At 44.7% G+C, this 52,725-nt stretch carries 47 protein-coding genes, 1 tRNA gene and 1 pseudogene (1 of these 49 cut by a window edge); 24 read left to right on the top strand and 25 right to left on the bottom strand.

Annotated elements, in window-relative coordinates; genetic code table 11:
* Both C6H00_RS05650 and C6H00_RS05645 read right to left on the bottom strand, forming a co-directional pair.
* A pseudogene (locus C6H00_RS05650) lies at nt 1-1,709 on the bottom strand (M3 family oligoendopeptidase); the annotation flags it as partial.
* A gap of 55 nt (nt 1,710-1,764) precedes the next feature.
* Nucleotides 1,765-3,018 (bottom strand): cation:proton antiporter domain-containing protein, encoded by a 1,254-nt coding sequence (locus tag C6H00_RS05645; RefSeq protein ID WP_104750034.1) that lies wholly within the window; start codon nt 3,016-3,018, stop codon nt 1,765-1,767.
* Nucleotides 3,019-3,053: 35 nt separating this feature from the next.
* On the opposite strand from C6H00_RS05645, the gene C6H00_RS05640 reads away from it, so the two are divergent.
* The 12 genes from C6H00_RS05640 (at nt 3,054) to C6H00_RS05590 (ending at nt 12,588) form a co-directional block, all read left to right on the top strand.
* Nucleotides 3,054-3,356 (top strand): hypothetical protein, encoded by a 303-nt coding sequence (locus C6H00_RS05640; RefSeq protein WP_233704444.1) that lies wholly within the window; start codon nt 3,054-3,056, stop codon nt 3,354-3,356.
* On the top strand, nt 3,347-3,622 hold the full coding sequence (locus tag C6H00_RS05635; protein WP_104750032.1) for a CiaD-like domain-containing protein: 276 nt from the start codon (nt 3,347-3,349) through the stop codon (nt 3,620-3,622). Before C6H00_RS05640 ends, C6H00_RS05635 begins: the two co-directional genes overlap by 10 nt.
* Before the next feature lie 53 nt (nt 3,623-3,675).
* Nucleotides 3,676-4,359, top strand: coding sequence for an acid response regulator transcription factor ArsR (gene arsR, locus C6H00_RS05630; protein WP_104750031.1), 684 nt, complete (start codon nt 3,676-3,678; stop codon nt 4,357-4,359).
* A gap of 11 nt (nt 4,360-4,370) precedes the next feature.
* Nucleotides 4,371-5,636 (top strand): ArsS family sensor histidine kinase, encoded by a 1,266-nt coding sequence (locus C6H00_RS05625; RefSeq protein WP_104750030.1) that lies wholly within the window; start codon nt 4,371-4,373, stop codon nt 5,634-5,636.
* A 28-nt stretch (nt 5,637-5,664) separates the two neighbouring features.
* Complete coding sequence (gene hemB, locus C6H00_RS05620; protein ID WP_104750029.1) at nt 5,665-6,636, top strand: porphobilinogen synthase; 972 nt, start codon at nt 5,665-5,667, stop codon at nt 6,634-6,636.
* On the top strand, nt 6,636-7,361 hold the full coding sequence (locus tag C6H00_RS05615; protein WP_104750028.1) for a YebC/PmpR family DNA-binding transcriptional regulator: 726 nt from the start codon (nt 6,636-6,638) through the stop codon (nt 7,359-7,361). The genes hemB and C6H00_RS05615 overlap by 1 nt, the downstream gene beginning before the upstream one ends.
* 38 nt (nt 7,362-7,399) lie before the next feature.
* Entirely contained in the window at nt 7,400-8,497 is a 1,098-nt protein-coding gene (locus tag C6H00_RS05610) for a citrate/2-methylcitrate synthase (protein WP_104750027.1), read from the top strand.
* A gap of 38 nt (nt 8,498-8,535) precedes the next feature.
* Nucleotides 8,536-8,630, top strand: a tRNA-Sec gene (locus C6H00_RS08550).
* Between the two features lie 16 nt (nt 8,631-8,646).
* Entirely contained in the window at nt 8,647-9,486 is an 840-nt protein-coding gene (locus C6H00_RS05605) for a biotin synthase (protein ID WP_104750026.1), read from the top strand.
* On the top strand, nt 9,486-10,325 hold the full coding sequence (locus C6H00_RS05600) for a YihY family inner membrane protein (RefSeq protein WP_104750025.1): 840 nt from the start codon (nt 9,486-9,488) through the stop codon (nt 10,323-10,325). The genes C6H00_RS05605 and C6H00_RS05600 overlap by 1 nt, the downstream gene beginning before the upstream one ends.
* A 41-nt stretch (nt 10,326-10,366) precedes the next feature.
* Nucleotides 10,367-11,467 carry an NAD(P)-dependent alcohol dehydrogenase gene (locus C6H00_RS05595; protein ID WP_324728584.1) on the top strand — a complete coding sequence of 367 codons (1,101 nt, stop codon included), beginning with the start codon at nt 10,367-10,369 and terminating at the stop codon, nt 11,465-11,467.
* Nucleotides 11,461-12,588 (top strand): NAD(P)/FAD-dependent oxidoreductase, encoded by a 1,128-nt coding sequence (locus tag C6H00_RS05590; protein WP_104750024.1) that lies wholly within the window; start codon nt 11,461-11,463, stop codon nt 12,586-12,588. Before C6H00_RS05595 ends, C6H00_RS05590 begins: the two co-directional genes overlap by 7 nt.
* Nucleotides 12,589-12,671: 83 nt before the next feature.
* On the opposite strand, the gene C6H00_RS08545 is transcribed toward C6H00_RS05590, so the two are convergent.
* Together C6H00_RS08545 and ung are read right to left on the bottom strand one after the other, a co-directional pair.
* Nucleotides 12,672-12,812 carry a hypothetical protein gene (locus C6H00_RS08545; protein ID WP_233704442.1) on the bottom strand — a complete coding sequence of 47 codons (141 nt, stop codon included), beginning with the start codon at nt 12,810-12,812 and terminating at the stop codon, nt 12,672-12,674.
* An 84-nt stretch (nt 12,813-12,896) separates the two neighbouring features.
* Nucleotides 12,897-13,628, bottom strand: a complete 732-nt coding sequence (gene ung / locus C6H00_RS05585) for a uracil-DNA glycosylase (RefSeq protein ID WP_104750157.1) — start codon at nt 13,626-13,628, stop codon at nt 12,897-12,899.
* Between the two features lie 129 nt (nt 13,629-13,757).
* On the opposite strand from ung, the gene C6H00_RS05580 reads away from it, so the two are divergent.
* From C6H00_RS05580 to ffh, 4 genes are all read left to right on the top strand, one after another.
* The gene (locus C6H00_RS05580; RefSeq protein WP_104750023.1) at nt 13,758-15,818 is read left to right on the top strand and encodes a carbon starvation CstA family protein; all 2,061 of its coding nucleotides are present in this window, start codon (nt 13,758-13,760) and stop codon (nt 15,816-15,818) included.
* A gap of 14 nt (nt 15,819-15,832) precedes the next feature.
* The gene (locus C6H00_RS05575) at nt 15,833-16,843 is read left to right on the top strand and encodes an oxidoreductase (RefSeq protein WP_104750022.1); all 1,011 of its coding nucleotides are present in this window, start codon (nt 15,833-15,835) and stop codon (nt 16,841-16,843) included.
* Nucleotides 16,844-16,921: 78 nt separating this feature from the next.
* Complete coding sequence (locus tag C6H00_RS05570) at nt 16,922-19,516, top strand: valine--tRNA ligase (protein WP_104750021.1); 2,595 nt, start codon at nt 16,922-16,924, stop codon at nt 19,514-19,516.
* 3 nt (nt 19,517-19,519) lie between these two features.
* Nucleotides 19,520-20,851 (top strand): signal recognition particle protein, encoded by a 1,332-nt coding sequence (gene ffh / locus C6H00_RS05565; RefSeq protein ID WP_104750020.1) that lies wholly within the window; start codon nt 19,520-19,522, stop codon nt 20,849-20,851.
* Here ffh and C6H00_RS05560 read toward each other — a convergent pair whose 3' ends face one another.
* Entirely contained in the window at nt 20,852-21,304 is a 453-nt protein-coding gene (locus tag C6H00_RS05560) for a hypothetical protein (protein WP_158655734.1), read from the bottom strand.
* A 57-nt stretch (nt 21,305-21,361) separates the two neighbouring features.
* Here C6H00_RS05560 and C6H00_RS05555 point away from each other — a divergent pair, with 57 nt between their 5' ends.
* The 4 genes from C6H00_RS05555 to C6H00_RS05540 all read left to right on the top strand — a co-directional run bounded on the left by C6H00_RS05555 (nt 21,362) and on the right by C6H00_RS05540 (nt 24,739).
* Nucleotides 21,362-22,504: a pyridoxal-phosphate-dependent aminotransferase family protein gene (locus tag C6H00_RS05555; RefSeq protein ID WP_407645537.1), complete on the top strand. Its 1,143-nt coding sequence runs from the start codon at nt 21,362-21,364 to the stop codon at nt 22,502-22,504.
* Nucleotides 22,504-22,968, top strand: coding sequence for a phosphoribosyltransferase (locus tag C6H00_RS05550; protein WP_104750017.1), 465 nt, complete (start codon nt 22,504-22,506; stop codon nt 22,966-22,968). The genes C6H00_RS05555 and C6H00_RS05550 overlap by 1 nt, the downstream gene beginning before the upstream one ends.
* A 52-nt stretch (nt 22,969-23,020) precedes the next feature.
* Entirely contained in the window at nt 23,021-24,256 is a 1,236-nt protein-coding gene (locus C6H00_RS05545; RefSeq protein ID WP_233704455.1) for a MiaB/RimO family radical SAM methylthiotransferase, read from the top strand.
* 69 nt (nt 24,257-24,325) lie between these two features.
* Nucleotides 24,326-24,739 carry a hypothetical protein gene (locus C6H00_RS05540; protein ID WP_104750015.1) on the top strand — a complete coding sequence of 138 codons (414 nt, stop codon included), beginning with the start codon at nt 24,326-24,328 and terminating at the stop codon, nt 24,737-24,739.
* On the opposite strand, the gene C6H00_RS05535 is transcribed toward C6H00_RS05540, so the two are convergent.
* The 4 genes from C6H00_RS05535 to topA all read right to left on the bottom strand — a co-directional run bounded on the left by C6H00_RS05535 (nt 24,740) and on the right by topA (nt 29,016).
* Nucleotides 24,740-25,168, bottom strand: a complete 429-nt coding sequence (locus C6H00_RS05535; protein ID WP_104750014.1) for a U1 small nuclear ribonucleoprotein — start codon at nt 25,166-25,168, stop codon at nt 24,740-24,742. It abuts the gene before it with no gap.
* Nucleotides 25,169-25,170: 2 nt separating this feature from the next.
* Entirely contained in the window at nt 25,171-25,758 is a 588-nt protein-coding gene (locus C6H00_RS05530) for a nitrate reductase cytochrome c-type subunit (RefSeq protein ID WP_233704441.1), read from the bottom strand.
* A gap of 61 nt (nt 25,759-25,819) precedes the next feature.
* Entirely contained in the window at nt 25,820-26,734 is a 915-nt protein-coding gene (locus C6H00_RS05525) for a radical SAM protein (protein ID WP_104750012.1), read from the bottom strand.
* Nucleotides 26,734-29,016, bottom strand: coding sequence for a type I DNA topoisomerase (topA, locus tag C6H00_RS05520; RefSeq protein WP_104750011.1), 2,283 nt, complete (start codon nt 29,014-29,016; stop codon nt 26,734-26,736). Before topA ends, C6H00_RS05525 begins: the two co-directional genes overlap by 1 nt.
* Nucleotides 29,017-29,122: 106 nt before the next feature.
* Between topA and C6H00_RS05515 the strand changes: the two genes are divergently transcribed.
* Both C6H00_RS05515 and C6H00_RS05510 read left to right on the top strand, forming a co-directional pair.
* Nucleotides 29,123-30,667 carry a flagellin B gene (locus tag C6H00_RS05515; protein WP_104750010.1) on the top strand — a complete coding sequence of 515 codons (1,545 nt, stop codon included), beginning with the start codon at nt 29,123-29,125 and terminating at the stop codon, nt 30,665-30,667.
* Between the two features lie 16 nt (nt 30,668-30,683).
* Complete coding sequence (locus C6H00_RS05510) at nt 30,684-32,597, top strand: motility associated factor glycosyltransferase family protein (protein WP_104750009.1); 1,914 nt, start codon at nt 30,684-30,686, stop codon at nt 32,595-32,597.
* Between the two features lie 73 nt (nt 32,598-32,670).
* Here C6H00_RS05510 and C6H00_RS05505 read toward each other — a convergent pair whose 3' ends face one another.
* A complete protein-coding gene (locus C6H00_RS05505; RefSeq protein ID WP_104750008.1) occupies nt 32,671-33,141 on the bottom strand; it encodes a glycine-rich domain-containing protein in 471 nt (156 codons plus the stop codon).
* A gap of 145 nt (nt 33,142-33,286) precedes the next feature.
* Between C6H00_RS05505 and C6H00_RS05500 the strand changes: the two genes are divergently transcribed.
* On the top strand, nt 33,287-33,505 hold the full coding sequence (locus C6H00_RS05500; RefSeq protein WP_104750007.1) for a hypothetical protein: 219 nt from the start codon (nt 33,287-33,289) through the stop codon (nt 33,503-33,505).
* A gap of 50 nt (nt 33,506-33,555) precedes the next feature.
* A complete protein-coding gene (locus C6H00_RS05495) occupies nt 33,556-34,662 on the top strand; it encodes a Cj0069 family protein (protein ID WP_104750006.1) in 1,107 nt (368 codons plus the stop codon).
* Nucleotides 34,663-34,943: 281 nt separating this feature from the next.
* Here the strand turns inward: C6H00_RS05495 and C6H00_RS05490 are convergent, their stop codons facing one another.
* The 15 genes in view from C6H00_RS05490 to edd are tightly spaced (at most 47 nt apart) and all read right to left on the bottom strand, a layout consistent with a single transcriptional unit that may run on beyond the window.
* Complete coding sequence (locus C6H00_RS05490; protein ID WP_199769197.1) at nt 34,944-37,913, bottom strand: DEAD/DEAH box helicase; 2,970 nt, start codon at nt 37,911-37,913, stop codon at nt 34,944-34,946.
* Nucleotides 37,910-38,311 (bottom strand): bactofilin family protein, encoded by a 402-nt coding sequence (locus C6H00_RS05485; RefSeq protein WP_104750005.1) that lies wholly within the window; start codon nt 38,309-38,311, stop codon nt 37,910-37,912. Before C6H00_RS05485 ends, C6H00_RS05490 begins: the two co-directional genes overlap by 4 nt.
* Nucleotides 38,224-39,162: a M23 family metallopeptidase gene (locus C6H00_RS05480; RefSeq protein ID WP_104750004.1), complete on the bottom strand. Its 939-nt coding sequence runs from the start codon at nt 39,160-39,162 to the stop codon at nt 38,224-38,226. The genes C6H00_RS05485 and C6H00_RS05480 overlap by 88 nt, the downstream gene beginning before the upstream one ends.
* Nucleotides 39,149-40,036 (bottom strand): M23 family metallopeptidase, encoded by an 888-nt coding sequence (locus C6H00_RS05475; RefSeq protein WP_104750003.1) that lies wholly within the window; start codon nt 40,034-40,036, stop codon nt 39,149-39,151. The genes C6H00_RS05480 and C6H00_RS05475 overlap by 14 nt, the downstream gene beginning before the upstream one ends.
* Complete coding sequence (locus C6H00_RS05470; RefSeq protein WP_104750002.1) at nt 40,026-41,198, bottom strand: folylpolyglutamate synthase/dihydrofolate synthase family protein; 1,173 nt, start codon at nt 41,196-41,198, stop codon at nt 40,026-40,028. The genes C6H00_RS05475 and C6H00_RS05470 overlap by 11 nt, the downstream gene beginning before the upstream one ends.
* The gene (lptE, locus tag C6H00_RS05465) at nt 41,195-41,698 is read right to left on the bottom strand and encodes an LPS assembly lipoprotein LptE (protein ID WP_104750001.1); all 504 of its coding nucleotides are present in this window, start codon (nt 41,696-41,698) and stop codon (nt 41,195-41,197) included. The genes C6H00_RS05470 and lptE overlap by 4 nt, the downstream gene beginning before the upstream one ends.
* Complete coding sequence (gene leuS, locus C6H00_RS05460) at nt 41,695-44,106, bottom strand: leucine--tRNA ligase (RefSeq protein ID WP_104750000.1); 2,412 nt, start codon at nt 44,104-44,106, stop codon at nt 41,695-41,697. The genes lptE and leuS overlap by 4 nt, the downstream gene beginning before the upstream one ends.
* Complete coding sequence (locus C6H00_RS05455; RefSeq protein ID WP_104749999.1) at nt 44,106-44,447, bottom strand: DUF6394 family protein; 342 nt, start codon at nt 44,445-44,447, stop codon at nt 44,106-44,108. Before C6H00_RS05455 ends, leuS begins: the two co-directional genes overlap by 1 nt.
* A gap of 9 nt (nt 44,448-44,456) precedes the next feature.
* Nucleotides 44,457-45,428: a protein translocase subunit SecF gene (gene secF / locus C6H00_RS05450; RefSeq protein WP_104749998.1), complete on the bottom strand. Its 972-nt coding sequence runs from the start codon at nt 45,426-45,428 to the stop codon at nt 44,457-44,459.
* Nucleotides 45,415-47,031 carry a protein translocase subunit SecD gene (gene secD / locus C6H00_RS05445; protein WP_199769196.1) on the bottom strand — a complete coding sequence of 539 codons (1,617 nt, stop codon included), beginning with the start codon at nt 47,029-47,031 and terminating at the stop codon, nt 45,415-45,417. Before secD ends, secF begins: the two co-directional genes overlap by 14 nt.
* 6 nt (nt 47,032-47,037) lie before the next feature.
* Nucleotides 47,038-47,349 carry a preprotein translocase subunit YajC gene (gene yajC / locus C6H00_RS05440; RefSeq protein WP_104749997.1) on the bottom strand — a complete coding sequence of 104 codons (312 nt, stop codon included), beginning with the start codon at nt 47,347-47,349 and terminating at the stop codon, nt 47,038-47,040.
* Nucleotides 47,350-47,396: 47 nt separating this feature from the next.
* Nucleotides 47,397-48,710, bottom strand: a complete 1,314-nt coding sequence (nhaA, locus tag C6H00_RS05435) for a sodium/proton antiporter NhaA (protein ID WP_104749996.1) — start codon at nt 48,708-48,710, stop codon at nt 47,397-47,399.
* 11 nt (nt 48,711-48,721) lie between these two features.
* A complete protein-coding gene (locus C6H00_RS05430; protein WP_104749995.1) occupies nt 48,722-51,517 on the bottom strand; it encodes a RecB-like helicase in 2,796 nt (931 codons plus the stop codon).
* An 8-nt stretch (nt 51,518-51,525) separates the two neighbouring features.
* Nucleotides 51,526-52,155, bottom strand: coding sequence for a bifunctional 4-hydroxy-2-oxoglutarate aldolase/2-dehydro-3-deoxy-phosphogluconate aldolase (locus tag C6H00_RS05425; RefSeq protein WP_104749994.1), 630 nt, complete (start codon nt 52,153-52,155; stop codon nt 51,526-51,528).
* Nucleotides 52,156-52,164: 9 nt separating this feature from the next.
* Nucleotides 52,165-52,725 carry the 3' end of a phosphogluconate dehydratase gene (gene edd, locus C6H00_RS05420; RefSeq protein WP_104749993.1) on the bottom strand. The gene runs 1,230 nt beyond the window's last position, so 561 of the gene's 1,791 nt are visible here — the last part of the coding sequence; the start codon falls outside the window, past its right edge; it ends in the stop codon at nt 52,165-52,167.

The following is a 52,725-nucleotide window of genomic DNA, read 5'->3' as shown; positions in this document are numbered from 1 at the left end:
CTTTATCAGCGATGTCTAGCCCAAACATGCCTWCCAGGGCTTTGGCTACCCCCCTTGCTTAAAAATTCCGTATAGGTTTCCACAAAAGCCTTTTTCTCGCTAGGGGTTTGTTTTTGGCGGTACAACCCAAAGAGGGCGAGCACTAAAAGTTGCCCATAGCTATAGGCATAGCAGTAAAAGGGTGAATGGATAAAGTGGGGGATATAGCTCCACCAACGGGCATAGTTTTTAGTGAGCTTAACACTTTTACCAAACATCTTGGCGTTTTCTTCCTGCCAAATAGTGTCAAAATCCTCTGCTTTGAGCTCGTTCTCCGTGCTGTGGATACGGCGTTCAAAATTGGTCATCACCACCTGTCTAAACATGGTTGAAAACATGTCTTCTAGTTTGCCTGCATAGATATTGCGTAATTCTTTTTTATTTAAACTTGGTTTAAGACTTTCAAACAAAAGCATTTCACCAAAAACAGAAGCGGTTTCTGAAGTGGTTAGGGGTGTGTTGGCGTTTAGATAGCCCACTTGTTTGCTCAAAGTTTGGTGAATCATATGCCCAAATTCATGGGCGATAGTAAAAGCTGAACGGCGGTTATTGGTAAAATTTAACAGCACAAAGGGGTGCGCGCTAGGCACGGTGCTATCGCTAAACGCACCTCCGCGTTTTAAAGGGCGCGGATGCGAATCCACCCACCCGTGCGCCAATGCTTGCTCGGCGATGCTGTGGAATTTAGGAGAAAAGTCTTTATAGGCTTTAAGAACAAGATCAAGGGCTTCTTGATAAGTGATGGGATTTTCTTTGGTATCAATGGGTGCATAACGATCGTAGTCTTTGAGTTTGTAGCCTAGAAGTTTGGATTTGATTTTGTAATAGCGTTGCACAAGAGCGTAATTGTCATTGACAATTTCTAACATGCTATCCACACTAGCTTGAGAAATTTGATTGGAAAGGTGGCGGAAACTCTCGGGTTTTTCATAGTGGCGTAACTTGGTATCAATATGCAAGTCTTTACGCACCATATTGAGCACATAAGTAAGCACCATTTCGTTCTTTTTAAGGGCTTTGGTGAGGGCTTTTTGGGCTTTTTTGCGCAATTTGCGATCGGGATTGTGCAATTCTGAGAGGATTTCTTCCTCACTTACGAGGCGATCTTGAAAGGGAATTTTGAGAGCAGTCAGGGTTTTATCAAAGAGTTGAGAAAAAGCATCCACACCCACGCTAGAAGTCGCTAAGAGCACTTTCTCTTCAGCCAAACTTAAAATATGCGCCTTTTGTTGTAAGAGTACGCGCAGAGTGTAGGCATACTTGGGAGTAGCCTGAATCAAAGCTTCTTGTTTGGCACTATCTAGGGCGCAAAATTCATTTTCAACAAAGAGGAGATGTTGCCCTAGTTCGCTACATAAAAGCTGGTATTTGGAAGCCAAATCGCTCTTTTCCATATCTGTTGACAAGATGAGGAAAACATAACTCATCGCCCTAGATATACCCTCGCTGAGCTCTTCATAGTCTTCCATAGCCTTTTTAAAGCCCCCGGCCTCGAGCTGGGCAAAGCTATTGGCGTATTTTTTTTCATAGGCTTTGATTTTTTTATCCAAACTAGCCATGTGTGCATCTAGGTCTTCTACACTCTTAAAAAGCGCGCTTAAATCCCAACGATGTTCTAAAGCTTGAGTCTCTGCGGAGGTTTCTTTTTTGCTAATTTTAGTAGGGCTCATCACTGATCCTTTATCATAAATTTAGGGCGTATTTTAGCATGATTTGCGGACTATATCAGTTCTTAGCCTTTTTAGTGCTTTGTATGCTTTCTTTGTGCAAGATAAAACCGGCCAAAGAGTCTAGGTATTTGAGCATAAACGGAGTAACTAACATAGAAAAAATAATCATAAGCACCAAAAATTGTTGAATGTCTTGAGGAAGCACATGGATGATGCCTTTCTCGTTTAAAAGAGCTAGTAAACCCTGATGTTTCTGTAAAGTCAAAATATGTTGCTTGCTCGCTGTTAGAAAAACAACAAGGGCGAATTCTCCAATTTGTGCTAAGGAAAGGGCTGTTTTGATGGCACTTTTAGCATCTCTAAAAAAACGCAAGATTGAGTACAAAATTGCGATTTTCAAAAACATCGCCAAACTCAATAAAAGCACGACAGCAAAGAAGTTGGCAAATAAGAATTTAATATTAATTTGCATACCCACCGTTACAAAAAAAAGCCCTAAAAAGATATTTTTAAGAGGTGCAAATTCGTCTTGAACCTTGACATGGTAACGGGATTTGGAAATAGCCATACCCGCTATGAAAGCACCCAAAGACATAGAAAAGCCAAAAAAATGGCTCAAACTTGCCGCTCCAAAAACAATGAGCAAGATAGTCGCCATGAACAATTCGGGCAAGCGCGTCTCTGCTGCCAAGCTTAGGACTTTTGTAGCTACTTGTTTTCCGGGCAATAGCAAGATGAGAAGAATAATGGTTGCTGAGACCGCTGTTTTGACCAAGAGGTTTACCAAATTGGCCTGCGCATCTCCCATTAGCACTAAAATCAATAACATAGGGATAGCAGCAATGTCTTGAAAGATTAAAACACCGACTACGATTTTGCCTACAGGTGTGCTAAGTTGCCTGCTCTCTTCAAAAAATTTTAGCACAATCGCTGTTGAAGAGAGAGAAAAACCCATGCTAACCACTAAGGAAAAACCCCAAGAAGCCCCCATCACATAGTAGCCAAAGATGACAAAAATCAAGGAGGTAACCACGACTTGTAAGCCACCAAAGACCAAAACTTCTTGTTTCATCGTCTTGAGTTTGTCAAAATTAAATTCTAGGCCAATCATGAACATCAGAAAGACAATTCCAAAATCCGCAATATCTGAAAGGGACTCAAATTCATCAATATGAAAGACGGCAACCAGAATGAGGCCTGTTAAAATATAGCCAATGATAATGGGCATATCCATACGCTTGAGCAAGAGCCCGCTCACCACGCTTAACCCAAGTCCTGCGACAATAACATATAATATGTGTACTTCCATGCGCCATCCATTAAAGCAATGCTTAAAAGCCTATATTGTATAATAAACAGACAAATATGGAGAGTTTCTTGGAACAAACAATCGCCTTGGCCAGTGTTTATGAGTTACAAGGCCTCAAATCACAAGCTCTAGGGGTTTATCATAGCGTGTTAGAGAAAGATCCTACCAACTCGGAGGCTTTAGGTGGCGTGAAACGTTTGAGCCAGCCTGGTGCCCAGTTGCATGAGTACGCTCCCTTGCAACGCTTCGAGCTCCAAAAAATGCAAAAGCTATTCATCCAAGCTACAAGCTCTGATGAGTTGCGCGCAATTGAAAAATGGTTATTGGAATGGAATTAAAAAATATTATCGCGCAGACTTTAGATGAGATCGATCAAAAAGGCCCTAAGCCTAAGGTAGTAGCTGAAGCTAAGCCCTCTGTGCGCATGTCTCAAGAGGAACAGGCTTTTTTAAAAGACCTTGAGCAAAAGACTTTAGTATTGTTTGAAGGTCTTAGAGCACATCAGATTAAGGATTTGCCCACTAAGCTTGATCTTGTGCTCAACTACTTGCAGTACCAACTTTTTGTGGTGCAAGAACGGCTTAAAGTCTACCAACAAGACTAGATTTATTGAAGGTATAATAAGATGTTTGGGCGAATTTTTTACAAGGTATATTTGTGATCAAAATCTTGATGATAGAAGATGATGTTGAGCTTGCTGAGATTTTGAGCGAGTTTTTTCACCAACATGGCATCGCGGTTGTGAATTATGATGAACCCTATACAGGCATCAGCGCAGCCACGACCCAACACTACGATCTTTTGTTATTGGATTTGACCTTGCCTAATTTGGACGGCCTTGAAGTGTGCCGTAAGATTTCCAAACAAAAAGACATCCCCATTATCATTTCTTCAGCTCGTAATGATATTGATGACAAAATTAAGGCACTTGAGTATGGAGCAGATGATTATATCCCTAAACCCTACGATCCTAAGGAGCTTTTAGCACGAATCCAGTCCCTTTTGAGGCGTTATAATAAAAAGCCTATATCCGAAGGCGAAGATGCTTCCAAAAGCCATCTTTTTAAGATTGATAAAGATGCTAGAGAAGTCTATATGCACAATAAAAAACTGGATTTGACTCGCGCAGAGTATGAGATTTTAACCTTGTTGATCAGTAAAAAGGGCTCTGTTTTTTCCAGAGAGTCGATTGCCATTGAGTCTGAATCCATCAATCCAGAGAGCTCTAATAAGAGTATTGATGTCATTATTGGGCGTTTGCGCTCCAAGATTGAGGACGATCCTAAAAAACCCAAGTATATTATCTCTGTGCGAGGAGTGGGCTATAAACTAGAATACTAGCCCAAACAGCTTTGTCTATTTTTAGCAAGATTGTTTTTTTATTTGTGATTTCTCTAGCGAGCTTTGGGGCGTTCTCTTACTATTTTATCCGCTCTCAAATCGATCATGAAAACTTCCAAACCCAAATCCGCCACCAACAATTTGTAACCACCATTAACCAAGTTTTAGCCGACCAGCACAATCGCTACTCTGCTGAGGTTTATTTGCACGAATTAGGATTTCAAGAAATCACTCAAGAAGAGTTGCGTGAAGTGTTAGCAGCCCAAAATGGCAAGATTGAACGCGATGACAATCCTCTAGCGAGTATTCTCAAAGTAGGTAATACGATTTTTATCTCCCTTAAGGGCAATGGGGGTTCTGTGCTCTACCATGAGATTCAAAAAACCTCTTATCATAACTATTATTTCGCCATTTTTGTAGGGGGGTTTTTGATTACGATGATCTTCGTGTTTGTCTTGCAAGGATTTATGCCCATCAACGAATTGCGCAAAAAAGTACATCGCTTTTCTAATGGAGAGATGGATATTGAGTGTAAAATTGCCCAACAAGATGAAATCGGGGATTTAGCCTCTGCTTTTGATAGTGCCATTAAAAAAATTAAGGGGCTCAATGAATCGCGTATTTTATTTTTGCGCGCTATTATGCATGAATTGCGCACTCCTATTACAAAAGGAATCATTGTCGCCGAGATGGTAGACAATCAAACTCAAAAAGAGAGATTGGTGCGGACTTTTCAAAGATTGAACGCTCTTATTGAGCAATTTGCTCGCATCGAACAACTTTCATCTAAAAACTATAAAATCACAACAGAAATCTTTACAATGGAAGAGCTCTTAGAACGGGTAAAAAATATGTTGTTGTTAGAGCATAATAGCACCTCTATATGTGCTGCTGTGTCTAATTGCACTTTTCAAACAGATTTTGAACTCTTTGCGCTTGTTTTTAAGAATCTGTTGGATAATGCTCTCAAGTACAGCCCTAATAAGCAGGCTAAAGTTACCATTTTGGGGAAAAATTTAGTTGTTTCTAATCAAGGGCAACCCATGAAAGAAGAACTAGCCCATTACTTTAAGCCCTATTTTCAGCACAAGCACCAAAGCGAGGCGCATGGTTTTGGCTTAGGGATGTATATTATCAAAACAGCCCTAGACACTTTGGGACTTACCTTGACCTATAGCTATGAAAGGGGGATAAATGTGTTTAGCATTCAAAACTGCATTATGCGTGAGTTTTCTCCCCTTTTTACCCCCCCCCCCCCCAACAAGAAAAGCACCTAAAATAAAATAAAAACTAAAAAGGATACCTATGTTCAAACGCCTAAGACGCTTGCGATCGAATCAAGTTTTACGCGATCTAGTCTGTGAAACACACCTGCACCCCCATGATTTTATTACTCCCCTTTTTGTACGCGAAGGCGAGGGCAAAACACCCATCGCCTCTATGCCCGGCGTGTTTCAAATGGGATTAGATAGCCTTTTAGAGGAATGTACCCAATTACAGAATATGGGTCTGCGCACTATTTTACTCTTTGGTTTGCCTAAACATAAGGACGCTAGGGGTTCAGTTGCCTTAAGCCCGAATCACCCCGTTGCCAAAGCCACGCAGGTCATTAAAACACGCTTTCCCTCTTTGTGCGTGATCGCCGATTTGTGTTTTTGTGAATACACCGACCATGGACATTGCGGGATTTTAGATTCACATCAATGCCTAGATAACGATGCTAGCTTAGAGATTTTAGCCCAACAAGCTTTGATTTTAGCCACAAGTGGGGTGGATATGCTAGCCCCTAGTGCTATGTTAGATGGCATGGTGAGCACTTTGCGCCATGCCTTAGATTCTCATGGCTTTACCACCTTGCCCATTATGAGTTATTCGAGCAAATTTGCCAGTAGCTATTATGGTCCTTTTAGAGATGCCGCCCAATCTGCGCCCGAGTTTGGCGATCGCAAGGGCTATCAGATGAATCCAGCCAATAGACGCGAAGCCATTTTAGAAAGTCTGAATGATTCAAGCGAGGGGGCGGATATTTTAATGGTCAAACCCGCATTAGCTTATTTAGACATTGTGCGCGCGATTAAAGAGCGCACCCTTTTACCCCTTGCCCTCTATAATGTGAGTGGAGAATACGCCATGTTTAAACTAGCTCAATCTCATAATCTTATGGATTACGATCGCTTGCTTTTAGAGACCATGACAAGTTTTAAGCGTGCAGGAGCGGATATTATCATTAGCTACCACGCTAAAGAGGTGGTGCAACTCTTACAAAAAGGATTTTAATGGGACGCGCTTTTGAATACAGACGCGCAGCAAAGGAAAAGCGTTGGGACAAGATGAGTAAGATTTTCCCCAAATTGGCTAAGGCGATCACTATGGCAGCCAAAGAGGGTGGGGGCGATCCAGGGAGCAATGCCAAATTACGCACGGCCATACTCAATGCCAAAGCCCAAAATATGCCCAAAGATAATATTGAAGCAGCCATCAAGCGGGCAAACAGCAAAGAGGGGCAGTTAGTAGAAGTGAGTTATGAGGGCAAGGCTAATCATGGGGTTTTGCTCTTTGTTGAATGCATGACAGACAATCCCACGCGCACGGTGGCTAATCTCAAAAGCTACTTTAATAAGACCCCCGGGGCTAGCATGGTGCCTAATGGATCGTTAGAATTTATGTTTTCGCGCAAAAGTGTTTTAGAGGGGCATTTAGAGGATTTAAAAGTCCTCTCTCTTTCTTTAGAAGATTTAGAATTAAGTTTAATTGATTATGGATTAGAGAGCCTAGAAGTGGAAGAAGAGAGTTTTTTTGCAATCGGGGATTATCAAGACTTCAAACAACTTAATGAGGGTTTTGAGGCACTCAAACTTCCCATACACAAAGCCACACTACAACGCCTCCCTACCAGTCCCATTAGTTTAAATCCTGAGGCTTTAGCAGAAACTGAGAAACTTTTAGATCGTATCGAAGAAGATGAGGATGTGATCGCTCTTTATAGTAATATCGGAGATTAAGACTTGCTATAATCCCTTATTCCAATTAAGGAGCAAATATGGATGGTTTGGCAGGTGTTGTCGCGGGTTCTTCGGCGATTTCCGCTGTGGGTACAGGTGAGGGGCTCAATTACAGAGGGTATAGCATTGAGGATTTGGTGCAAGGGGCAGAATTTGAAGAAGTCGCCCATCTTTTGCTTATAGGACATCTACCCAGCGAATCTGAACTTTGCGCATTTAAGACTAAATTGCAAGAATTTAGACAGCTCCCCTTAGTGGTGCGCCAAGTTTTAGAGGCTCTGCCCATCAGCACGCATCCTATGGATGTGCTCAAAGCTGGGGTTGTGGCTTTGGGTTGTGTGGCTAGTGAGGCGTTGGATTTTTCTGATCAACATGTGAAAGCGGTGCAAATCTTAGGAAGTTTACCCTCCATGCTCATCTATTGGCATCACTACCACAAGCATGGTCAAAAAATATCTCTGTGCTCTGATAAGAGCATGGCTACTTATCTCTTAGAGTTTTTACGCCAACAGCCTCCCTTGCCTGTAGAAGTCAAGGCGATGGATTCCATGCTCACCCTTTATGCCGAACATGAGTTTAACGCCTCCACTTACGCCAATCGCATCACAGCGAGCACTCTTTCAGACATCCACTCTTGTGTAGCTACTGGCATTGGCACTTTAAAAGGGCGTTTACACGGGGGAGCTAATGAAGTGGCCATTGCTTTTATTTTGCGTTTTAAAAGTGTGCAAGAAGCCCTGCAAGAAGTCGATGCTCTCTTTGCCAAGAAAGAAAAGATCATGGGCTTTGGGCATCGAATCTACAAAGAAGCCGATCCCAGAAGTGCAGTGGGGGTTGAGCTAGCCAAACAGCTAAAAAATTTAGGCGACCCACTTCTCTTTGACATCGCCCTAGCCATTAGAGATAAGGTTAAAAAAGAAAAGGGCCTGCCTGATAATATTGATTTCTTCGGGGGACTGGTCTATCACTACATGCGTTTAGAACGGCTCTATTACACCCCACTTTTTGTGATGTCTCGTGCAGCTGGGTGGATGGCACATGCCTTAGAACAGAGAGCTAATAACCGCATCATCCGCCCTAAGTCTACTTATACGGGGGTGTCTAAACGCCCCTTTGTGCATCGCAAGGATCGCTAAAATACGAGGAATTAACTTAATTTGTTATAATGCCAGCGGAGAGCGAGCATGGCTGGTGCGTGCCTTGGGCTTCAAACCCAAAGAGCGTTTAGGTGTCCTAAGCGTTGCAAAGTTCGATTCTTTGGCTCTCTTGCCCTTAAAGGATTTCCATGCAAGAAATTTTTCTATGTTCTATCTCTAATGTCAGTAGTGGAGATTGTAGCGAGGATTGCGCTTATTGCACCCAAAGCTCGCATCATCAAGGCAAAATTCGGCGTTATAAGTTTAAAAAGACTGAAGAGGTGGTTTATGAGGCTAAAACCCTGCGCGCTTTTGGAGCGTTGGGCTTTTGTTTGGTAACTTCTGGGCGAGGCTTAGATTCTAAAAAATGCGATTATATCGCTGGTTTAGGACGGGCAATCAAAGAGGAAGTGCCCGATTTACACTTGATTGCTTGTTGTGGGCGTGCCGATGTGGAGTCTTTAAAGTTTTTAAAAGAAAATGGTATTGACAGCTACAACCACAACTTAGAAACCTCGCAAAATTTCTTCCCTCAAATTTGCTCTACCCACCCTTGGGAAGAACGCTACCAAACTTGTGAAAATGTTCTAAAAGTGGGCTTGAGTCTATGCAGTGGGGGGATTTTTGGCATGGGTGAGAGCTATCAAGATCGCATTGACATGTTGCGCGTTTTACAATCTCTAGCCCCAGCCACCACGCCCATTAATTTTTTTATCCCCAGCCCCTCTCTGCCTATCAAACAACCCATTATGAGCCCTGAAGAGGCGTTGGAGTGCTTGGTATTAGCTAGGGAGTTTTTGCCTAAAGCGCGCTTGATGATAGCAGGCGGGCGCGAAGTGGTTTTTAAAGACTCGCAAAAAGAAATCTTTGATTGTGGTGTGCAAGCGATCGTATTAGGGGATTATTTGACCACTAAAGGGGATGCGCCTGCTAAAGATATTGCCATGCTTGAGGAGTGCGGTCTACAAATCGCCACCACCTGCCATTAATGTCCAAACTTCGCCTTTTTTGGGCGCGTGTTTTCAAGCGTGTGTGCGCCCTATTTTGTTATTGTCTTTGTTTCTATCAATCCAAATTTGAACCCCGTTTTGATGAAATTACTAGGATTTTCTATTACGCCTCTTCTTTGAGCTTTTATACTATTCTCTCCCTTTCTCCGGTATTGCTCTTCATTGCCCTCATCTTTGTTAACCCCTTTTCTAAAGCTTTTGAGGTAGAAACCTTTTTCTTGCCCAATAGCCCTGACTTTATGAAGATCGGGGATTTTTTCTTGCAGTCTTTTATGCGCAACAACCGCACGCTTGGAGTTATTGAAATCAGCTTTATTGCTTTGGCCTTTTTCTTATTTTGTGAAAACTACCGCTATATTGCCTCGCAGATTCTCAACGCTCCATCTCGAAAGTATATTCATATAGGCCGTGTTAAAATCTTTCTTTGCTGGGGGTTTGGAACAGGTCTTGTGCTTGTAAGCGCGCTTTCACTGCTCATTTTGTTCAATATTTATATCCACCGCAATATTCACAACCCCTATTTGTTAGCTTTGTTACGATGGGTAGCCATCTATGCTTATTTTTTACTGCTTTTTTCTATTCCTACAAAAAAAGCGTTCAAGCGCAAATGGCATCTTTTGGCATGGAGTGGAGGTACAAGTCTTTGTTGGTCGCTGATGAAGTGGGGCTTTGTGTATTACATTCTCTATAATAGAACCTACCATGAGCTTTATGGATCGATTTCTATTTTGTGGTTCTTGATGTCTTATATCTATATATCTTGGTTATTGCTCTTACTAGGACTCTATGGGATGCAACTATGTAGTCATTCAGACTAGCGTGCTATACTTCGAATCTATACTTCATTGAAAGGGGTCTCATGATTAAGGGTTTTGCAATGTTGGGCATTGGCAAAGTGGGCATTATTGAAAAAGAGCATTTAGAGTGTGTGGTACCTGTGCGTAAAAAGCTTGAATGTGGTCCGCGTGATGCTATTGTGCGCCCAATTGCAGTCGCACCCTGCACCTCAGATTTGCACACTTGCTATGAGGGAGGGATTGGGGAGCGCACAGATATGTTTTTAGGGCATGAGGGGGTAGGGGAGGTTTTAGAGGTGGGACACTTGGTAGAGGACTTTAAACCCGGGGATAAGGTGATCATTCCGGCTATCACCCCTAATTGGAGCTCTTCGGGGGCACAAAGGGGTTATCCCCAGCATGAAGAGGCTCCCCTAGCAGGTTGGAAATTTTCTAATTTTAAAGATGGGGTTTTTGCTGAGAAAATCCATGTCAATGATGCGGATGGAAATCTAGGACGCTTGCCCGAAGGTGTCGATCCTAGCGAAGCGGTGATGCTTAGCGACATGGTTACCACCGGCTTTCACTGCGCCGAGTCTGCAGACATTAAACCCGGCGATCGCGTGGCTGTGGTAGGTCTAGGTCCAGTAGGGTTGATGGCTTTAGCAGGGGCAAACTTGATGGGGGCTAGCGAGATTTACGCGGTAGATTGTGTGCCTTTTCGCTATGAAGTGGCGCATAAACACTATGGCGCAACACATTTTATTAATTTTAGCAAAGCTCCCATGCAAGAGCAAATCATGGAATTGACTAAGGGAATGGGGGCTGATAAAATTTTGATCGCTGGGGGAGGTACGGACATTTTAAGCGATGCCTGCGCATGTGCCATTAACGGCGGTGTAATTTCTAATGTCAATTACTTTGGTTCAGGGGATTACCTACGCGTTTCACGCCTAGATTGGAATGTAGGCATGGGGCATAAGACTATCAAGGGGGGCTTGACTCCGGGGGGGCGTTATCGCATGGAAAAACTCGCGCGCCTCTTGCAAACTAAAAAACTCGATGTAAAGCCCATCATCACCCACAGACTTGAAGGAAAATTTGAAGAGGTGGCTCAAGCCCTCGCATGGATGAAGGACAAGCCAGCTAATTTCATTAAACCAGTTGTCAAAATTAAATGGTAGAGGTGTTGGTTTTAGGAGGGGGTTATGCCTCTCTCTCTTTTATTAAAAGTTTGCCCGCTAAGGCGCGCGCTCAATATCGTATCCGTCTGATTTCTCAAACTCCTCTGCATTATTTCAGTGTGCTTTTACATGAAGTGTTAGCCGGTCTCAAGGGACAATACACACTCCCCTTAAGCGAAATTTTGCCCAAAGAAGTGGAATTTATACAAGATCGCATCTTAGAGATTCAAGAGGGGCTTGTCATCGCTCAAGAGGGAAGCTATCGCTATGACAAACTCGTTGTTGGGTTGGGTTTTAGAAGTGAGAGTTTTGGTGTGCCCGGGGTAGAAGTGTGCACGCAAAGCATCACCAATTTTGAGAATGCCCAAGAGACGCACCAAAAACTTTTAAACGCCTTGCAAAACTTTCGTGAGCAACGCCCCTTTAGTGTGGTGGTGTGTGGTGCGGGGTTTAGCGGGGTGGAATTGGTGGGAGCTTTGAGCGATACCCTGCCTATAATCTCGCAGGGTAAGGCGTTTCAAATCACCTGTATAGAAGCGATGCCCACTATTTTGCCCATGTTTAAACCCACGCTAGCTCAAAAAGGGTTTGATTATCTGCAAAAATTAGGCGTAACAATGGAAGTGGGGACAAAAATTTTAGCATGCAAATCTCATGGCATTTTGGTAGAAAAGGAGGGCGCACAAAGGGAGATTTTGGCAGATTTTCTAGTGTGGACATGCGGGGTGCGTGGGAGTGAAGTTATTGACCATTCGGCGTTTTTAAAAGGTGTGAGGGGGCGTGTGGAAGTCAATAGCTTTTTAGAACCCGTTCATTTGCCGGGCAAAGGCATTTTTATTCTAGGAGATTGTGCAGGAGTTAAAACTACACAGGGGCGTTTTTACCCCCCTACTGCGCAACTTGCTCGCCAAATGGGGATTTATTTGGCTAGAGAATTTACCCATGCGGACACTGGCCAATCTAAAAATCCTTTTATATTCTCACCTCAGGGTACCCTTTGCTCTTTTGGTACATGTTACGCAATAGGACAAATAGGTCCTTTTTGTGTGCGTGGTAAAGTAGCAATTTGGATCAAGAAATACATCGAGTGGAACTGGAAGAGATTTTTATTAGGCCATTAGCCCCAAACATGGATATTCCGTTTACGAAAGTAAACGGAATATACGCTATAGTAGCCCTATGAAGTTTCAAGGTAACTTGATCTTCAAATATACGAAAGGAGACAAAAGCTATGAGCAGCAACAGCAACAACAGCAGCAGCAATCGCAATAACAGCAATAACAGCAACAATAGCAATCGCAATAACAGCAATAACAGCAATAACAGCAATAACAGCAATAACCAAGACTAGTTGCAGGTCTCCCTCCCTTTTTGGGAGGGCATGCAAAATCAAAATTCTACCTCAAACTTTTACTATTTGTCAAGGCTTTTAGTCTAAATCCCATCGCATTGCGATATTTTTTTGGTTTAAAAAGCTCTGAGCGTGTGAAAAAATGCCACTACCTAGAAAAAATGGGGGTCTGCGCTGAGCCAAAGGGCTTGGATGAGGTGCGCTTAGAATCAAGTGTTGAGGATTGGAGTTTAAAAGCTTGATTTTTTCTTGAGCTACACGCCCTAAGAAAATAAAAACTAAGGGTCTTTGCAAGTGAGAAAGTTGTATCAAAATTGAATCTGTAAAACTCTCCCACCCTAAGTGCCCATGCGATTTGGCTTTATTTTTTTCCACACTCAAAATAGCATTGAGCAATAGCACCCCCTGTTTAGCCCAAGATTGCAAATTGCCATGTGTGGGCAGAGAGATATGCAAACTCTGCTGTAACTCTTGATAAATATTTTGTAAGCTCTTAGGAATAGGCGCATGGATGGGTACGCTAAAGCTCAAACCCATTGCAAGAGGGTGTTCTTGATTTTTATAGGTAAAGATTCCATGGTAGGGGTCTTGTCCTAACAGAATTGTATGCAGAGATTCTAGAGGCGTAGCCTCAAAAGCTTTAAAAAGCGCGTTAGGAGGAGGGAATACACGCGTTTGGCGAGCTTGCGCATCGCTTAAGGCCTGCATGTAATTTTGATTTAAAGTAGCAAATGGCGCGCTTTGGGTAATAGGCTTTAAAAACTCCATCCACGGATTGTTCTTGAGTTTCTCTAGAGCGTGAAAAAGCATAGCTAGCCTCTCTTGCACAGGACTTTTCTGCAAAGCCTTTATTCTAACATGATAACTTTGTTTCTTAAGAAAAATTCATGCGTATTATCTTTATAATTTTACTTTGAAAACTAGGAACATGGAGCTAAGATGAGCAAATTGGGCCATTTGTTTTGGGGCTTGGTGGCTATTGTAGGGGCGGTGTGTTTGGGGGTATTGGCCTTGCATAAGGGGGAGACTATCAATACGCTTTGGCTAGTTGTAGCAGCTATTTGTATTTATTCCCTAGGGTATCGTTTTTATAGCCATTTTGTCGCCTACAAAGTCTTAAGGCTAGATGACACACACGCCACGCCCGCCTGTGTGCACAACGATGGGCGCGACTATGTCCCTACAAACAAGGCGATCACTTTTGGACATCATTTTGCTGCCATCGCTGGGGCTGGCCCTTTAGTAGGACCAATTCTGGCCGCCCAAATGGGGTATTTACCCTCTATTTTGTGGATTCTCATTGGGAGTGTGCTAGGAGGCTGTGTACATGACTTTGTGACTCTGTTTATGTCCATGCGGCGTAATGGCAAGTCTTTAGGCGAGATGGTCAAGGATGAAATGGGTTCAGTGGTTGGCTGGTTTGCGTTGTTTGGAATCTTGGGGATCATGATTATCATCATTGCGATTTTGGCAATGGTGGTGGTCAAAGCTCTAGCCCATTCCCCTTGGGGACTCTTTACTATTAGCATGACAATCCCTATTGCAATTTTTATGGGACTTTATATGCGCTTTTTACGCCCGGGCAAAGTGCTAGAAGCCTCTTTAATTGGTTTTGGATTGCTGTTGTGCGCGATCTACTATGGCAAAGTTGTAGCCAATGATCCTACCATGAGCGCACTTTTTACCCTCAAAGCGACCACACTTGCATGGGTTGTGATTGGCTATGGGTTTGTTTCCTCTAATTTGCCCGTGTGGTTTTTGATGGCACCCCGCGATTATTTGAGCACCTTTATGAAAATCGGGGTGATTTTGGTTCTGGTAGTGGCTGTGATTGTTGTCGCCCCTCCTTTGCAAATCCCCAAAGTTACCGCTTTTATCAATGGTAGCGGACCAGTCTTTGCCGGAAGTCTTTTCCCTTTTCTCTTCATCACTATTGCCTGTGGGACTATTAGCGGTTTCCATGCCTTGATCGCCTCAGGCACGACACCTAAGATTATTGAAAAAGAGAGCCACGCGCGCGCAGTGGGTTATGGAGCTATGGTGATGGAATCGGTGGTGGCGATTATGGCTTTGATCATGGCAGCTATCTTGCACCCCGGGCTTTACTTTGCAATCAATGCACCTGAGAGTGCGATTAGTGCAGACATTACCCAAGCTGCCAAAGTGATCAGCTCTTGGGGCTTTACCATCACTCCCCAAGAAATTCAAGAACTGACCCGCAATATTGGCGAACACAGCATTTTAAGCCGCACAGGGGGCGCGCCCACCTTTGCGATCGGGTTGTCCATGCTGGTTTATCACATTGTGGGTAACCCCGCTGTGATGGCATTTTGGTATCACTTTGCGATCCTCTTTGAGGCCCTTTTTATTCTCACCGCCGTAGATGCAGGTACACGCACTGCGCGCTTTATGATTCAAAATATCTTGGGACATATTTATAAACCCTTAGGGAATACCAGCTCTCAAATGGCTGTTTTGGTAGCGACTTTCCTTTGTGTCAGCCTTTGGGGGCATTTCCTCTATCAAGGAGCAATCGATCCCAAGGGGGGTATTTACACCCTTTGGCCCTTATTTGGCGTGAGCAATCAAATGTTAGCTGGTATAGCTCTTTTGCTAAGTACCACCATTCTCTTTAAAATGCAACGCTTTAAATATTCGCTTGTTACAGCAATCCCAGCGGTTTTGATCTTAGGGATCACCTTTTACAGCGGTATCTTAAAAGTTATGCCCAAAAGCGATAATGAGGTAGCCAACCATGTTTCCCATGTCGCCACTGCACAGATTCTCTATGAAAAAATCGGCCACACGCAAGATCCTGAAATCCTTTCTCTCTTAAAACAAAGTCTAACCAACCACATTATTGATGCGATTTTGTGTGTTTTCTTTATGGTGGTAGCGTTCATGGTATTTATTGCGAGTGTGCGTATCTGTTATAACGCCTATCGCTACAATAAAATCAGTCCTCCGCTGTGTGAAACCCCTCAAATACAAAGCGTTTAAAATTAGGAGAAAAGATGCATAAAACCTTGTTATTTAGCCCTTGGAAAATCAGAGATTTGGAGTTGAAAAACCGCGTAATAATGGCACCTATGGATCAATACAGCGCGATCAATGGCTACACCAATGACTGGCACGCCCACCACTACACAGCCCGCGCGATCGGACAAGTGGGCTTGATCATCTTTGAAGTGGCCGCAGTGAGTGCCAAGGGGCGAATCGATCCGGGCGATCTAGGCATTTATGAAGAGGGGCATGTGGAGGGTTTAGCCAAGATTGTTAGCGAGTGCCACAAATACGACTCTAAAGTGGCGTTACAAATTGGGCATGCGGGCAGGAAAGGACAGCTGAAAGACACCCAACTTTTAGCCCCTTCTGCTTTGCGTTTTAACGATCAATACGCCATGCCCAAAGAGATGGATGCACAAGACATCAAACAAGTCGTTTTAGAGTTTAAGCAAGCCGGGCTTAGGGCAAAGCAAGCGGGTTTTGACGCGCTAGAAATCCATGCTGCGCATGGGTATTTGCTCAGTAGCTTTTTATCCCCTTTGAGTAATCAGAGAAGCGATGCCTATGGAAAGAATCGCGCATTGCTTTTACAAGAAATCTTGCAAGCCCTAAGAGAAGCTATAGACTTACCTCTAATCGTAAGGGTGTCGGCTACAGACTACCACCCACAAGGCAATACCCCACAGACCATAGCACAACTCTTAGAGCCTCTAAGTCCCCTTTATGACGCTTTGGATGTGAGTAGCGGGGGTGTAGTGGAAGCTCCTATTAAGGCTTATCCGGGCTATCAAATCCCTTATGCAGACTATCTCAAAGAAGCGTTGGACAAACCCACTATTGGGGGTGGGTTGCTTGAAGAGCCCAAGATGGCGCAAAGATTGGTAGGTAGTCAAGTGGTGGATGCGATCTATCTAGCGCGCGCTCTGCTCAAAAACCCCTTTTGGTGCTTTAACGCCGCCTTGAGCTTGGGGCAAGAGATCGACATCCCCAAACCTTACGCTCGTATGGTGCACCTGTAGCACCACTTCAAAATGCCCTAATCTGCCCTTTTTAAGCCACTTCAGGCTAGAATAGGGGGAAAATTCCCAAGGATTTTTATGCATTTCCCCCCTTTTGATTCAGCCTTAGAAAAGCATTTTTACCAGATTTGCCAAGATCGGGGCTACTTTGAGGTGGACAGCGATTCTGCCAAACCCCCCTTTGCTATCATTATGCCCCCACCCAATGTTACGGGGCGTTTGCACATGGGGCATGCCCTTACTCTTAGTTTGCAAGATATTTTAGTGCGCTTTAAGCGCATGGATGGCTACAGGGTGCTCTATCAACCCGGTTTAGATCACGCTGGGATTGCGACTCAAAATGTGGTTGAAAAACAACTTTTGGCCCAAGGGATCAAAAAAGAGGAGATTGGAAGAGAGGCCTTTGTTAAAAAAGTGTGGGAGTGGAAAGAGTCTTGTGGGGGGCAGATTGTAGAGCAGATGCAAGAATTGGGGATTTCTTGTGCGTGGAGTCGATTGCGCTTTAGCATGGATGCTGGCTTGGAGAGGGCTGTAAAAATCGCCTTTAAAACATGGTTTGATCAAGGTTTGATCGTGCAGGACACCTATATGATCAACTGGTGTTGTAAAGATGGGGCGCTAGCAGATATTGAAGTGGAGTATGAGCAAGAGGCGGGCAAGCTGTATTATTTGCGCTATCCATTAGAGAGAGGTGGGGAGGTGGTGGTCGCCACCACGCGCCCAGAAACCTTTTTTGGAGATGTCGCCTTAATGGTGCACCCGGAGGATGAAAGATACCAACACCTCATCGGACAAAACGCCCTTTTACCCTTGAATAAGCGCCCCATTCCTATCATTGCCGACTCTTTTGTAGACCCTAGTTTTGGGAGCGGGTGTGTCAAAGTAACCCCTGCGCATGATCCCAATGACTATGAAGTGGGCAAACGCCACCAACTAGAACCCTTAGTCATCTTTGATCAAAAAGGGGTTTTAAACGCGCATGCAGGGCAATTTGCCGGGTTAGATCGCCTAGAAGCACGAGAGGGCATTGTGCAGGCACTTAAAGCAGGCGGGTTTATTGTAGAGATCAAAGATCATCTACATCAAGTGGGCAAATGCTACCGCTGTGCTAGCTCCATTGAGCCCTATATCTCCAAACAATGGTTTGTCAAACAAGAAGTCGCGCAGGGCTCTATAGAGAAAATGGCGCAAGGTTTGGCGCAATTTTACCCCTCCCATTGGCGCAATAATTACAACGCATGGATGCAGGAGTTGCGCCCTTGGTGCATTAGCCGCCAATTATGGTGGGGGCATCGCATTCCTGTTTTCACCTGTTCTAAGGGGCATCAATTTGTGCCCCAAGATTTGCCCACCCACTGCCCACAATGCCAAGACACCCACCTAGAACAAGACCCAGATGTCCTAGACACTTGGTTTAGCTCTGGGCTTTGGGCATTTAGCACTCTAGGTTTTGCCCAAGAAGGGTTAGAGGGCTTTGAGGGGGTGAAGTTTCATGCTGATGACTTGAAAGACTTCTATCCTAATAGTGTGCTCATAACCGGCTTTGATATTCTCTTTTTTTGGGTGGCTAGAATGCTTTTAAGCGGGGAGAGTTTGCTAGGTGCGCTCCCCTTTAAACACATCTATTTACATGCTTTGGTGCGCGATGAAAATGGGGAGAAAATGAGCAAATCTAAGGGGAATGTGATCGACCCCTTAGAGCTCATTAAAACCTATGGAAGCGATGCCCTGCGTTTTGCCTTAGCGATGTTGTGCGTGCAGGGGCGGGATTTATGTCTAAACCCCAAAGTCTTAGAGCAAGCCCGACATTTCAGCCACAAACTCTACAACGCTGCTCTGTTTTTAAGCACACAGGAAGCTCAAGAGGTTATAGACTATCAAACCAATTTAGGGCTTTATGCCAAATCCCGTTTAAATGCGACCACTAAAGAGGTGCGTAGCGCACTCGAACTCTACCGCTTTAACGATGCTGCCACTGCCCTTTATCGTTTCTTTTGGGGAGAGTTTTGCGATTGGGTTTTGGAGTTTTCTAAAGCTTACAAAAATACGGAGCAATCTAGTCGGGTTTTTGGCGAACTTGTGAGCGTCTTTAAAGAGGGTTTGTGTCTCTTGCACCCCTTTATGCCCTTTGTGAGCGAATATCTTTACCAACATCTCAATAAAAGCACCTTAGAGCAAAGCCCCTCCATTATGGTGAGCCCCTACCCAATAGATACCAAACAAGATGAGGCTTTAGAAACGCGCTTTAAGTTGATTAAAGAGAGTGTTACAGCTCTAAGACGGCTAAAAATTTTGCTCAACACCCCCATTGAACAGGCTTATATTGAAAGCCAAATCGCCCTAGAAACTGAGGATAGACACTTTATTAGCAAACTGAGTAAAATTGCCCATGTGCACTTAAGCAGTAGCAAACCACCTAAAGCTTTGAGCGACACGGGCGAGCTAGGCGTGGTGCATGTGAGCTTAGAGGGGGTAGATGTGAGCGCGCTTGTGGGGCGTTTAAAAGCACAATTAGAAAAATTGCAAAAAGAACAGACTAAATTGAATTTAGACAACCCACAATTCTTAGCCAAAGCCCCCAAAGCCCTCTTAGATAACTTGCATGAACGGCTCAAAGCCATTCAAGAAAAGCAAGCCCAAATACAAAAAGAACTCTCTATGTTGCAAGGATAATACATGTTTGACACCCTCACACAATCTTTTAAAAACGCCTTAGGCAAAATCCGTTTTCAAGATGACTTAAAAGCCCTAGAAAAAGCCCTAGATGAGCTTAAAAAGGCTCTTTTACGCAATGATGTCCATCACAAGGTCGCCAAAGAGTTAGTGAAAAATATTGAGGCTAAAACCAAAGCTAAGGGCATTGGCAAACAGCAGTTTTTAGATTCTCTGCAAGAGAGTTTGTTAGAAATTTTGAGCGTGCCCGGGGCTTCTAGTGGTTTTGTTTACGCTCCCACGCCTCCTACTATTGTTTTAATGTGCGGACTGCAAGGGGGGGGTAAAACCACCACTTGTGCCAAATTAGCCAACTACCTTAAAACCCGGCATAAGAAAGTGTTGTTAGTGGCGTGTGATTTAGAGAGATTAGCCGCTATTGAGCAGTTGCAAGTTTTAGGGGAGCAAATTGGCATAGAGGTTTACCACCAAGAGGACAGCGTCTTAGACATCGCTAAGGGGGCTTTAAAGCGCGCCCAAGAGGGGCAGTTTGATGTGGTGATTGTAGATAGCGCGGGGCGTTTGGCCATTGATAAACCTCTGATGGAAGAGCTTAAAGCTTTAAAAAACTTGTTAAAACCCCTTGAGACCTTTTATGTGGCTGACGCGCTCAGTGGGCAGGATGGGGTGCGCTCGGCACAAACTTTCCATACAGAAATAGGTCTTAGCGGGGTGGTGTTAAGCAAGTTTGATAGCGATTCTAAGGGCGGGGTAGCTTTGGGGATCGCCCATCAATTACAAATTCCCTTGCGCTTTATTGGGCATGGGGAGAAGATTCCAGATTTAGATGTGTTTGTGCCTGAGCGCATCGCTCAACGCTTGATGGGTGCTGGGGATATTGTGAGCTTGGCAGAGAAAACAGCCAGTGTAATCGATGTCAAAGATGCCAAGAATCTGTCTAAAAAGCTTAAAAAAGGGCAATTAAACTTCAACGACTTTTTAGAACAAATTGAGAAAATCAAAAAATTAGGCTCGCTGAGTTCTTTAGTGTCTATGATTCCCGGGCTTAGTGGGGTGGCGGGCACGCTTAAGGGCATGGATTTAGAAAACTCCACAGAGATTAAAAAAATTAAAGCGATGGTCGCCTCTATGACGGCCAAAGAGAGGGAAAATCCGTCTATTTTAAATGGAAGCCGCAAAAAACGCATCGCTTTGGGCGCGGGGTTGGATGTGGCTGAGATCAATCGTATTTTAAAACGCTTCGAGCAGATGGGTCAATTTGCCAAAAAACTGAGTGCTAAGGGAGCTATCCCCAACTTTTTGCAAACTCTGCAAAAAAAAGGGGGCAAGGTTTAATCATTGCTCAATAAGATTATCAAGTTGCTTTTCTAACATCACAATGGCTTGGAGCTGTGTAAGAATATCGCGCATGATTGGCATGCAATCTTGCAAGGGTGCGGTGTGTTGCATGTCTCTAGCGATGGATTTATAGCCCTCCAAAATCCCTTCTAAATAATTAAAGAGGCCGTCGTTGTGGCCATAATAATCTTGCAAAATACGGAAGAGCGCAGTGTTTTCTCTAAACACTTCAAGAACACGCGCGCTAGAGATGTCATCCATCTGCACTCTGCGTGCACGGATATCCAAAACGATGATGCTTAACCTGTTATTCAAAGTGCTAATATTGTGTCTGACTTTGGCCTGATAGAGTGCCATTTGATAAATCGTGTTTTTGATATTCTGAACTTGAAAAGATGGTGCTGCATGCACGCCTAGAGACAAACAGAGAAAACACAAAAAAGCGCGCATTGCAGGCCTTTTTAAGTCGTATTCTACACTCTCTATGCTATACTCAAACTTATTTTTTTGCGGAAGGCCATTTTGCAATCCCTACTATTCACCCCCGGACCAACCCCCATTTATCCTAGTATCTCTAACACCTTAAGCCAACCCATTTTGCACCACCGCACTCCTGAATTTGAAGCCATTTTTGCTTGTGTGCGCGACAAATTAAAAGAGATGATCGGACTTGCTGAGGTGCTAACTTTAGTGAGCAGTGGCACAGGAGCAATGGAAGCCGCTCTTTTGCAATTTGTGCGCCCTACAAAAGAGCCCGCTCTCTTGGTGCTTAACAATGGCAAATTTGGAGAACGCTTTGCCAAGATCGCCCAAGCGCATGGTTTAAGTGTGGTGGAGCTTAAGAGCGCGTGGGACACCCCCATCACTTCTAAGCAGGTGCTAGAAACTCTGCAAGCTCACCCCACCATTCACGCTGTCGCCTTGCAGGTGTGCGAATCTTCGGGGGGTTTGCGTTTGGATTTTGAGGGGATCACTCAAGTGCTCAAAACTTATAATCCCAAGATCATCACCATCATCGATGCGATCACCGCTTTAGGAGTCGAACCTCTCCAAACAAATCATGTCGATGTGCTCATTGGGGGGAGTCAAAAAGCCTTTATGTTACCTGTGGGTTTGAGCTTTTTGGGTTTGAGCGATTTTGCCCTCTCAAAGTTAGAAAATAAGGGCTATTATTTTAATCTTGCCCTAGAGTTGAAAAACCAACAAAAAAACACCACCGCTTTTACTGCTGGTATTTCTCATATTTTAGGATTGAAAACATACTTTGATAGCCTGCAGGATTTGGGCGGGCTGGATGCCTTGTATGTAGCCACAAGAAAGCGCGCACAAAGCACTAACTTAGCCCTTGAGGCTTTAGGGTTTTCTCTCTATCCTAAAAGCCCTGCTCCTTGTATGTCTGTGATCTATCACCAAGAGGCCAGTCGTATTAGAAAACATTTACACCACAAATACAGGGTGTTGGTGGCCGGAGGGCAGGACACCTTAAAAGATTATCTTTTGCGCATTAACCACATGGGGATCATCGAGGTTTATCAAAGCGCGTGGGTAATCAACGCCTTAGAGCAAAGCTTAGTAGATTTAGGTCTGCGTCCTAACTTTGAGGGGGTGGGGATCAAGGCTTTCATGCAACACTACTACAAGGGGATTTAATGCGTCTCTACTATGGTTATAATGAGTTTAGGCAGGATGTGGTGGATTTGGCTAAAATGGTGCAGAAAGACTTCAGACCCCAAGCCATTATTTCTATTTTGCGTGGGGGGATGACTTTAGCGCATTTTTTGGGCTTGCACTGGGATATCAAAGAAGTTTATGCCATCAATGCGAGCTCTTATGGCACTGATCGCACACAGGGAAAATTAGAAATTGATAATATTCCACTTTTAAAACCTCAACACAAAAGTGTTTTAGTAGTGGATGAGATTATTGACAGCGGAAAGAGCTTTATTGGAGTGATGCAGGTTTTGCAGGAAAAATACCCCCAAATGCATTTTAGAAGCGCGGTGCTCTTTGCTCATAAAAACGCACAATTCCAAGCGGACTACACTTTAAAAGAGGCCACTTCATGGATCGACTTTTTTTGGGAAGTAGACACACAGGGAGATTATATTGCCTAAATTGCATTTAGTCTCTCTTGGTTGTTCTAAAAACTTGGTAGATAGCGAGGTGATGCTAGGCAAGCTCGCCCATTATGAGCTCACTTCAGAGATGGGGCTAGCCGATGTGATTATTATCAACACCTGCGGGTTTATCCAATCTGCCAAAGAAGAGAGTATTAGGGTTTTACTTGAGGCCATCAATGGGCGCAAAGAGGGGGCATTGGTGGTGGCTAGCGGATGTTTGAGTGAGCGTTACAAACAAGAACTGGCTAAAGAATTGCCAGAAATTGACATTTTTACAGGGGTGGGCGATTATGATAAAATCGACACGCTATTAGCCCAAAAACAAAGCCAATTTTCCAAACAGGTTTTTTTAGCAGGGGCACAAAAGCGCACCATCATCGGATCGCAAGTGCACGCCCATGTAAAACTCTCAGAGGGGTGTAACCAGAGTTGTAGTTTTTGTGCCATCCCTAGTTTTAAAGGTCGCTTGCAAAGCAAAGATATAAAGAGCGTATTAATAGAGATAGAACAATTAGCCAAACAAGGTTTTAGCGATGTGAGCTTCATTGCTCAAGATTCTAGCTCTTATCTTAAAGATAAGGGTATAAAAGACGGATTAATCCAGCTGATTAAGGCTATTGACAAGCAGGACGCACTTAAAAGCGCACGCATTTTCTATCTTTACCCCACCACAACCACCCTAGAACTTATTGAGGCCATCGCTAATTCTCCCATCTTTATGAATTATTTTGACATGCCCATCCAGCATATTTCAGATTCTATGCTTAAGACCATGCGCCGTAACTCTGATAAAGCCACACATGTCAAGCTTTTGGAGGCTATGCGCGCTGTGCCGGCTAGCTTTTTGCGCACCACGCTATTATTAGGCCATCCTCACGAACAAGAGAGCGATATTGCAGAATTGCAGGAGTTTTTACAAAGTTTTAGTTTTGATCGCATTAATCTTTTTGCCTTTAGTCCTGAGGAAGGCACAAAGGCTTATACAATGCCTCAAGTCCAAAACAAGGTTATTAACACTCGCTTGGATCAAATTAATGCCCTTGTGCAAGCGCAAGTAGAAGCTTCTATGCAACAACTTGTTGGGCAAACTTTAGATGTTATTGTAGAGGGTTTGAGTGAGGATGGGCTTTTTTTAAAGGCGCGCGATAGGCGTTGGGGCTTGGAAATTGATGGGGATATTTTGATCAATGAAAGCTTCTTAGATCATACGCCTCCCGGGCATTACAAAGCCCTTTGCCACACCTATGAGGGCGGAATTTTGCTTGGCAGGGTGGTAGAGTAGTCCGCGCTAACTCTCTATCAATCTTAATATGCTAGAATAAACCTTTTGATTTGTGATTAAAGGAAATTCATGAGCATCTATGTCAAGAATCGCATTCGGGGTAAGATTTCCTTGCATGAAAGAGGAGAGGGAAAATATAGAGTGCATTTTGAAGCACATCAAGTGGTAGTGCAGGCTAAATGCAGTGCTAGCGAAGTAGAAAGCTGTCAGGAGGACGATGATATCACAATTGTCCTCAAAGTGATCGAAGTTCTTATCCCCAACTTTAGCCAGCGACTTAAATTAGATCCTATGGCTTTTAATGGAGTGATTATAAGTATGAAAGCTGACCGCAAAGAACCTAACATGCAACGCGTAGAAGTCGCCCTAAATGATTGTAGCGTGGATTTTGTGCTCGATCAAGGCTCGATCGAGCTCTACCACTTGGAAAATGGTAAGGAACTCGTTCTTTTCTGCAAACCTGAACATGTAACTATCTATTGATCACCACCAAGGCCCATACATCATGGGCATGCCCATTGTCATAGGATACATCCCATAAGGGTACATATTCATCGGATACATCCCCATCATCGGGGACATGCCATACATTCCCGGGTACATCATAGGATTCATGGGGTAGTAGGGGATGTAACCCCCTCCTGTAGGAGGCAGATCGGAAATAGAAAACTTGCCCCCATGTGCCATTTTCACACCATTTAAAGAAATGGTGTGAAAACTCCCCCAATTTTTAGAGGGTGAGGTGGTGGCGATATCACCATTTTTATTCCCACGGCATTCGTCTTTAATCTGTGCGCATTCATTCAGCGTATCTATGTCTGGAAGATTGGGGTCTACATCGGCAGGATCGCCCACCCAACACCCCCCTACAAGTACCGCCACGCCTAGGTGCGCTAAAATTTTAACATCCATAATTAGTGCTTCGCCTTTTGACTCCAATCCTTCACACCCACATTCACGACATCCATGAAATTTGAACGAAACTCTAGGTTTTTACTGGTAAATATGGGTTTAAAATTATTCTTAACTACAGGTTGGGCATTTGCTTGAGGGGCGTGGCATTGCGTGCAGTTGAAACGCGCATCGCTGATTTTTCCTTCCTTAATTGGATGATTGTTGCGGAAGTCAAAGAGATGGGAGGGAGGCACTGGGGTTGCGCCCACACTGCTGGCTACATCGGGCATATGACAACCCAAGCACTGGTTATTTTCCTTTGTGATGGGTAAAAGTCCTGTAGTGTCATGAGGAATCATGGGCGGGGCATTTTCATAAGCGCGTTCAAAGCGTTGGCTCTCTCCGGGAGGTTTTCGATGAAAATCATAAGCCTTCAATACAAGGTCTTGCTCATCCTCTAGGGGTACTTTGCGTAATCCAATTTCTGTGTCGCTCAACAAGGGAGCTGGTTTTTCAAGAGCCTTTTCCTCTTTATGAGACTTATGATGATGATTTGTTGCCCACAAACTCCCTAACAAAGCCACCCCTAACAAAATTGTAAACCGCATTCTGTGTTGCATCTATAATCCTTATGTTCGTTTTTAAAACAATAAAAATCACCCGTATATTTTAGCATGGATAGTAAAAATCCACAGCTCCAATTTTTCTAATTTCTACAACTCCCTTCTGGTACAAGTTTTGTAAAGTTTGTGTGGGTAGATAAAAGTGAGCTTCCTCTATACTCAAGGGACGGCGTTTAAGCAAATCTAAAAAAGACTGAGGTTCTAAATCTGCTAAAGAAAAGTTTGGTTGCGCAGAAGAATCCCGTAGGGCTAAACTCACGGGCAATCCCTCAAAGTATGTCGCCACTTTTAAAAGTTCTGAAGTGCTCAGAGGTTTGGTGTTGTGAGAGGGAGGGCGATCGATGGTACTCAAATCAATACGGGCTAATTTGAGCGGACGCAAAAAATCCACAATGGCCTGAATATTTTCTAAACCATCGTTCACTCCTTTAACTAACAACACTTCGGCAATGAGCATGCCCTTATAGCGCGCGCTAAAATCAACAATCCCCTCTAAGAGTTGCTCTAGGCATATTTGCTTGCTGGGTTTATCTACTTTGGCAAAAGCCTTAGGCAAGACGGCATCTAAGGAGAATTTTACGATGTCATAGTGCATTAACGCCTCTTGCACCTGCAAATTTGCAAAGCGCGATCCATTGCTTAGAATCAAGGTTTTTAACCCGGGGGGTGTTTTTAACTGGGTGATAAAATCGTAGAGATAGGGATAGAGTGTTGGTTCACCATTGGCAGTGGTAGTAAGCACATCTAAAGGCGTATTTCTATAGGTTTCTAGCGCGCTGTGTACCGCCTCTAATAACGCGCTCAGAGGGATTACATGTTCCATTTTGTCCATAGGTTTTGCCACCTGCAATTCGCAATACACACAATTAAAATTGCATTGTTTCACCTCATTGCTTAAATCAATCCCCAAAGACCAGCCAAAACGGCGCGACTTTAGAGGTCCAAAGACAATACCTGCCATCACGCCTGCTCACTCTCTATTTCTATTTTTGTATGGCATTTTAAACATTCTTGTACGCTAGGTTTTTTCTTATAGACTTTAAATACGCGTAAACCCCCGCACACCAAACAAGGCTCTAAAACTGGCTGGTAATTTGAGATAAATTTGCAATTTGGATAGTTGTCGCAACCATAGAATATGCCTCTCTTGCCCCTTTTAGCGCGTACATCGCCCCCACATTCTGGACATTTAGCAAGAGAAGGGGTGTTTTTAGTCTCTTCGTTGCGGATATTTTTACAAGTGGGATAGGCACTACAAGCCACAAATTCCCCAAAGCGTCCTCTTTTGCGCACCATCGCTTCGCCACATTTTTCACAAGAACCCAAGTTTTCTGTTTGAGAAATTTCAGATTTGATGAATTTGCATTTAGGATAAGCACTACAAGCCACAAACACCCCATATCTACCCGTGCGTTGCACTAAAGGAGCACCACATTTAGGACACAACTCGCCTGTAGGTGCGCTCACTTTTTGGGAGACGATTTGAATTTTGCCCTCTTCAATTTGTGCCATAAAGGGGGTGTAGAATTTTAAAAGCATCTCTTGCCAATTGAGCTCGTGGCTAGCGATTGCATCAAGCTTATCTTCTAGCCCGGCACTAAAAGCCGCGTTCACAATCTCACTAAAGTGCTTTTCTAAAATCTCTATCACGCTAAAGGCATTGGGAGTGGGCGTGAGCTGTTTTTGCTGTAGGGATACATAATCGCGGCTAAGGAGTAGGGCGATAGTGGGCGCATAAGTGCTAGGCCGTCCAATCCCTAGACTCTCTAAAGTTTTGATTAAAGAGGCCTCTGAATAACGCGCGGGAGGTTGCGTACTACATTCTTTGGCTTCTAAACTTTCTAAACGCACCCCTTGGTGGAGTTCAAAAGAAGGCAAAAGTGTATCTTTATCCCCATTGCCTAAAACTTTATAGAATCCTTCAAAAAGCAATTTATGTCCGCTAGCTTTAAACACTGCCCCCAATGACTCACAAGCAAAGTACACGCTTTGACTTTCAAGGCGTGCATCGCTCATTTGGGAGGCTAGAAAGCGTTGATAGATAAGGGTATAAACTTTGTGTTCTTCGAGCTTGAGAAAATTTTTAGCGATGGTGGGGGTGAAGGCTAAATTAGTGGGGCGAATCGCCTCGTGGGCTTCTTGCGCGCTTTTGTTTTTGGAAGTATAAACTTTGGGTTTTTTTGGCACATAAGGCGCACCATAATTCTGCTCAATGAAGGTGCGTGCGGATTCTATAGCTTCTTTGGCAATGTTGAGGCTATCGGTGCGCATGTAGGTGATCACCCCACTAACTCCCTCTGGAGTCATCACGCCCTCATAGAGTTTTTGGGCAATACCCATCGTTTTAGAAGGGCTATAACCCAATTGATTAGACGCGCTTTGTTGTAGAGTTGAGGTCATAAAAGGGGGTGGGGAGGGGGTATTTTTCTCTTTGGTGCTAATCTCTTGGACTTGGTAGGTTTGTGCGCGCAAGTTAGCCACTATTTCTAAGGCTTCTTGTTTGTTGCGTGGGCTTTGTTTTTTGATTTTTTCATGTTGATAGCTTTGTAAACTCACACTCGTTTGTGCGATCGCGCCTGTAATCTCATAATAAATGATGGGTTCGAAAGCCCTAATTTCGCGTTCGCGATCCACCACCAATTTTAGTGCTGCACTCTGCACGCGCCCCGCGCTCATACCCTTAGAGATTTTAGAAGCCAACAGAGAGCTTAAGCTAAAACCCACAATGCGATCTAGGAGTCTGCGGGCTAGTTGGGCGTTGATTTTATGTACATCAAGAGTTTTAGGGTGCTTGAGCGCGTGCAAGATAGCAGACTTGGTGATTTCATGGAAGACAATGCGCGGGAAGGTGAAAATGGGATGGGGGGTTTTAGTTTGGCTCTGATCTTCTAGGGCGCGCATCTCTTCTAAGGGGTCTTGGGATTTGTGTCCTGCTTGATCGATGAGATAGGCGATGTGATAGCCAATAGCTTCGCCTTCGCGATCCTCATCGGTGGCGATATAAATTTCTTGCGCGCTTTTAGCTCTTTGTAAAATTTGCGCCACAATTTCCTCGTGGCCTTTATCTATGGTGTACTTGGGAACAAACTTATTGTCCTGAACCTTAATTCCCATAGCGTACTTATTCAAATCCCTAACATGGCCTTTAGAAGCAATCACTTCGTAGCTGTGATCCAAGAAATGCGCGATAGTTTTGGCTTTAGTAGGGGATTCTACAATGATGAGTTTGGTGTTTTTGCCCATGAATACCTCGTTTTTCTACATTATAAACTATTTTGGTGCATGGATTAGATCTAAACATGGAATAGCTATTGCTTTGTGTGAGCATATTACTGCAAAGGATGCAACGATGAGTTTTAGAATCAATACGAATGTAGCCGCGCTGAATGCACACACTATTGGGGTACGCAACAATCGCGATCTCTCTACCTCTTTAGAAAAGTTGAGTTCTGGCTTGCGTATCAATAAGGCCGCAGATGACGCATCAGGGATGGCGATCGCGGATAGTTTGAGAAGTCAAAGTGCGAGTTTAGGCCAAGCCGTGCGCAACGCTAACGATGCGATTGGGGTGGTGCAAACCGCCGATAAGGCGATGGATGAGCAGATCAAAATCCTGGACACGGTGAAAACTAAAGCCGTGCAGGCTGCTCAAGATGGGCAAACTGCTGAAACCAGAAAGGCATTACAAAGTGATATTTTGCGACTCTTAGAAGAGTTGGATAATATTGCCAACACCACCAGCTTTAATGGTCAGCAGTTGCTAGCTGGGAGCTTCTCTAATAAAGAGTTTCAAATTGGGGCGTATTCTAACACCACAATCAAAGCTTCCATTGGTCCTACAGGTTCAGATAAGATTGGGCATGTGCGCTTTGAAACCTCAGCGATGGATCGCGGTGGCATGGAAGTGAGTGCGGGCGCACATAACCTTCAAGAGGTTACACTCAAATTCAAGCAAGCAGACGCGGTGAACGATTATAAGCTCGAGTCAGTCAAGATTTCTACCAGCGCAGGTACTGGGCTAGGAGCTTTGGTGAATGTGATCAATAAAAACTCTGGTGCTTTGGGTGTGCGCGCCACTGCTGTCGTCTTGGGTACGGGTGAAAACTCTGTAGAATCAGGCACAATCAGAGGATTAACCATTAATGGAATCTTGATCGGAAATGTGAATGATGTCCAACATAACGATCGCGATGGGAGATTGACTAACGCGATCAACTCTGTAAAAGAGCGCACCGGTGTAGAGGCCTACACGGATATACAAGGCCGTATTAATCTGCGTTCCACAGATGGGCGTGCTATCTCTGTGCATGCAGATGGTAACACTGGGCATGTCTTTGGCGGAGGAAATTTTAAAGGCATCTCAGGGAATGCGCACGCCATTGTAGGGCGTTTAACTTTAACCAAAGAGAACGCGCGTGATATTATCATCAGTGGGGTGAATTTTAGCCATATCGGTTTACACTCCGCACAAGGAATTGCGGAATACACGGTGAATCTACAGGCCATCCGTGGAGTTTTTGATGCCAACGCGACGAGCGCGGGCGGAGGCAATGCTAATGCCGCTCAAGCTGCTTTTAACTTTAAGGGTATTGGAGCTGGGGTTACGAGTTTGCGCGGGGCGATGATGGTAATGGATATGGCGGAGAGTGCACGCATCCAGCTAGATAAGATTCGCTCAGACTTGGGTTCTGTGCAGATGGAGTTGGTAACCACCATCAACAACATCTCGGTAACTCAGGTGAATGTGAAGGCCGCTGAATCGCAAATCCGCGATGTGGATTTCGCCGAAGAAAGTGCGAGCTTCTCTAAATTCAATATCTTGGCCCAAAGTGGGAGCTTTGCAATGGCGCAAGCCAATGCGGTGCAACAAAATGTCTTGAGACTCTTGCAATAGAGGGGGTGGGGTAGGCTTGTCTAGCGTTTATGAGAAAAATTTAGGGGTTTTGCAACACAAAGACCCCCTCTTGGCTTTGGAACTGAGTAAACTTAAGAGCAATCTTAAGTACGAAGTTTTCATGCAACAAGATGCCTTCAATATTGTGGATATTTCCACCAACACTCCCCTTTTTGCGCACAAACCCTTAGAAGAGAATTTAAAACGCTTTGAGGAGCTCAGCGCACATATGTACATCCCCTATCTGTACTTTTATGGCGCGGGTAATGGCATGCTCATGCGCTTATTTTTGGGTTTAGAACAACTCAAACGCTTAGTAGTGATTGAGCCCGAATTAGAGATCATTTTTATTGTCTTAAATTTACTAGATTTTAGCGAGGAAATGCAAAGCGATCGTCTCATCTTGCTGCACTCTGGCGCGTGCAACTATCCATTAATCGCCTCGCTTTTTTTGATGGACAAACATGCTAAAGTGTATGCTAAGGTGTATGAGTTGGTCATTTCTCATTCTTATTATGAGCAATATGTCCAAGATTTCACCCTTATTAACCAACACTTTGTCAAAGCCCTTGAAAATGCGGTGATTGGCGTGGGTAATGATGCCAAAGATGCGATCATTGGGATCAAACACCATGTGCAAAACCTCCCCTTTGTGGTGCAAACCCCCACTCTTATTAACTTAGTGCAAGCCCTCAAGACGCGCAACGCGCGCTATAACACCGCTATCATTGTTTCTACGGGGCCTAGTCTGAATAAACAACTCCCCTTGCTTAAAGAGATCGCCCCTTATGCAACCCTCTTTTGCATTGATGCCTCTTTTCCTATTTTGCATGCACATGGGATTAAACCCGATCTGGTCTTTTCGCTTGAGCGCGTGGAAGCTAGTGCTAAATTTTACCAAGACACGCCCAAAGAGGCTCAAGAGGGAGTGATTTTTGCCATCACTTCTATTGTGCACCAAAGTTTGCGCCAAGCCATCAGCAAAGGTACTATTCAATTTAGCCTACGCCCCTTTGGTTATACCAGTCTGTTTAACTTGCATGATTATGGCTATTTGGGCATTGGCATGAGTGCGGCTAACATGGCCTATGAGCTCGTGGTACACGCGCGCTTTAAGCGTTGTGTTTTCATCGGACAAGATTTGAGCTTTGCACCCAGTGGAGAGAGTCATGCCAGTGGAGCGATCTATGGGGCACAAGAGATCAAGCCCAAAGAGGAGGGGGAGAAAATTTTTATTGAAGCCTATGGAGGAGAAGGGCAGGTAGAGAGCACGCGCATTTGGAAGCTCTTTTTAGACTTCTTTGAAAAGGACATTTACCACACGCCCTATAATTTAGAGGTGATCAACGCCACAGAGGGCGGGGCGCGCATTAGGGGCACTTTAGAACTTCCCTTTAAAGAAGCGATCGCACGCATTAAAGCAGATTTGCCCGCCTTAGAGCCCAAAGCTCCCATGCAACTCACCCCCCCAAGCCCAGAGCAGAGCGCGCGCTGGTTAGAGGAAGCTAAAAAGACCTGTTTAGATGCGATTGAGTATGCCCAAGAGTGCAAGGAAAAAATCGAAGCCCTCTTTTTGGAGATAATGGCATTCTTAGAGGAAATCGAATCGCTCAACGCCCAAAATGACCTAGAAAAATTGGATTTAAAGCGCATAGAGGTGTTGAGTGAAAAAATTGATGATTTAAAAACCCTCTTTGAGGAAGTTAAATTCACCCAATGTTTTAATGACGCGATTCAATCCTATATCTTCCATCAAGAACTAGACATCGCTAAAATTGTGATCAAACCCACCTTTAGTCAAGAGGAATTACAAGCCAAACAACTAGAATGGATTTACGCTCATAAATACTGGCTCTTTAGTTTGGCAGGGGGGATCACCTGTGTTAAAGAAATCCTAGAGGAAGCTTTACAAACTTGGGAAACCCCCTAAAGAGCCTCTTGGGTGCGGACATCCCCACCCCTAAAAAGAAAACTTAAGGCAGGTTTGGCAGTAAAAATCTCTTTTACACCGCTTTTAGAGTGGGGCGCGTTTGCATAAACACACCTTCATTACCCCGACCGCAATTAGGACATCTGCTTGTAGCACGCCAAACTTTTTCTTGCACGAGTGCAGAGGGCATGCCAAAGCGTGCAAGGTATTTTTGACATGTGTCATTCCAAGAATCTTGGAGGTTTTGCGCGTCTTGATCCCCACGCATGCCAAAATAGTGGAAGTGGTGCAAGAAGTAGCCAAAAATTTCTTGGCAATCTTGGGCGTATTTTTGTGTGTCCAAAATATGATAGTGCCAAAAATCATCGACATCTTTAGGAGGCACGATTGCCTGATCTCTATTCTCCAAACAAAGCGTAAGGAATCTCTTATACTCTTCTGCGATAACTTGAGCATATTCTAATTCCCAACCTAAACCTTCTTCCTTGTCCATTATTTTGACGATAATGGGCTCTAAATCCAACTTATTAACAGCAAGACTCATTTTGAACTCCTTGTAAATTTAGGTGCAAAGCTAATATACGAAAATATTTCTTAATTATCACTAAAAAAGCGACTATATTTCGCTGTTTAAATTAAAGTTAAAAATACATACATTCCCGCTCAACAAATTTTTATGGAAAATTGCTGTGGCGTCCCCTGTCAAATATACTCAAAGAGATAAAGCTAGGATTCTTAAGATTACCACCCGCACCCTGCAACGCTGGCGTTATACCAAGCCAGAGCTTTTTGCTATCATTGAAGCGGGTTTCAAGATGTTAGAAAAGCTCCAAAATGAAGATGTCTATCATCAAGAGATTCAAGAACTTATCAGAAAACTTGATCAAGCCCCAATCACGCGCCAATAATGCTACAATAACGCTAGCGGGTTGACCGCAAAAATCTTTTTGGAGGACATATGAAAAAGCATGTGGTGTTTTTTGAGGCAGTGGGCGGGACAGACAAAGGCAGGGACGGGCACAGACGCGACACCATGCCCATGATGGACTATCTGAAAAAACTCGGATGGCAAGCAGAGGTTGTATTCCTCACCGATGAACTCTTGAAAGATGGCGAGAAAACTAAGGGCGTTTATGAATATGTACAAACGCACGCCGACGTCTATGTTTCTCGCGTGAATCCGGGCAACTTGAAAGAGGAAAAACTCTATTTTGACCTCTTGCGCAAACTCTGCGATCATGGCGTGATTGGCATGCCCCATCCAGACGCGATGATTGGCTATGGAGCAAAAGATGCGCTCACCAAACTTGCCGACACAGATTTAGTGCCCGATGACACCTACGCCTATTATGACAAAGAGGAAGCCAAACGCATCGGAGTCACTTGGGCGGACAAGCATGACTTTAAAAAGACATTCCCTAAAACTTTAGCTAAGGGTGAGAGGGTGCTCAAACAAAATCGCGGCTCAACCGGTGAGGGCATTTGGCGCGTACAACTTGAAGAGCCTCTACCTGCAGGGGTGAGCGAAGTGCCCTTAGACGCTAAAATCAAGTGCACCGAAGCAGTGGACAACCATGTGGAGCACCGCAAATTAGGCGAATTTATGGATTTTTGTGAAAAATACCTCGTGGGGGATAATGGAATGCTTGTGGATATGACCTTTTTACCCCGCATTAAAGAGGGCGAAATCCGTATTTTAATGCTCTACAAACACCCTATTTATGTGGTGCATAAAAAACCCGCTGAGGGCGCGGACGCTTTTAGCGCGACTTTGTTTAGCGGCGCAAAGTATCGCTATGACAAGCCTGAACAATGGGATAACTTAGTGCATTACTTCTTAAAACACCTCCCCCAAATCCAAAGCAAACTAGGCAATTACGATCTGCCTTTGATCTGGACCGCAGACTTTATTTTAGACACCGATGAACATGGCAAAGATCGCTACATTTTGGGCGAAATCAACTGCTCTTGTGTGGGCTTTACCACCCCTGTAGAATTTTTGGATAAAACCGCGCGCAAAGTGGCCAACACCATTATTGACATTGTAGAGGACAAACTGAGCTAATTAAGGATTGTCCATGCCACCCCTAATTTTGGCTTACCGACTGCGCGCAAGCGCTCTAAGTCTTTGATTGACAATGCCATTTAGGGGGATTTACGCTTAAATGGGGGCGTATACAGGGGATTTAAAGCGGTGCAAAACCTAAAAACCTTGGGTTACTCCCTCATTCCTATAGGAAGGTGGCCACCTTTGTTTTTCTTCTGCACGCGTCTTGTTGGCACGCATGACAAGTCAAAGTAAAGTGGGACTTAAAAAGTGGGGGATTATTTTTAATCTCTATGCTACTAGGGTTTTTCTAAAGCGCGCTCTAAGTGGCTCAACAGGGTTTCTAGCACCTCACCATCATCCTTACTGGGGGCTTGTAGGTATATGGGCTTAGGTAGGTGTAAGGTGATGTGTTGTTGGTGCTGGGTGATTTTAGGAATTTGAAGCTGGTTGGCTAAAATTTTAATGCGCACAATGCTCAAAAACTGCGCACTCATGGCATCTAGTGTGCCGAATCGATCTTCAATTTCGTGTGCGATCTCCACCACTTGCGCGCTCTCTTCACACAGAGCCAAACGCCGATACAGCTCCAAGCGCAAAATATCGCTCTCAATCAATTCCGCGTTTAAAAACCCGCTTACTTGTAATTTAAGCTCCACTCCTGCGCGCGCCCCTAACGCCCCACTTTTTTCCTGTAACGCGTCTTCGAGCATGCGCGCATACAAAGCATAGCCAATACTCTTAATATGCCCGCTTTGATGAGAGCCTAGCAAATTTCCCCCACCTCGAATTTCTAGGTCGTGTAAAGCAATATGTGCCCCGCTCCCTAAACTCGCATTTTTCTCTAGGGCTAAAAGGCGTTTGGTCGCGCTCTGAGTTAATGCTTGCTTGTCCTCTACTAAGAAATAACAAAAACCCTCATGTATGCCCCGTCCTACGCGCCCACGCAGTTGGTGCAGGTCAGCTAGCCCGAAACTATCGGCGTGATCGATGATGATGGTATTGGCATTGGGGAGGTGAATCCCTGATTCGACAATGCTGGTACATAACAAGAGTTCAAAACCCCCACGCGCAAACTCTAAAATAAGGGCTTCGGCTTGAGCAGGCGGAGTTTTGGAGTGCAAGATTTCTATGCAGATATGGGGTAAAAGGCTTTTTAGGCTCTTTTGCACAAAGGGCATGCTTTGGATGTGGTTGTAGATATAGAATACTTGCCCCTTACGGCGCAACTCCCTTAAGATAATTTCCTTGAGCAGGGCAGGGGTTTTTTCTTTTACAAAAGTGCGTACAGGAGGTTTAGTCTCTGGAGGGGTGGCTAGGTAGCTGATCTGCTTAATGCGCGCTAAAGCCATGCTCAAGGTGCGCGGAATGGGGGTAGCAGACATGCTCAAAAGGTGCACATTTTGGGCTAGAAATTTGATTGACTCCTTTTGCTTGACTCCAAATTTATGTTCTTCATCCACCACTACCAGCCCTAAATTTTTAAACTCTGCGCCCAAGAGCGCATGCGTGCCCACCACGACATCAACACTCCCCTCTTTTAAGCTCTTTAAAACCTGCGCCTTATCCTTGCTGAAGCGATCCAGTTTGGCAATACGCACTCCAAAGGGACTTAGACGCGCATGCAGGGTAGCAAAATGCTGGGTGGAGAGCAGGGTTGTGGGCACAAAGAGGGCGCTTTGGTACTTCTCTAGAGTGAGCGCGTAGATTGCCACAAGCGCGACCTCCGTCTTGCCAAAGCCTACATCGCCATTAAGCAAGCGATCCATCACCTGCGCGCTGGCCAAATCGCTTAAAATCTCCTCTATGGCGCGGGTTTGATCTTTTGTGAGCTCAAAGGGGCGCGCGCGCGTGAACTCTTGCAACTTGGCAACAGAGGGGGTAATTTTAACCCCCTCTAGCAACATGCGCTCTGCATGCGCGCTGATAATCTCACCGGCTAGCCCTAAAAGCTCTGCGCGCACTTTGGCTTTGAGTTTATTAAAACTCCCCTTGCCCAGTTTGTCTAGTGTGGGAGTGTTGGGGGCAATGTAGCGCTCTAGTAGGTGCAGATTTTCTACAGGGACATAGAGGCGATCGTGGTTTTGATACTCAAGGGCAATAAAATCGCGTATACTGCCCAAGATATTTTGCTGCACCAGTCCATGAAAAAGTCCTACGCCATAGTCTTCATGCACTACAAAATCCCCGCTATTAAGCTCACTTAAAGCGAAGTTAAGGGGCTTGGTTTGGGGGGGCTTGGGGTAATTGTGCAGAGAGATAAAAATTTGCGTAGGGGTGCTAAAGTGTAGTACGCAGTCTGAAACTTGCGCGCGCATATGGGGCTCTAGAGGGGGCAAAATCTCATAAGTGCGGTGCAATAGCGTGATTTGTTTTTGGGCATGCAGAGCGCAAAAATCGCTCAAATTCTTTAAGGGCAGTTTGAAATCCTCATAACCTTGCAAGGTGGGCAAGCAGGGCAGGGCGAGAATTTTTTCTAGAGCAGGCAGATCTTCTAAGCTGGCATACTCTAGGGCTTCTTGGCGCGCCTGTGTGCTCAAAATTGCAGGATATGCTTCCCAAAGATAGAGTCCAAAATCTTGCAACACCCACCAGCCCAAAGAGGCCAGATCGGGCACAAGACTATCATGATTTAAATTTTGCAGGCGTGCTAAAAGAGTAGCATGTTGCTCAGGATTGAGGCTAAAGAGCGCGGGTGGGATTTCTAGACTTTCTAAAAGCTCAGGCTGACTAAGCTGGGTAGTCAGATCAAAGCGTTTAATATCCTCGCATTCCTCTCCAAAAAAGCTTAAGCGGTGGGGTGTGGAGGCATTGGGGGTAAAAATGTCTAAAATGTCTCCACGCAAACTAGCTTCCCCGACCAATTCCACCATGTCTACAAATTCGTAACCATAGGCGATCAAGCGCGCGCGCAGATCAGAGAGAGGGTAGGCCTCTAAAGCTTTGAGAGTGAAACTTTGGCATAAAAAAGGCTTGGGTAGGGGGTGGAGTAACGCGCTTAAAGGAGCGATCAGTAAACAATCTTGTCCTGCCTCTTGGGCGTTATAAAAAAGGCGTAATTGGCTTAAAAGCGCGCTAAGTTCAGAGCTAAAGGCGCGCATGTCATCTAAATAATGGGCACGCAACTCTGGGAAAATAAAAAGGGTTTTTTGAGGGGCAAAAAAGCGCGCCACTTGGGCGCACTGGCGCGCCTGAGCATGGTTAGAAACGATCAAAATAGGGCTATGAAGCCCCTTTTCTAGGGCGTGATAAAGGCTGGCTTGAATCAAGAAGTTTTCTTCTCAGAATTGGTTTTATTTTCTAAAAGAGCGTGAGTCATCTCTTTAGGACGACTCTCTCCAATCAAAATTCCCTTACGCTCAATAATAAGCTCAGAGCTAACAATCTTGCCATCTACAATGCCCAAGGGCATGATCTCAATCACATCGGCTTGGGCATTGCCATTAAGCTTACCATTGACAACCAACCTATAAGCCACAATATCTCCTACCACAATCCCATTCTTACCAATAACAACGGTGTGAGCAGAATGGACACTCCCCTCAATCACGCCATCAATGTGTAAATGGCAATCAGTATTCACTTCGCCTTTAAGCTTCGTGCCTTGTGCGATGATGGTAGCGGACCCATTAGTAGGTTGTTTATGGTCGTTAGTAAAGATGGCCATGCAATATTCCTTTCCTGTGTAAAAATAAAGTCAAAGTTTTTCATATTCCAGCGAATAAAATGAATAGGGTTGATGGGCTTATCCATAAAGCGCACTTCATAGTGCAAATGCGGCCCTGTGCTCATGCCTGAGCTCCCGCTATAGGCGATGAGTTGCCCTTTTTTGACAAACTCCCCATCTTTGACCACAATTTTATGTAAATGTGCGTAATAGGTCTTAAAACCAAATGGATGATAGAGCTTGATGAGTCGCCCATAGCCTCCATTCCACCCCCTACCAGCCAATCCCACCACGCCATTAGCCGTAGCATAGACGGGGGTATCTATGGGCGTACTCAAATCCACGCCTGTATGGTTTTGCATGCGATGCAAGATAGGATGATAGCGGTGTTGGAACTCGCTAGAAATGCGCCGGTAGCTCTCTAAGGGGTTATCATTGGGAATAAAGCGCATAATAAAGCTCTTTTGTGCCCCGGTGATGCTGGCCACATCCAAGCGCGCGCTAAGTGGGGCGTTATCCTCTTGAGGGTTTTGTATCCCCACAACTTCTTCAAGATCATTGACTTTTTCCCCAGCCAAAAGTAAATCTTCTAAATAATTTTGTAACTCTTCATTAAGATGTGCGTGGGCTTTTAAACCTTTACTAATCTCTGCGCGCAAAGTTTTGGTTTGCGCTCTAGTCTTTCCAATTTCGCGATCAAAAACATAGAGTACAAACACTAAAAACAAGATCACGCTGAGTAAAAAAAGTAGCCCATAATACGCGATTTGTTTGTAAATGGCGTGTACATTGATAGATTTACTCCCATCTTGGTAGGTAAAGACTAAAATTAGGCGTTTATTGAGCCACATGGGAATCTTTCATAGGAGCGGGATTGCGGTAGTTTTGGGTTTGAGTGATGTCTTGAATGCTATAAAAAAGATTTTTCCAATTAATACTAGGATCTGTAAAAAGTGTATTAAAATTCTCTAAATTCCAACTCAGATAAGAGGGCATACCCACAACCTGACCTAGAAAGCGGATTTCATAGTGCAATCCCTGCGCGCTACTATAACCCACAAGCGCGCCTTTTTGCACAAAACTATGAGGTTTAAGCACAATCTGATTTAAATGTGCATAAATAGAACTAAATCCAAAGGCATGTTCTAAGCGTACCAAATTTCCATAACCCTGCTTACTCAACAACACCACATCTACAATCCCGCTTGCACTAGCATAAACAGGCGTGTTGGGGGGTGTAGTGAAATCATAACCAGCATGGTATTTAGGAGGCGGAGTAAAACTTTTATGCGTGTAGTTGGCTAGAGGGATACCATTAGGAATAAGGGCTAGAGCTAAAGTTTTGCTTGCCATAGGAAGAGCTTGCAAATCTACATGGTTGTAAGCGTCAGAGTTGAGTTGTGTACCCTTTTGGACATGTAAAATACGCTCTAAACTCTTGATTTGCTGTGTAACTACAGCAATCTCACGGCTTTTTTGGTGAATTTCCCCTTTGAGCTGTATGTTTTTATGATAAAGTTCTTGATGTTGGGCTTCTACGATACTTTTTTCTAAACTCATTCTACCTAAACGCTTGACTAGCAGTGCTAATCCCACGCCTCCAATCACGACTCCCATCAAAATTACCAAAAACACCACAAGCGCGTACAACTTAGCATTCTTGGAAAGTTTGAGCTGTTTAGATCCGCTCTCATCAATGATAGTAAGCACTAATTTATTTTGCATAGTAGCCTCTTAAAAATACTTCTACCACGCGAAAAGATCCCCCCACCACCCAAAGGCAGTCTGCTTGTAGTGCATAAAATTTTTTCCATGTGAAAAATTCCCATGCTACATTAAGTTTTCCTAGCAATCTCTCTAATGCACCCAACTCCATCATCTGCATATCGTCTACCTCTAATATCCACACACGCGCAAGGATGGGCTTCAAACACTTCAAAATCCCCTGTGCATCTTTTCTTGCATAACTATTATAAATTAAGTGAATTTTTTGGCGGCCAAATCTTTTTTGCAAGGCTTCTTTCAATACTTGTGCTCCACCTACATTATGCACCACATCAACAATAACATTAGAAGCCAATTTTTCAAATCTTCCATGCAAATTCAAAGCGGGGGTGGTGGCCGGATTATAAGGAATTTGGAGCGCATCTAAAGTGTCTAGGGCAACTTGAAAGTTTTGTGCCAAAAAGAAGGGGTAGTCGTGTAGATCAGCATAGGCACGAGCAATAGCAGAGGGGGCTTTGACTTGGTGAAGAGCCAGCGCGTGGCTTTTGGCTATTTCTTGAGCCTGAAATGCTACACTAGCCTCTTGAGGAGCTAGAACAACGGGTGTATGAGGGGGCAAATTGCCCATGGCTGTTAATTTTGTGTGGGCGATTTCAGCTAGGGTATTGCCTAGACGATCGGTGTGATCTAGACTAATGGGGGTGCAAACCAGCGCGCAACGATGGCGTAAATGTGTAGTGCTATCTAACTCCCCTCCCAATCCAGCTTCCAATACCATTAAATCGCAGTCTTTGGCCAGCACTACGGCCAGAAGTGTGGCGTATTCAAAATAGCTAATCTTAAAGTCTAAACGCAATCTGTGCAAATGAGCATGTGCCTCTTGCAAGGCATTATCAGAGACAATAGACCCCTGCGTGTAAAAGCGTTCATTAAAACTCAAAAGATGTGGAGAAGTGAAATGTAAGACTTTTAAACCCGCTTGCTCTAAAAGTAGGGTAATAAAACGCCCTGTACTGCCCTTACCATTTGTGCCAACAATCTGGATTTTGGGCGTGTTATCGCTGAAGCGTTCCAAAAAGCGCGCATAAATTCTAGGAAAATGCGTTGGGTCAAAGGGAGTATACTCCAGCGCACGGGAGGCTAGAAACTCTGCCAAATTCATCTATTCAGCCTACCTTCGTAAGCAATTTGAGAGACAAATTGGGTGAGAGTTTGGGTGAGGGCTTGAGAGATTGCATAGAGGCGGTTATTGTAAGTAGTAAGGGGGTTTTGCAAAGAGACGGCGTAATTATAATAGCCACTATCGCTAAATTTTTTCACCACGCCTTTTTTATTGTCATAGGTGTAGTCCACATAGGCAGTCGCGCGATAAAAGGTCGTAAAACCCTCTTGATTCTGACTAATAGAGGTGTCTATTACTCTAGTAATTTCTATGGTAATGATCGAATCGGCTTTCTCTTCGCTAGTAAGAGTGTTTTGAAAGCGCTGTACGATGACGCGGTTGAGCATGTCCTTAAACTCTACGGAGTTGCGTGGGTTGGGCAAATTCACTATCAGGCGCACAAAAATCCCCTCTCCTAGGGCATTGTGTGCAAAGGTGGCAATAGGTCTATACCCACATCCGCCTAAAATGAGCGCGCACACAAGCCACCATCCCTTCATTTGAGAACGAAATTCACCAATTTAGCAGGCACGACCACTTCTTTAAGGAGGGTTTTCCCCTCTAGCCATTTGTGTACCTGTGCTCTGGATTGCTCTAAAAGATCTGCGCGCTCTATGTCCTTATCCACAACCAAGCTACCACGCTTTTTGCCATTGATCGTAATGGCGATTTCTATTTGGTCTTGTTCTAGCGCGCTACTATCCACCTCTTGGGGCGCGAAATTCACACAGCCAAAAAGCCTTTGGGCGATCTCAGAACACACATGTGGAATTAGAGGTTCTAAGATATGGGTCAAGATGTAGTACGCCTCGCTCCAAAGCGTGGGGTTAGTGGTTTTTTCTAAGGCATTGAGGGCTTCCATGCACGCGGCAATGAGGGTGTTAAAGGGGTAGCCGGGTTGTTTTTTCTCAAAAATGGCATGGCATTTTTGCAAGGCGGTGTGCACCTTAGCGCGCGCCTCTTTTTCAGTAGGGTTTAGATTTTCTGCTTTAGGGCGTTGGGTGTAAGGCTGGGCTAGAAAAGACTTTTCATAAAAGCGTTTAAGAAAGCGCGCGCTACCCTCTAGGGCTTGATCATTCCAATCGAGTTCTTTACTGGGCGGGGCGACAAAATGGATATAAAGGCGCGCGATGTCCGCGCCATACTTGCTTAAAATCTCTTGAGGGCTAACCACATTTCCCTTAGATTTGCTCATCTTCGCCCCCCCCTTAAGCACCATGCCCTGGGTAGTGAGGCAATTAAAGGGCTCATCAAGCTTTAAATAGCCTAAATCGCGCAAGACCTTTGTAAAAAAACGCGCATAAAGTAGGTGCAAGATCGCATGTTCTACCCCACCAATATACTCATCTACTCCCAGCCAATAAGCGAGCGCAGCAGGCTCAAAGGCTTCTTGCTCCCATAGCTCTTTGGGCGTTGTATAGCGCAGAAAATACCAACTGGATTGAAAAAAGGTGTCCATCGTGTCGCACTCTCTTTGGGCGGGCGCGTTGCACTTAGGGCACTTGCAGGCTTTAAAGCGGGCATGTTTTTCTAAGGGGTTGCCCTCCCCATCGATATTCACATCTTCAGGGAGCAAGATAGGTAGGTTTTCCCTCTTTTCGGGCACCAGTCCGCAGGTTTCACAGCGTACCATAGGAATGAGCGCGCCCCAGTAGCGTTGGCGGCTAATGCCCCAATCCTGCAAGCGATAATGCGTGATCCGCTTGCCTATTGCGCGTTGCTCAAAGAGATCGCTTAGGAGTTCACGCGCACGCTCTGGAGTCAGTCCGTCAAATTCCCCACTTTGTTCTAAAAACCCCTCTTCATTGATCACGGATTTAATAGGAATGTTTAAGAGTGTAGCAAATTCGCCATCGCGTAAGTCATGCGCGGGCACACCCATAAGTGCTCCGCTTCCATAGCTCTCTAGCACGAAATTAGCCACATAAATGGGGATACGCTCTTGTGTGAGAGGGTGCATGGCATGCAGGGGCAATAAAACCCCCTTTTTTTCCATAGAACGGGCGCGCGCACTAGTGTTTTGCATGGCCCTAATGGCTTGCGCGCTTTTGTCATCTAAATGCCCCCCTTGTAAGAGCGCGTTCACGATGGAATGCCCGGGAGCTAGGGCGAGGAAAGTTACCCCAAAGAGAGTATCAATGCGGGTGGTGAAGACCTCAATTTTGGCATGTGTTTTTAAAAGGGTTGCGCTCTCAGAGGTAAGTTCAAAATGAAAACTCAAACCCTCAGATTTGCCTATCCAATTTTCTTGCATACGCAACACTTGGCTAGGCCAATGCCCCTCAAGACTTTTGAGCTCAGACAAGAGTTCTTCGGCGTATTGTGTGATCTTGAGGTAGTATTGAGGCATTTGTTTTTGCACCACAGGGGTATCACAACGCCAACATTTCCCCTCTACTACCTGCTCATTGGCTAGAACCGTGTGATCTTTAGGACACCAATTTAACCATGCCTCTTTTTGATAGACCAATCCTCTTTGATACATTTCTAAAAAAAAGCCCTGTTCGATCTTAGTATAGGTAGGATCGCAAGTGGCCAATTCGCGACTCTTAGAGAAGGAAAAACCCAGCACTTGAAACTGCGCGCGCATGCTCTCCATATTCTCATAAGTCCATTTTTTCGGGTGGATTCCATATTGAATGGCGGCATTCTCTGCAGGCATACCAAAAGCATCAAAACCCATAGGATGGAGAACATTATAGCCCATTTGGCGGTAATAACGCGCTAGCGCATCCCCTATGGCGTAATTGCGCACATGCCCCATGTGGATCGCCCCGCTAGGATAAGGAAACATGCTTAAAATGTATTTTTTAGGCTTGCTAAAATCAGCATGAGGTTCAAAAACCCCACTTTGCTCCCAAAGAGTTTGCCATTTGGCTTCGATTTGGTGGGCATTATAGACTTGCATTAATACTCCGTATCTGTAGGTTTACTCCCATCAATAATCAACACAACTATACAAAAAACATTGCTTAATAGCGCACCGATGACAAGCATGTAAGCAAAGATAGAATTATTGAGAATTTGCAAAAAGACAAAGGCCGGGATGAGGTGCAAGAGAGCAGCAATCGATCCTCCAAGTAGTTCAGAGGCAAAGCGTTTTTGCACTCCAATTTTTAGAGTTGCGGTGATAAAATTCAAGGCTAAGGCTGTAAAAAGTGTTACCACATTGGGTTCATACAAAAAACCCGCCAAAGAAGTGGTGCTCCCCAAACTAAAGATTACAAAGGCAACACGACCCCAATCCATGCTTCTCCTTTAGACGCGTCCATGCTCGTAGAGTTGGCGCAAGCGCGCCTTTTCTTGTTTGCGCTTGAGTTTTTTAAGCGTATTGTCATGGTAGCGACTCAAGTCAAAACCCAAGAGCACAGCGATTTTAGGGGCGACAAAGATCGAACTATAAGTACCCACAATCGTGCCTACCAACATGGGCAAAGAAAAGCCCACTAAGATTTTAGAGCCAAAGATATAAAGCACAGCGAGCACAAAAAACACCGTCAAAGAAGTTAAAAGGGTGCGACTCAAGGTGTGCGAAATGGCTTGATTGATGAGGGTGTTTAGATTCTGTTGTTTGCGCGCGAGCATGCCCTCACGGATACGATCAAAAATAATAATGGTGTCGTTAATGGAGTAACCTAGCAAGGTCAACAACGCAGCGATCACCTCTAAATTCAGATCGATATTAAAGACGATCACGCTCACGGCTGTAATGAGACTATCATGAGCTAAGGCGATCACTCCAGCTAGAGCAAAACGCCATTCATAGCGCACGCTCACATAGATCATCATGGCAATGATGGCCAGCACTAAAGAGAGAATGCCCTTTTCTTTGAGTTCAGAGCCTACTCTAGGTCCTACGCTGTCTAATTTGCGAATTTCAAACTTGCCCAAGGGTTGGAGTAATTGGCTAATTTGCACGCCCAAATCCTGCTTGTTACTCTGCTCAGAGGCCAGCAAAGGGATTTTAATCACCACCTCTTCAGGCGCGCCAAATTCGCTCACCTGTACGCCCTTAAAATCCTGCGCGACTAGCGCGCGCACCTGCGCGACTGGAATTGCCTTTTCAAAGCGCACCTGCACTACACTGCCCCCGGCAAAATCCACCCCCAAATTAAAGCCCTTGAAAAACATTAAAAACACGCAGGCACATATGAGTGCGCCAGAAATGAGCAGAGTGAAGCGGGAATACCCCATAAAATCCAAGACGCGCACGCGCTTAAAGAGTTCCATGCTTACCTCTTTTTGCATGAGTTTTTAAAGAAATGCCAAACCAAAAATACAAATTCTTTTTCTTAGAAAGTTTGGGAGCGATGGCTTGGTAAAAGCCTTGCGTGCCGATAATGGCGGTCAAAATAGAGGCTAAAATACCTATGCCAGTGGTGAGCGCAAAGCCTTTAATAGAACCCGTACCATAAGCATAGAGCAGAAAAGAGGCGATTAAAGAGGTGAGATTGGAGTCAAAGATCGCGCGCGAAGCATTGGCATAGCCTGAATGCAGTGCCTGCAACACGCTCTCATTGCCCTTAAGCCCCTCGCGGATACGCTCATTAATGATAATGTTTGCATCCACAGCGATCCCTACAGTGAGCACGATTCCTGCCATGCCCGGTAAGGTTAAAGTCGCTCCAAAGAGTGCCATCACCGCGATGATTAAAAAGAGATTGACCACCAGCGCGACACTGGCAATCACCCCTGCCATAGAATAATAAAGAATCATAAAGGCGATGACTAACACAAACGCCCCAGCCAGCGCGATTAAGGAAGTGCGGATACTATCTGCCCCCAAGCTAGGCCCAATGATGCGCTTTTCTAGCACAACAATGGGAGCGCGCAAAGACCCACTTCTAAGCGTAATGGCTAGATCGCTGGCCTGCTCCACGCTAAAGCTCCCGCTAATCTGCCCGCTCCCCCCTCCAATGCGCTCTCTAATATAGGGTGCAGAATAGACCTTATTATCCAATACCACTGCCATGCGCTTGCCCACATTATTGCCTGAAAAATCCCCAAAAATCTTTGCCCCACGCGAATCCAAACTAAAACTCACCACCGGTTGGTTGTTATTATCATAGGCTACCTGTGCGTCTGTGAGCATTTCTCCATCTAAGATGGGAATTGCCCTTAGGAGCAAAGAACCTACTCCCCCGCTCTGGGGCGCATAGGGCAGTACAATATCGCCTAACTTGTGGATTTCCTCTGGACTGAGCTCTGCTAAGTAGGGGTTTTTTTCTTCATCCACGGCCATCATCTGCAAATGCGCAGATTTGGTGATGAGATCTTTAGCGCGCTGTTCTTCAGCTAAAGTTTTAATTCCGGGCAGCTGGACCAAGATCGCATCTTTGCCTTGTTGTAAAACCGTGGGCTCAGCTAGTCCGAATTGATCTAGGCGGTTTCTGATTGTATTGATGACTTGTAATAAAGTTTGGTGCTGGAAATCTTGGGCTTTTTCTAGGCCTAAAAAGAGGGTATAGCGCTCTGCAGTGTGTTCAACCTGCACGCCGTCCTTGCTAAAATCCTCTAAGATTTTATTTAAAACGGGGGCTTCATCTGGGTCTAATAGCTCAAATTCCACACCTTGTAAAGAGGATTGTAAATCTTTAACAAGGATATTTTGAGATTTAAAGGCATAATCTAGGGAAGTGGCGATAGAGGTGTATTTGTTCTTTAACGCCTCTTCAACTTGCACCCCTAGCAAGAGACTTAAACCTCCGCGCAAATCTAGCCCTAGCGTGATCTTAGGCCCTTTGGTTTGTAGTAAACTAGGTAAGGAGAGCCCCACTCCAAAAGCAAGCGCGATCACAAAGACCAGTAAACGCGCGTTAAACACCCGCCCCAAAGGCTACTACGCCCCTTTCTTTAAAGAAACTGGGTTACTCGCCTCCTCTTCATCCAGTTTATAGGCGACATAGTTTTTAGCCAGCTTGACCTCTAGACCCTCATTCAAGCGCACCTTAAAAAAGTTGGCTTCCGGCTTGATCACCTCACAAATAAGACCCCCTTGTGAGACGATTTTATCGCCCTTTTGCAAGTTCTCCAACATTTCTTTATGCTTCTTAGCTTGCACGCGCTGGGGACGGATAATCAAAAAGTAGAAGATGGCAAAGAGCACTAAAAGGGGTAAAATAGAGGTCAAAATTTCCTTAGTTTGGTTCATAAAAACTTCCTTTTAAGATTCAAAACTTCTAATTATAATAACTTTACTTAAGCTTTGGCTTTAAGTTTTGCGATCACTATCAAATACAGCGTACCTAGTATTCCAGCAATGAGTGAAGCCAGTAAAATGGCAACTTTAGACACCTCCATCGCGTCTTGATTATTGAAGGCCAGATTAGACATAAACATAGACATGGTAAAACCAATGCCCGCGAGCATGCCCGCACCTAAAATTTGCCCCCAACTCACTCCATCAGGGCGTTTGGCAATCCTAAGCTTTTCGGCCAAAAAAGTGATCCCCAAAATACCAATAGGTTTTCCTACCACCAGCCCTAAGATCACGCCCCATAAAATTTCATCGACCTTAAAATTCAAGTCTTGATTAATAGCTACGCCCGCATTAGCAAGCGCGAACAAGGGCATGATGAAGTACGCGCTATAAGGGTGCAGAGCGTGCTCCAAACGCTCTAAGGGACTTTGTAAGTTTTTAGTGGCATCTTGGAGAGTGTAGAGAATATCGCGTTGGGCTTGATCTAGGGGTTTGTTATGGCTATGGGTGCGCGGATCAAAAGCACTTTTGAAATGCGCCATCATCGCCCCAAAGCTGTGTAAAACTTGTTTACGTTGGGTGATCCTAATGGGAATGGTAAAGGCAAGCGCGACCCCGGCAATGGTGGCATGAATCCCACTATTATGCATAGTGATCCACAGCCCCACGCCCAAGAGCAAATACATCCACAAATAGCGCACTCCCAGCGCGTTAAGCAAGATGAGCACAAGCAAAATTCCCCCCGATCCAGCTAGCCACATCAAATCTAAATTAGAACTATAAAAGATCGCAATCACCACGATCGCGCCCAAATCGTCTGCCACCGCTAAAGTTACCAAAAAGACTTTAAGCGCGGGAGGCACGCGCTTGCCCAAGAGCAAGATCACCCCCAAGGCAAAGGCAATATCAGTGGCCATAGGGATTCCAAAGCCATGCGCGCTGGGCGTGCCTGCATTCAAGCTATGATAAATGAGTCCAGGAACGATCATGCCCCCTAACGCTGCAATGACTGGAAAAGCCGCCTTGCTAAAGCCACATAGCTCCCCATACATCACTTCGCGCTTGATCTCTAGCCCGACCAAGAGGAAGAAGATTGCCATGAGCACATCGTCAATCCAGTGGTGGATCGAAAAGCCAAAAAAATGCCCCCCCAAGCTAAAGCCTAAGTTTAGATGCCAGAGCTCAAAATAATAGGAGGAGAGAAAAGAGTTGGCATAAATCATCGCCCACACGGCACTAATGAAGAGGAAAATCCCCCCAAAGGATTCACTCTTAACGAAGTCTAAAAAGAGATTTTTAGGCGGTTGTGTCATCGCTGTCCTTATTAAGAGATAGGGCGTACCTGTATACCTGTGGGCAGGGCGTAGATGAGTATTCCATGCACGCCGTATTTAGGGTAGATGCGCTCCACGCTCTCTTGATAGCTTAAGATTTGTTGTTGGTGCGTGTGGGAGTAGGTAGACCCACTTTTGTAATCTAAAATCCATAGTTGCTTTTCTTGGGGGTTGTTAATGAGCATATCCATGCGTAATACATGTTGATCGATTTTAAAAGAGAGTTCTACACTAAGTATCCCTTGTTTTAAGAGGCTGTTAAATTTTTCTTCTTGTTGCAAGGCTTGTAAGCGTGCGAGCACCTGAGCGTTTTGCACACCCATAAATCCAAAATGATATTGCAAATAAGGCCGTAACTGCGCTAACACAAGGTCATAGCCATAATGCAGTTCTAACGCCTTATGTAGGGCTTGCCCAAAATACAAAGCAAGGCGCGAATTTGAGAGGTTATGATCTTGCTTGCGCAAATGATCGTCTTGTCTGCCAAAAGCCTTTTGATTCTCCAAGAGTACGGGGGCGTTGGATTCTAATTGTTGGGGAGGGATAGGGGCTTGTGTGGGCATGATAGAGCCTACTTGCCTCTCTTCCCAACCAAAGACGCTTTCTTGCGGATCTTCAATCACAATCAAACTATGTTTAGCGCGCGTGCAGGCTACATAGAGGACATTTTGATCCTCTCTAGCATTGCGCTCTTTGAGAATATCTGAGGCTTTGGCATAATCTGAATCAAATTTTTCTCTATGTTGTTGTCGGTAAAAAGGTCTAAGATGTTTTTGATCATAGAGGGTAAAGAATTTAGAAGTATCCGGTTTTTTGTTGCTAAAGGGTTCGACCACAATCACATGCCCAAATTCCATGCCCTTAGATTTATGGATAGTCATGATCTTGATTCCTTGTGTGGCCGTGTGGTTAAAACCTAGCGCCTCTTTTTCTAGTGCTGTGATGAATTGCTCAATGTCATGTTGGTTAAGAGAGAGCTCTAGTAAGTGGCGTGCAGGATCGCTATAAAGTTTGAAAGTGCGCATGATAGCCAAAAGATAGGCACTAAGATTAGAGTCAAAATGAGGGAGTTGTAGGGGCGTGTGTAGAGCTAGACCTAAGAGTTTGGCCATGCAGGCAATGTGATAGGGTTTGTTCTGTTGGGGTGCTAAAACATACTTGAGGGCATGCAGTAAAATTTTTGCCTCTCTTTGGGCTAAAAGACGCGTGTCTGTTTCGCTTATCAAAGCTACGCCCTGCAAAGTTGCATGGGAGCTCTTGAGCAAGAAATCTCTGATCGTAGTAACATCCTGATTTTTAAAGCATAAAATGGCGATTTCTTGGGGAGAAACTTCAGATTCCAATAGAGTACACACTTCATTACAAAGAGTTTCTAAAAGATCGTGGGCCTTACACACTTTCACAAAGCCCTCTTTAGCATTTGGATGTGCCTTTTGCGCGCTGTATTGTCCCCCAAATTTTTTAGAAAAAGTGGTGTTGACAAAGTCAAGCACAGCTTTATCACTGCGGTAGTTTGTGTCTAATTCGCTGCTAGAAAATTCCGCGCACGCATGGGTAAAGAGATCGCTGTAACTCCCCCTAAAACCATAAATACTCTGTTTGACATCGCCCACGAAAAACACGCTCCGATCTGCTAAACTCTGCCCCCTGCCCGCCTTGATTTCTGCAATCAAGGGTTGCAAAATTTGGTATTGCAACACGCTGGTGTCTTGAAATTCATCCACTAAAATGTGGCTAATGCGCCCATCCAAACGGAAATAGAAAAAATCCCTATCTACCAAATTCCCTGCTAAGAGGGCATGTGTTTTTAGAGCGATGGCGTTAAAGTCTAATTGGGTAGGGCTGTGTGTGTGGGGCGCATAGAGGTCTAAAAAATGGGCGACTTCTTGAAAGATCAAAATTTCTTGCCATTTGTAGTAAGAAATAATTTTCTCTTTGAGGGCCTCAAAGGCAGGATTTAGGTCTTCAAGCTTGTGTTTTTTAAAATAGTGATAACTAGCACCTTCTGTGATGGGTTTGTGGCAAGAAAACACTTCTTGAAGATTGGCACATTTAAACATGTCCCTGCCCTTTTGGGTGGGGACGCGCCTATCAATTTCTGTTTTGATAGCCTTTGCATCTTCAAGAATTGCTTCTCCTAAGGCAGATAAGTCGAGGTCTTTTTTGGGGATTTGCACACTTTGCACCTGCACGCCACTATAATAAAGGTCTAAAATAGAATTTAGGGCTTCTGTGGCATTAAAACTTTTGCTTGTATTCAAAACATGCGCGCAAAAACGCCTTAAACTTTCTCTGTCTTTAGGTTTAAGGGCTTGGACAAAGCTTAAAAGTTTTTCTTGAGGGTTTAAATTGCTCAAAGCAAATTGTGCGCTCACCCCCACAAAATAGCTAAATTTGCGCAACACCCTTTGAAAAAAGGCATCAATGGTCATGATTTGGGGTTTATCTTCCATAAACTGCGCATAAACAGCAGGAATGCAAGACGCGATAACACCTAAGTCAAATCCGTAGGTATCTTGCAAGGCCTGTAACAAAGCGGGGTTTTTAAATTCTGTAGCATTTTGTTGGTTGTTTATTGCATCTGCCATTAAATCTTCGAGCGCATTCACCACGCGCATCTGCATTTCAGCAGCGGCCTTATTGGTGAAAGTGATGGCCAAAATTTCATGGGCACGCACTCCCTGCAAGAGAAGAGCCACATAGCGCAACACTAACGCAAAGGTCTTCCCACTCCCTGCTGAAGCGCGCAACACTAAATGAGGACTTGTATTCACGGATTGTTTCATGTGTCTAATTATAGCAAACTCGCCTGCACCACACTCTGTTTAGCAATTTGGGTAATTTGATCCCATTGCCCCTTTGTTATCAAGTCTTGAGGGGTGAGCCATGAACCCCCCACACAAGCGACATTTTCTAAGGCCAGATAATTACGCATATTCTCTAAACTGATCCCCCCCGTAGGGCAAAATTGCACACCCGCAAAGGGCGCGCTAAAGGATTTGAGCAATTTCACCCCCCCCACCGCTTCTGCTGGGAAAAGTTTGAGCGCGCTAAAGCCATATTCTAAAGCTAACATCAATTCCCCCGCGCTCGCCACTCCCGGAATCAAGGGAATATCCACGCTCTTAGCCTCCTGTGCAAATTTGGCATTGATCCCCGGGCTGATAGCAAAGCGCGCCCCTGCCTTTTGGGCTTGCTCCAGCATGGAAACATTTAAGATTGTGCCCGCGCCTACGATGGCTTCAGGCACTTCTTTAGCAATCAGAGCGATCCCCTCTAGCGCGCCCGGGGTGCGCAAGGTGATCTCTAAAATTTTAATCCCGCCCTTGAGTAAGGCTTGAGCAAGGGGTATGCCATGTTTGGGCTCTGGCAAAGTGATCACAGGGATAATTTTCCCGCAATTTAAAATCTCTAAGGCTTGCATTTATTCTCCTTAATTTCCAAAACTAGTCGCTCCAGTTTCTGCACTGGTGGCTACACTTCTAAAGGCGGCAAAGAGCTCGCGTCCACTGCCAAAGTGATCGCGTGGGGCGGGCTTAGGCGTTCTGCTCTCCCATTCTTTAGAACCTACTAAAGCTTGTAAGACCCCTTCTTGTGCGTCCAAAAGCACCTCATCGCCTTCTTGCAAAAGCGCGATCGCCCCGCCTAACAGAGCTTCCGGGCTCAAATGAATGGCTGCAGGCACTTTGCCCGATGCCCCACTCATGCGCCCATCAGTGATCAACGCCACCTTAAAGCCCTGATCTTGGAGTGTGCCTAAAATGGGGGTAAGTTTGTGCAATTCGGGCATGCCATTGGCCCGGGGGCCTTGATAGGGCAACACGGCGATGAAGTCGCGATTCAAATCCCCTTGTTTAAAGCGATCTAAAAACTCTTGTTGGGAGTGGAAAATGAGCGCGGGGGCTTGGATTTTTTGGTGTTCCTTAGCCACAGCCGAAACCTTGATCACCGCGCGCCCTAAATTGCCTTTAAGTGTTCTTAGGCCTCCATCTAG

Source organism: Helicobacter cynogastricus, assembly GCF_900197855.1.
In the GTDB taxonomy this organism is placed as follows: Bacteria; Campylobacterota; Campylobacteria; order Campylobacterales; family Helicobacteraceae; genus Helicobacter; species Helicobacter cynogastricus.
The sequence above is the reverse complement of the archived record's forward strand: the minus strand, read 5'-3'. Positions and strand labels throughout refer to the sequence as shown.

Bases quoted from the DNA above. Each gene is read 5' to 3' on its own strand.
- C6H00_RS05475 (WP_104750003.1), bottom strand. From the start codon at position 40,036: ATGCAAAATAAATTAGTGCTTACTATCATTGATGAGAGCGGATCTAAA.
- C6H00_RS05515 (WP_104750010.1), top strand. From the start codon at position 29,123: ATGAGTTTTAGAATCAATACGAATGTAGCCGCGCTGAATGCACACACT.
- C6H00_RS05495 (WP_104750006.1), top strand. From the start codon at position 33,556: ATGAAAAAGCATGTGGTGTTTTTTGAGGCAGTGGGCGGGACAGACAAA.
- C6H00_RS05580 (WP_104750023.1), top strand. From the start codon at position 13,758: ATGAGCAAATTGGGCCATTTGTTTTGGGGCTTGGTGGCTATTGTAGGG.
- lptE (WP_104750001.1), bottom strand. From the start codon at position 41,698: ATGAAGGGATGGTGGCTTGTGTGCGCGCTCATTTTAGGCGGATGTGGG.
- C6H00_RS05530 (WP_233704441.1), bottom strand. From the start codon at position 25,758: ATGCGGTTTACAATTTTGTTAGGGGTGGCTTTGTTAGGGAGTTTGTGG.
- C6H00_RS05615 (WP_104750028.1), top strand. From the start codon at position 6,636: ATGGGACGCGCTTTTGAATACAGACGCGCAGCAAAGGAAAAGCGTTGG.
- hemB (WP_104750029.1), top strand. From the start codon at position 5,665: ATGTTCAAACGCCTAAGACGCTTGCGATCGAATCAAGTTTTACGCGAT.
- C6H00_RS05455 (WP_104749999.1), bottom strand. From the start codon at position 44,447: ATGGATTGGGGTCGTGTTGCCTTTGTAATCTTTAGTTTGGGGAGCACC.
- C6H00_RS05610 (WP_104750027.1), top strand. From the start codon at position 7,400: ATGGATGGTTTGGCAGGTGTTGTCGCGGGTTCTTCGGCGATTTCCGCT.
- C6H00_RS05525 (WP_104750012.1), bottom strand. From the start codon at position 26,734: ATGGCAGGTATTGTCTTTGGACCTCTAAAGTCGCGCCGTTTTGGCTGG.
- C6H00_RS05485 (WP_104750005.1), bottom strand. From the start codon at position 38,311: ATGGCCATCTTTACTAACGACCATAAACAACCTACTAATGGGTCCGCT.
- C6H00_RS05430 (WP_104749995.1), bottom strand. From the start codon at position 51,517: ATGAAACAATCCGTGAATACAAGTCCTCATTTAGTGTTGCGCGCTTCA.
- C6H00_RS05590 (WP_104750024.1), top strand. From the start codon at position 11,461: ATGGTAGAGGTGTTGGTTTTAGGAGGGGGTTATGCCTCTCTCTCTTTT.
- ung (WP_104750157.1), bottom strand. From the start codon at position 13,628: ATGCTTTTTCACGCTCTAGAGAAACTCAAGAACAATCCGTGGATGGAG.
- C6H00_RS05595 (WP_324728584.1), top strand. From the start codon at position 10,367: ATGATTAAGGGTTTTGCAATGTTGGGCATTGGCAAAGTGGGCATTATT.
- leuS (WP_104750000.1), bottom strand. From the start codon at position 44,106: ATGCAAGTCTATAATGCCCACCAAATCGAAGCCAAATGGCAAACTCTT.
- nhaA (WP_104749996.1), bottom strand. From the start codon at position 48,710: ATGACACAACCGCCTAAAAATCTCTTTTTAGACTTCGTTAAGAGTGAA.
- C6H00_RS05575 (WP_104750022.1), top strand. From the start codon at position 15,833: ATGCATAAAACCTTGTTATTTAGCCCTTGGAAAATCAGAGATTTGGAG.
- C6H00_RS05425 (WP_104749994.1), bottom strand. From the start codon at position 52,155: ATGCAAGCCTTAGAGATTTTAAATTGCGGGAAAATTATCCCTGTGATC.
- C6H00_RS05550 (WP_104750017.1), top strand. From the start codon at position 22,504: ATGCGTCTCTACTATGGTTATAATGAGTTTAGGCAGGATGTGGTGGAT.
- C6H00_RS05505 (WP_104750008.1), bottom strand. From the start codon at position 33,141: ATGAGTCTTGCTGTTAATAAGTTGGATTTAGAGCCCATTATCGTCAAA.
- C6H00_RS05540 (WP_104750015.1), top strand. From the start codon at position 24,326: ATGAGCATCTATGTCAAGAATCGCATTCGGGGTAAGATTTCCTTGCAT.
- C6H00_RS05635 (WP_104750032.1), top strand. From the start codon at position 3,347: ATGGAATTAAAAAATATTATCGCGCAGACTTTAGATGAGATCGATCAA.
- C6H00_RS05570 (WP_104750021.1), top strand. From the start codon at position 16,922: ATGCATTTCCCCCCTTTTGATTCAGCCTTAGAAAAGCATTTTTACCAG.
- yajC (WP_104749997.1), bottom strand. From the start codon at position 47,349: ATGAACCAAACTAAGGAAATTTTGACCTCTATTTTACCCCTTTTAGTG.
- C6H00_RS05545 (WP_233704455.1), top strand. From the start codon at position 23,021: ATGCTAGGCAAGCTCGCCCATTATGAGCTCACTTCAGAGATGGGGCTA.
- C6H00_RS05470 (WP_104750002.1), bottom strand. From the start codon at position 41,198: ATGAATTTGGCAGAGTTTCTAGCCTCCCGTGCGCTGGAGTATACTCCC.
- secF (WP_104749998.1), bottom strand. From the start codon at position 45,428: ATGGAACTCTTTAAGCGCGTGCGCGTCTTGGATTTTATGGGGTATTCC.
- topA (WP_104750011.1), bottom strand. From the start codon at position 29,016: ATGGGCAAAAACACCAAACTCATCATTGTAGAATCCCCTACTAAAGCC.
- C6H00_RS05560 (WP_158655734.1), bottom strand. From the start codon at position 21,304: ATGCGCGCTTTTTTGTGTTTTCTCTGTTTGTCTCTAGGCGTGCATGCA.
- C6H00_RS05535 (WP_104750014.1), bottom strand. From the start codon at position 25,168: ATGGATGTTAAAATTTTAGCGCACCTAGGCGTGGCGGTACTTGTAGGG.
- C6H00_RS05600 (WP_104750025.1), top strand. From the start codon at position 9,486: ATGTCCAAACTTCGCCTTTTTTGGGCGCGTGTTTTCAAGCGTGTGTGC.
- C6H00_RS05605 (WP_104750026.1), top strand. From the start codon at position 8,647: ATGCAAGAAATTTTTCTATGTTCTATCTCTAATGTCAGTAGTGGAGAT.
- ffh (WP_104750020.1), top strand. From the start codon at position 19,520: ATGTTTGACACCCTCACACAATCTTTTAAAAACGCCTTAGGCAAAATC.
- C6H00_RS05480 (WP_104750004.1), bottom strand. From the start codon at position 39,162: ATGTGGCTCAATAAACGCCTAATTTTAGTCTTTACCTACCAAGATGGG.
- C6H00_RS05645 (WP_104750034.1), bottom strand. From the start codon at position 3,018: ATGGAAGTACACATATTATATGTTATTGTCGCAGGACTTGGGTTAAGC.